Source organism: Billgrantia campisalis (genome assembly GCF_022341425.1).
GTDB lineage: Bacteria > Pseudomonadota > Gammaproteobacteria > Pseudomonadales > Halomonadaceae > Halomonas > Halomonas campisalis.
In genome coordinates this window covers 57,672-113,184 of record NZ_JABFUC010000007.1, presented here as the reverse complement: position 1 = coordinate 113,184, position 55,513 = coordinate 57,672, and the positions used below count along the sequence as shown (strand labels likewise).

Annotated in this window: 51 protein-coding genes (1 of these 51 running past the window's edge); 29 read left to right on the top strand and 22 right to left on the bottom strand. The window is 68.6% G+C overall.

Annotation, left to right across the window (positions count from 1 at the left end; translation table 11 throughout):
• Positions 1-46: 46 nt before the first annotated feature.
• From HOP52_RS10135 to HOP52_RS10115, 5 genes are all read left to right on the top strand, one after another.
• A complete protein-coding gene (locus tag HOP52_RS10135) occupies positions 47-961 on the top strand; it encodes a DMT family transporter (protein ID WP_238977265.1) in 915 nt (304 codons plus the stop codon).
• Positions 962-1,323: 362 nt separating this feature from the next.
• Positions 1,324-2,814: a SulP family inorganic anion transporter gene (locus HOP52_RS10130; protein ID WP_238977264.1), complete on the top strand. Its 1,491-nt coding sequence runs from the start codon at positions 1,324-1,326 to the stop codon at positions 2,812-2,814.
• Between the two features lies 1 nt (position 2,815).
• On the top strand, positions 2,816-3,670 hold the full coding sequence (locus HOP52_RS10125) for a universal stress protein (RefSeq protein ID WP_238977263.1): 855 nt from the start codon (positions 2,816-2,818) through the stop codon (positions 3,668-3,670).
• 100 nt (positions 3,671-3,770) lie between these two features.
• On the top strand, positions 3,771-4,118 hold the full coding sequence (locus tag HOP52_RS10120; RefSeq protein WP_238977262.1) for a putative quinol monooxygenase: 348 nt from the start codon (positions 3,771-3,773) through the stop codon (positions 4,116-4,118).
• 225 nt (positions 4,119-4,343) lie between these two features.
• Positions 4,344-5,198: a universal stress protein gene (locus HOP52_RS10115; RefSeq protein WP_238977261.1), complete on the top strand. Its 855-nt coding sequence runs from the start codon at positions 4,344-4,346 to the stop codon at positions 5,196-5,198.
• 53 nt (positions 5,199-5,251) lie between these two features.
• Here the strand turns inward: HOP52_RS10115 and HOP52_RS10110 are convergent, their stop codons facing one another.
• From HOP52_RS10110 to HOP52_RS10085, 6 genes are all read right to left on the bottom strand, one after another.
• Entirely contained in the window at positions 5,252-6,301 is a 1,050-nt protein-coding gene (locus HOP52_RS10110; protein WP_238977260.1) for a substrate-binding domain-containing protein, read from the bottom strand.
• A 116-nt stretch (positions 6,302-6,417) separates the two neighbouring features.
• Positions 6,418-7,524, bottom strand: coding sequence for an ABC transporter ATP-binding protein (locus HOP52_RS10105; RefSeq protein WP_238977259.1), 1,107 nt, complete (start codon positions 7,522-7,524; stop codon positions 6,418-6,420).
• A 105-nt stretch (positions 7,525-7,629) separates the two neighbouring features.
• A complete protein-coding gene (locus HOP52_RS10100) occupies positions 7,630-9,249 on the bottom strand; it encodes an alpha-glucosidase family protein (RefSeq protein ID WP_238977258.1) in 1,620 nt (539 codons plus the stop codon).
• A gap of 28 nt (positions 9,250-9,277) precedes the next feature.
• A complete protein-coding gene (locus tag HOP52_RS10095) occupies positions 9,278-10,120 on the bottom strand; it encodes a carbohydrate ABC transporter permease (protein ID WP_238977257.1) in 843 nt (280 codons plus the stop codon).
• Positions 10,117-11,097 (bottom strand): carbohydrate ABC transporter permease, encoded by a 981-nt coding sequence (locus HOP52_RS10090; RefSeq protein WP_238977256.1) that lies wholly within the window; start codon positions 11,095-11,097, stop codon positions 10,117-10,119. The genes HOP52_RS10095 and HOP52_RS10090 overlap by 4 nt, the downstream gene beginning before the upstream one ends.
• Before the next feature lie 15 nt (positions 11,098-11,112).
• Entirely contained in the window at positions 11,113-12,384 is a 1,272-nt protein-coding gene (locus HOP52_RS10085) for an ABC transporter substrate-binding protein (RefSeq protein ID WP_238977255.1), read from the bottom strand.
• Between the two features lie 327 nt (positions 12,385-12,711).
• Between HOP52_RS10085 and HOP52_RS10080 the strand changes: the two genes are divergently transcribed.
• Positions 12,712-14,190, top strand: a complete 1,479-nt coding sequence (locus tag HOP52_RS10080; RefSeq protein ID WP_238977254.1) for a carbohydrate porin — start codon at positions 12,712-12,714, stop codon at positions 14,188-14,190.
• Between the two features lie 125 nt (positions 14,191-14,315).
• Here HOP52_RS10080 and HOP52_RS10075 read toward each other — a convergent pair whose 3' ends face one another.
• Positions 14,316-15,506, bottom strand: coding sequence for an MFS transporter (locus HOP52_RS10075; protein ID WP_238977253.1), 1,191 nt, complete (start codon positions 15,504-15,506; stop codon positions 14,316-14,318).
• A 122-nt stretch (positions 15,507-15,628) separates the two neighbouring features.
• Here HOP52_RS10075 and HOP52_RS10070 point away from each other — a divergent pair, with 122 nt between their 5' ends.
• Both HOP52_RS10070 and HOP52_RS10065 read left to right on the top strand, forming a co-directional pair.
• The gene (locus HOP52_RS10070) at positions 15,629-15,970 is read left to right on the top strand and encodes a TraR/DksA family transcriptional regulator (RefSeq protein ID WP_238977252.1); all 342 of its coding nucleotides are present in this window, start codon (positions 15,629-15,631) and stop codon (positions 15,968-15,970) included.
• Positions 15,971-16,047: 77 nt separating this feature from the next.
• Positions 16,048-16,419: a RidA family protein gene (locus HOP52_RS10065; RefSeq protein ID WP_238977251.1), complete on the top strand. Its 372-nt coding sequence runs from the start codon at positions 16,048-16,050 to the stop codon at positions 16,417-16,419.
• A gap of 118 nt (positions 16,420-16,537) precedes the next feature.
• Here HOP52_RS10065 and HOP52_RS10060 read toward each other — a convergent pair whose 3' ends face one another.
• Positions 16,538-17,401, bottom strand: coding sequence for a MurR/RpiR family transcriptional regulator (locus HOP52_RS10060; RefSeq protein WP_238977250.1), 864 nt, complete (start codon positions 17,399-17,401; stop codon positions 16,538-16,540).
• Between the two features lie 212 nt (positions 17,402-17,613).
• Between HOP52_RS10060 and zwf the strand changes: the two genes are divergently transcribed.
• Genes zwf through HOP52_RS10045 form a run of 3 tightly spaced genes read left to right on the top strand, consistent with a single transcriptional unit; the run spans position 17,614 to position 20,480 of the window.
• Positions 17,614-19,107 (top strand): glucose-6-phosphate dehydrogenase, encoded by a 1,494-nt coding sequence (gene zwf / locus HOP52_RS10055; RefSeq protein WP_238977249.1) that lies wholly within the window; start codon positions 17,614-17,616, stop codon positions 19,105-19,107.
• 1 nt (position 19,108) lies between these two features.
• Complete coding sequence (gene pgl / locus HOP52_RS10050) at positions 19,109-19,783, top strand: 6-phosphogluconolactonase (protein WP_238977248.1); 675 nt, start codon at positions 19,109-19,111, stop codon at positions 19,781-19,783.
• 34 nt (positions 19,784-19,817) lie between these two features.
• Complete coding sequence (locus HOP52_RS10045) at positions 19,818-20,480, top strand: bifunctional 4-hydroxy-2-oxoglutarate aldolase/2-dehydro-3-deoxy-phosphogluconate aldolase (RefSeq protein ID WP_238977247.1); 663 nt, start codon at positions 19,818-19,820, stop codon at positions 20,478-20,480.
• A gap of 454 nt (positions 20,481-20,934) precedes the next feature.
• Here the strand turns inward: HOP52_RS10045 and pgi are convergent, their stop codons facing one another.
• The 4 genes from pgi to ptsP all read right to left on the bottom strand — a co-directional run bounded on the left by pgi (position 20,935) and on the right by ptsP (position 28,399).
• The gene (pgi, locus tag HOP52_RS10040; RefSeq protein ID WP_238977246.1) at positions 20,935-22,620 is read right to left on the bottom strand and encodes a glucose-6-phosphate isomerase; all 1,686 of its coding nucleotides are present in this window, start codon (positions 22,618-22,620) and stop codon (positions 20,935-20,937) included.
• Positions 22,621-22,791: 171 nt separating this feature from the next.
• Positions 22,792-24,546 (bottom strand): PTS fructose-like transporter subunit IIB, encoded by a 1,755-nt coding sequence (locus HOP52_RS10035; protein ID WP_238977245.1) that lies wholly within the window; start codon positions 24,544-24,546, stop codon positions 22,792-22,794.
• Positions 24,543-25,523, bottom strand: coding sequence for a 1-phosphofructokinase (gene pfkB / locus HOP52_RS10030; RefSeq protein WP_238977244.1), 981 nt, complete (start codon positions 25,521-25,523; stop codon positions 24,543-24,545). Before pfkB ends, HOP52_RS10035 begins: the two co-directional genes overlap by 4 nt.
• A complete protein-coding gene (gene ptsP, locus HOP52_RS10025) occupies positions 25,523-28,399 on the bottom strand; it encodes a phosphoenolpyruvate--protein phosphotransferase (RefSeq protein WP_238977243.1) in 2,877 nt (958 codons plus the stop codon). The genes pfkB and ptsP overlap by 1 nt, the downstream gene beginning before the upstream one ends.
• Before the next feature lie 203 nt (positions 28,400-28,602).
• Between ptsP and cra the strand changes: the two genes are divergently transcribed.
• The gene (gene cra, locus HOP52_RS10020; protein ID WP_238977242.1) at positions 28,603-29,604 is read left to right on the top strand and encodes a catabolite repressor/activator; all 1,002 of its coding nucleotides are present in this window, start codon (positions 28,603-28,605) and stop codon (positions 29,602-29,604) included.
• Positions 29,605-29,634: 30 nt separating this feature from the next.
• Here cra and HOP52_RS10015 read toward each other — a convergent pair whose 3' ends face one another.
• The 6 genes from HOP52_RS10015 to HOP52_RS09990 form a co-directional block, all read right to left on the bottom strand.
• Entirely contained in the window at positions 29,635-30,609 is a 975-nt protein-coding gene (locus HOP52_RS10015; RefSeq protein WP_238977241.1) for a carbohydrate kinase family protein, read from the bottom strand.
• A 55-nt stretch (positions 30,610-30,664) separates the two neighbouring features.
• A complete protein-coding gene (locus HOP52_RS10010) occupies positions 30,665-31,558 on the bottom strand; it encodes an aldo/keto reductase (protein WP_238977240.1) in 894 nt (297 codons plus the stop codon).
• Complete coding sequence (locus HOP52_RS10005; RefSeq protein WP_238977239.1) at positions 31,555-32,478, bottom strand: D-hexose-6-phosphate mutarotase; 924 nt, start codon at positions 32,476-32,478, stop codon at positions 31,555-31,557. The genes HOP52_RS10010 and HOP52_RS10005 overlap by 4 nt, the downstream gene beginning before the upstream one ends.
• A 204-nt stretch (positions 32,479-32,682) precedes the next feature.
• Positions 32,683-33,648, bottom strand: a complete 966-nt coding sequence (glk, locus tag HOP52_RS10000; RefSeq protein WP_238977238.1) for a glucokinase — start codon at positions 33,646-33,648, stop codon at positions 32,683-32,685.
• Positions 33,649-33,726: 78 nt separating this feature from the next.
• Positions 33,727-35,613 carry a phosphogluconate dehydratase gene (gene edd, locus HOP52_RS09995; RefSeq protein ID WP_238977237.1) on the bottom strand — a complete coding sequence of 629 codons (1,887 nt, stop codon included), beginning with the start codon at positions 35,611-35,613 and terminating at the stop codon, positions 33,727-33,729.
• 133 nt (positions 35,614-35,746) lie between these two features.
• Positions 35,747-37,144, bottom strand: a complete 1,398-nt coding sequence (locus tag HOP52_RS09990; RefSeq protein WP_238977236.1) for a coniferyl aldehyde dehydrogenase — start codon at positions 37,142-37,144, stop codon at positions 35,747-35,749.
• A 306-nt stretch (positions 37,145-37,450) separates the two neighbouring features.
• Between HOP52_RS09990 and HOP52_RS09985 the strand changes: the two genes are divergently transcribed.
• The 13 genes from HOP52_RS09985 (at position 37,451) to lpxL (ending at position 49,909) form a co-directional block, all read left to right on the top strand.
• Positions 37,451-38,587: a GNAT family N-acetyltransferase gene (locus HOP52_RS09985; RefSeq protein WP_238977235.1), complete on the top strand. Its 1,137-nt coding sequence runs from the start codon at positions 37,451-37,453 to the stop codon at positions 38,585-38,587.
• Between the two features lie 53 nt (positions 38,588-38,640).
• Positions 38,641-39,000 (top strand): cell division protein FtsB, encoded by a 360-nt coding sequence (ftsB, locus tag HOP52_RS09980; RefSeq protein WP_238977234.1) that lies wholly within the window; start codon positions 38,641-38,643, stop codon positions 38,998-39,000.
• A complete protein-coding gene (ispD, locus tag HOP52_RS09975) occupies positions 38,993-39,742 on the top strand; it encodes a 2-C-methyl-D-erythritol 4-phosphate cytidylyltransferase (RefSeq protein ID WP_238977233.1) in 750 nt (249 codons plus the stop codon). Before ftsB ends, ispD begins: the two co-directional genes overlap by 8 nt.
• 1 nt (position 39,743) lies before the next feature.
• Complete coding sequence (ispF, locus tag HOP52_RS09970) at positions 39,744-40,265, top strand: 2-C-methyl-D-erythritol 2,4-cyclodiphosphate synthase (RefSeq protein ID WP_238977232.1); 522 nt, start codon at positions 39,744-39,746, stop codon at positions 40,263-40,265.
• Positions 40,258-41,349 (top strand): tRNA pseudouridine(13) synthase TruD, encoded by a 1,092-nt coding sequence (truD, locus tag HOP52_RS09965; RefSeq protein WP_238977231.1) that lies wholly within the window; start codon positions 40,258-40,260, stop codon positions 41,347-41,349. Before ispF ends, truD begins: the two co-directional genes overlap by 8 nt.
• An 8-nt stretch (positions 41,350-41,357) precedes the next feature.
• Entirely contained in the window at positions 41,358-42,104 is a 747-nt protein-coding gene (gene surE / locus HOP52_RS09960; RefSeq protein ID WP_238977230.1) for a 5'/3'-nucleotidase SurE, read from the top strand.
• Positions 42,091-42,771, top strand: a complete 681-nt coding sequence (locus HOP52_RS09955) for a protein-L-isoaspartate(D-aspartate) O-methyltransferase (protein ID WP_238977229.1) — start codon at positions 42,091-42,093, stop codon at positions 42,769-42,771. Before surE ends, HOP52_RS09955 begins: the two co-directional genes overlap by 14 nt.
• Positions 42,768-43,769 (top strand): DUF368 domain-containing protein, encoded by a 1,002-nt coding sequence (locus HOP52_RS09950; RefSeq protein WP_238977228.1) that lies wholly within the window; start codon positions 42,768-42,770, stop codon positions 43,767-43,769. The genes HOP52_RS09955 and HOP52_RS09950 overlap by 4 nt, the downstream gene beginning before the upstream one ends.
• A complete protein-coding gene (locus HOP52_RS09945) occupies positions 43,762-44,820 on the top strand; it encodes a peptidoglycan DD-metalloendopeptidase family protein (RefSeq protein ID WP_238977227.1) in 1,059 nt (352 codons plus the stop codon). The genes HOP52_RS09950 and HOP52_RS09945 overlap by 8 nt, the downstream gene beginning before the upstream one ends.
• A gap of 150 nt (positions 44,821-44,970) precedes the next feature.
• Entirely contained in the window at positions 44,971-45,975 is a 1,005-nt protein-coding gene (gene rpoS / locus HOP52_RS09940; RefSeq protein ID WP_238977226.1) for an RNA polymerase sigma factor RpoS, read from the top strand.
• Positions 45,976-46,143: 168 nt separating this feature from the next.
• Entirely contained in the window at positions 46,144-47,589 is a 1,446-nt protein-coding gene (locus tag HOP52_RS09935; RefSeq protein ID WP_238977225.1) for a TolC family outer membrane protein, read from the top strand.
• Between the two features lie 168 nt (positions 47,590-47,757).
• Complete coding sequence (alr, locus tag HOP52_RS09930) at positions 47,758-48,870, top strand: alanine racemase (protein WP_238977224.1); 1,113 nt, start codon at positions 47,758-47,760, stop codon at positions 48,868-48,870.
• A gap of 124 nt (positions 48,871-48,994) precedes the next feature.
• On the top strand, positions 48,995-49,909 hold the full coding sequence (gene lpxL / locus HOP52_RS09925; protein WP_238977223.1) for an LpxL/LpxP family Kdo(2)-lipid IV(A) lauroyl/palmitoleoyl acyltransferase: 915 nt from the start codon (positions 48,995-48,997) through the stop codon (positions 49,907-49,909).
• A gap of 117 nt (positions 49,910-50,026) precedes the next feature.
• On the opposite strand, the gene ettA is transcribed toward lpxL, so the two are convergent.
• From ettA to HOP52_RS09910, 3 genes are all read right to left on the bottom strand, one after another.
• Complete coding sequence (ettA, locus tag HOP52_RS09920) at positions 50,027-51,688, bottom strand: energy-dependent translational throttle protein EttA (protein ID WP_238977222.1); 1,662 nt, start codon at positions 51,686-51,688, stop codon at positions 50,027-50,029.
• A 195-nt stretch (positions 51,689-51,883) separates the two neighbouring features.
• The gene (locus tag HOP52_RS09915) at positions 51,884-52,090 is read right to left on the bottom strand and encodes a PA3496 family putative envelope integrity protein (RefSeq protein WP_238977221.1); all 207 of its coding nucleotides are present in this window, start codon (positions 52,088-52,090) and stop codon (positions 51,884-51,886) included.
• A 220-nt stretch (positions 52,091-52,310) separates the two neighbouring features.
• A complete protein-coding gene (locus HOP52_RS09910) occupies positions 52,311-52,745 on the bottom strand; it encodes a PAS domain S-box protein (protein WP_238977220.1) in 435 nt (144 codons plus the stop codon).
• Between the two features lie 231 nt (positions 52,746-52,976).
• Between HOP52_RS09910 and HOP52_RS09905 the strand changes: the two genes are divergently transcribed.
• The 4 genes from HOP52_RS09905 (at position 52,977) to HOP52_RS09890 (ending at position 55,267) form a co-directional block, all read left to right on the top strand.
• The gene (locus tag HOP52_RS09905; protein ID WP_238977219.1) at positions 52,977-53,246 is read left to right on the top strand and encodes an Rdx family protein; all 270 of its coding nucleotides are present in this window, start codon (positions 52,977-52,979) and stop codon (positions 53,244-53,246) included.
• A gap of 187 nt (positions 53,247-53,433) precedes the next feature.
• Positions 53,434-53,736 carry a nucleotidyltransferase domain-containing protein gene (locus HOP52_RS09900; protein WP_238977218.1) on the top strand — a complete coding sequence of 101 codons (303 nt, stop codon included), beginning with the start codon at positions 53,434-53,436 and terminating at the stop codon, positions 53,734-53,736.
• Positions 53,733-54,212, top strand: coding sequence for a hypothetical protein (locus tag HOP52_RS09895; protein ID WP_238977217.1), 480 nt, complete (start codon positions 53,733-53,735; stop codon positions 54,210-54,212). Before HOP52_RS09900 ends, HOP52_RS09895 begins: the two co-directional genes overlap by 4 nt.
• A gap of 158 nt (positions 54,213-54,370) precedes the next feature.
• A complete protein-coding gene (locus HOP52_RS09890) occupies positions 54,371-55,267 on the top strand; it encodes a DMT family transporter (protein WP_238977216.1) in 897 nt (298 codons plus the stop codon).
• On the opposite strand, the gene HOP52_RS09885 is transcribed toward HOP52_RS09890, so the two are convergent.
• A protein-coding gene (locus HOP52_RS09885; RefSeq protein WP_238977215.1) for a type II toxin-antitoxin system RelE/ParE family toxin crosses the window boundary here: on the bottom strand, positions 55,252-55,513 show its 3' portion. 86 nt of this gene lie beyond the right edge of the window; the window shows 262 of its 348 coding nt (coding positions 87-348); its start codon lies beyond the right edge, outside the window; it ends in the stop codon at positions 55,252-55,254. The two genes, HOP52_RS09890 and HOP52_RS09885, sit on opposite strands and share 16 nt — an antisense overlap.

Genomic DNA, 55,513 nt, shown 5'->3' with positions numbered 1-55,513 from the left:
ATGGGGACATGTAACATAGGCGCCTCTCCCTGACAGCGAGGTCGCCTTGGTTCACTCTCTCTCGCACCGCCAGCAGGGGCTGCTGCTGACCGGCGGCGGTGCCCTGATCATTTCGCCCGACGCCCTGCTGATCAAGCTGATCGGCCTGCCCGACGCCGAGATCCTGGTCTGGCGGGGCCTGCTCACGGCGCTGGGCTTCATTGCCATCATGCTGCTGCGTCACGGCGCCGGGACGGTTCAGGCCTACCGGCGCTGCGGCTGGACCGGTATCGGCGTGGCGGTGCTGTTCAGCTGCTCCACCTTCGGCTTCGTGCTCGGCAATCAGTACACCAAGGGCGGCAACGTGCTGATGATCCTGGCCGGGGCGCCGCTGATCGCGGCGCTGCTGTCGCGCCTGTTTCTTGGCGAACGGCTGCCGCGGCGGACCTGGCTGGCGATCTGGCTCTGCCTGTTCGGCACCTCGCTGATCGTGCTCGACGATGCCGGTGAGGGCTCGTGGATCGGCAACGCCTTCGCGCTGCTGGCGGCGACCTCGCTGGCCGCCAATTTCACGCTCTGCCGCACCCGGCCGGGTATCGACATGAGCCCCATGCTGACCCTCTCCGGGCTGTTGGTGGCCGGTGCGGCGGCCCTGGTGGGCAGCGTCACCGGCGGGCTTGCCTTGCCACCGGCGGACAGCCTGCTGCTGCTGGTGCTGCTGTGCCTGGTGCTGCTGCCGCTGGGGTTCACCCTGATTCAGCGCGGGCCGCTCTACCTGCCCGCCGCCGAGGTGGGCCTGCTGATGCTGCTCGAGGTGGTGGTGGGCACCCTCTGGGTGTGGTGGATCCTCGCCGAGCAGCCGGCGCCCATCGCCCTGGTCGGCGGCAGCCTGGTGCTGGGCACCCTGGTCGCCAAGGGCCTCTATGAGCGCCGCCTGGAGCGCCAGCGGCGAGGCCAGGGTGCAGCGCAGCATCGAGTCTGATAGAATGCTGCGCTCCTGACCTGGCGGCCGCCTGGATCCTTTTCCAGCTAACGCGGCCGATCGAGAAGCGCGATCAGCCCGCACTGATCGTAAAGAACAAGGGAACGACACACCGTGATGACTCCCCTGACAGGGCCGGCCACGCCGCCCTAGCGTACCCCTTCCTGCTCTGGCAGCGGCGCCGTCATGGCGTCGTTACCGCTCGGCATCACGCTGATGCCGTGGGCCCCTGCGCCCCTTCTGCTCGACCCGATAGCGACCCTCCGGCAACCCACCCCCTCGCGGTGCGGCCGGAGCATGGTGTCGCATGCAAGACCCCCTGGCGCCATATGGCAAGACACTCACCCTGACTGGAACGCAGCATGTTCGAATCGATACGACAGACCTGGTTCTCCAACGTGAAAGGCGACACCCTCGCCGGTATCGTGGTCGCCCTGGCCCTGATTCCCGAGGCGATCGCCTTCTCCATCATCGCCGGCGTCGACCCCAAGGTGGGCCTCTACGCCTCTTTCTGCATCGCGGTCGTCATCGCCTTCACCGGTGGCCGCCCGGGGATGATCTCGGCGGCCACCGGTGCCATGGCGCTGCTGATGGTCACGCTGGTGCGCGATCACGGCCTCGAGTACCTGCTGGCCGCCACCCTGCTCACCGGGGTGCTGCAGATCATTGCTGGGTATCTCAAGCTCGCCGAGCTGATGCGCTTCGTGTCGCGCTCGGTGGTCACTGGCTTCGTCAACGCCCTGGCGATCCTGATTTTCATGGCCCAGCTGCCGGAGTTGACCGGCGTGACCTGGCATGTCTATGCCATGACGCTGGCGGGCCTTGGCATCATCTACGGCTTCCCCTACCTGCCCAGGATTGGCAAGTCGATCCCCTCGCCGCTGGTCTGCATCGTGGTGCTCACCGCCGTCTACCTGATCAGCGGTATGGAGATCAGAAGCGTCGGCGATATGGGCGAGCTGCCCGACACCCTGCCGATGTTCCTGTGGCCGGACGTGCCGCTCAATCTCGAGACGCTGTGGATCATCCTGCCCTATGCGCTGATGCTCACCGTGGTCGGCCTGCTCGAGTCGATGATGACCGCCACCATCGTCGACGACCTGACCGATACCCCCAGCGACAAGAACCGCGAGTGCAAGGGCCAGGGCATCGCCAACATCGGCTCCGGCCTGCTGGGCGGCATGGCGGGCTGCGCGATGATCGGCCAGTCGGTGATCAACGTGAAGTCTGGCGGCCGGACTCGCCTCTCCTCGCTGATCGCCGGCGTGGTGCTGCTGATGATGGTGGTGTTCCTCTCCGACTGGGTCTCGCAGATTCCCATGGCCGCACTCGTCGCGGTGATGATCATGGTTTCCATCGGCACCTTCAGCTGGAGCTCGATCCGTGATCTCAAGCAGCACCCCATGAGCACCAATGTGGTGATGATCGCCACCGTCATCGTCACCGTGGTGACCCACAACCTGGCCATCGGCGTCTTCGTCGGGGTGCTGCTCGCCGCCATGAACTTCGCCAACAAGGTGGGCAATATCCTCTATATCGGCAGCGAGGAGGCCGACGAGGGCAGCCGCCGCATCTACAAGGTGGTGGGGCAGGTGTTCTTCGCCTCCTCGGAGCGCTTCGGCAACGCCTTCGATTTCAAGGAGACCGTGGAGAAGGTCACCATCGACCTGTCTCGCGCCCACTTCTGGGACATCACCGCCGTTCAGACCCTGGACCGGGTGGTGATCAAGTTCCGCCGCGAGGGCACCGAGGTGGAGCTGGTGGGCCTCAACGAGGCGAGCGCCACCATCGTCGACCGCTATGCGGTGCATGACGACCCGGCCGCCGTCGAGAAACTGATGGGAGGACACTGAGATGACCGAACAGGTGATGGCCACCATCGACGGCTCGACGTTCTCGGAAGGCGTGTGCGACTACTCCGCCTGGGCCAGCCAGGCCCTGGGCGCGCCGCTGACCTTCCTGCACGTGGTGGATAACCACCCCCAGACCGCCGAGGCGGACCTCTCCGGCAATATCGGCCTGGGCTCCCGGGAGCACCTGCTGGATGAGCTCTCCCGTCTCGACGAGCAGCGCGCCAAGGTGGCCCAGGAGCAGGGCCGGCTGATGCTCAAGGCCGCCAAGGAGCGGGCCATCGAGGATGGCGTGAGCGACCCCGCCACCCGCCAGCGCAACGGCACCCTGGTCGAGACCCTGGAGGAGCTGCAGGAAGAGATGCGCCTGCTGGTGATCGGCAAGCGCGGCGAGACCGCCGACCAGGACAGCGGCCATCTGGGCTCCAACCTGGAGCGGGTGGTGCGCACCCTGCACCGGCCGATCCTGATGGTGCCGCACACCTTCAAGCGCCCCGAAGCGGTGATGATTGCCTTCGACGGCAGCAAGACCACCCGCAAGGGGGTGGAGATGCTGGCCAAGAGCCCGCTGTTCGAGGGTGTCCCGGTTCACGTGGTGATCGTCGGTGCCGAGACCGGCGACAACCGCTCCCAGCTCGACTGGGCGCTGAAGACCCTGCGCGACGGCGGCATTGATGCCGAGGGCGCCATCCGCGCCGGCGAGGTGGAGGCGACCCTGCGTGCCTACCAGGAGGAGCAGGGCATCGACCTGCTGGTGATGGGGGCCTATGGTCACTCCCGCATCCGCCAGCTGCTGGTGGGCAGCACCACCACCGAGATGCTGCGCCGCGCCAGCGTGCCCATCCTGCTGCTGCGCTGATCTTTCCCCGAGCCGGCCCCGTCCCGCACGGTGCGCCGGCTTTTTTCCATGCCAGGGCCCATCCTCGAGGTCAGCGTGGCCCACGATAAGGAGACGCTAGATGTCCCAGAAGATCTACTGCATTGCCAGCTTCAAGCCCAAGCCCGGCCGCGAAGAGGCCCTGTTCAAGGCCCTGCAGGCGCTTGAGCCCAATACGCATCGAGAGGACGGCTGCATTCGGTACACCGTGACCCGGCATATCGATCACCCCAACGCCCAGGGTGCCAGCTACCCGATCGTCTTCCACGAGACCTGGGCCAGCCGCGAGGCCTTCGAGGCGCACTGCAACCGTCGCGAGATCCAGGAATTCTTCGCCACCCATGTCGAATCGCCCGAGGGTGACGTGGACCGCGCCAACGTCTGCGTCTATACCGACGAGCCCCACGGCTACGACGCCCCGGCACTCTGAGAGCATTGGCAAGCGGCGGGGCGAAGTCCCCATGCTTTCTGTCCAAGCATGGCGAGTGGGCCCTGGCCCATGCGGCTCCGCTGACGCCCTTCCTGGAGGCTACCTGAGCGGGAGGCGGCACTCGTCGATCCGGTGCGATGTTGATCCACATCCTAGTCAAGGCATCCTGCATGGGGTAGAAACGGTGTGACAGACAACGACATACGCCAGCCAGGAAATGACACGATGACCGAACAGGTGATGGCCGCCATCGACGGCTCGAAGTTCTCGGAAGGAGTGTGCGACTACGCCGCCTGGGCCAGCCAGGCCCTGGGCGCGCCGCTGACCTTCCTGCACGTGGTGGATAACCACCCCCAGACCGCCGAGGCGGACCTCTCCGGCAATATCGGCCTGGGCTCCCGGGAACACCTGCTCGAGGAACTCTCCCAGCTCGACGAGCAGCGCGCCAAGGTGGCCCAGGAGCAGGGCCGACTGATGCTCAAGGCCGCCAAGGAGCGGGCCGTCGAGGGTGGCGTCAGCGATCCCGCCACCCGCCAGCGCAACGGCACCCTGGTGGAAACCCTCGAGGAGCTTCAGGATGAGATCCGCCTGCTGGTGGTGGGCAAGCGCGGCGAGACGGCCCACCAGGACAGCGGTCACCTGGGCTCCAACCTGGAGCGGGTGGTGCGCACCCTGCACCGGCCGATTCTGATGGTGCCGGACACCTTCAAGACCCCGGAGTCGGTGATGCTGGCCTTCGACGGCAGCAAGACCACCCGCAAGGGGGTGGAGATGCTGGCCAAGAGCCCGCTGTTCGAGGGCATCCCGGTCCACGTGGTGATCGTCGGTGCCGAGACCGGCGACAACCGCTCCCAGCTCGACTGGGCACTGAAGGCCCTGCGCGACGCCGGCCATGAGGCCGAAGGCGCCATCCGCGCCGGCGAGGTGGAGGCGACCCTGCGCGCCTACCAGGAAGAGAACGGCATCGACCTGCTGGTGATGGGCGCCTATGGCCACTCGCGCATCCGCCACCTGCTGGTGGGCAGCACCACCACCGGTATGCTACGCAAGGCGAAGGTCCCCGTGCTGCTGCTGCGTTGAGCCACCGCCGTCGCCTGACAGTCGCCGCCGACCCTTGGGTCGGCGGCGTGCGTTCAGGGGCAGCTGTCGCCGATCAGCAGCTCGGTGGACAGCAGGCTGGACGCGGGCGGCGTTAGACCGAGAATCATGCGCGCGGCCATGCGGCCCTTCTCGACGCTGTCCTGGCGCACCGTGGTCAGGCGTGGCGCTCGGTATTGCCCTTCGGCGATGCCATCGAAGCCGGTGAGGCGCAGATCCTCGGGGATCCGAAGACCGCGGTCCTCGGCCAGGGTCAGGGCGGTGAGGGCGATACGATCGGAGACACAGAGCAGCAGGTCGGGGCGCTTGTCGTCGGGCAGGTCGAGGATCGGCTCGATCACCGGGGCGCAAACCTCGAAGGTGTTCTCCTCGATGTTCCACATGGGCACGGCCGCCGGGTCATGACCCGCCTCGTCCAGGGCCCGATAGAAGCCGGTCAGGCGCGAGCGGGTGATGGTCTGCTCGGCGCTGAGCAGCCGCTGGTCGGGGGCGATGGGGCCGTTGCAGGCCTCAGCGGTAAGGCGCAGGTTGATGATGCCAGGACGGCGTGTGGCACGTCTCAGGGCGTGGCGGGCGATGGTGTAGCAGGCGTGCTCATCGTCCACATGGATCGAGGGGCGCCCCGTCACGTCGAAGTCCACCGCCACCAGCGGGGCCTGGGTCGGCAGGGTCTCCAGCAGGCTCTGGCTGGGCATCAGGCCGTAGACGATATAGCCGTCCGCCATGCTGGCGGCGCCGGGCAGCTCGCTCTGCATCTGGCGGGCGGAGAGCAGCAGCAGGGTATGGCCCTGGGCGTCCAGTACCTCGGCGACCCCGGAGAGCAGTTCGCTGGCCACGGCGTCGTTCAGGCTGTAGGTGAGGCTCTCGGCGAGGATCACCGCGATGATCCGCGAGCGCCCGGTGCGCAGGCTGCGCGCCTTGGCGTCGGGCCCGCGATAGCCCAGGCGCCTGGCCTCGCCGAGGATGCGCTCGCGCAGGGCGGGAGAGAGCTGATCCGGGCGATTGAAGGCGTTGGAAACGGTCGCCGTGGAGACACCGAGTTCCCGAGCCAAGTCCTTGAGAGTCATACGACGGGGGGTAGACACGAGCGCTTCCTTCGCTGTCTGGATCGATTCAGTTAGCTCGCTATCATAGGCCCGATGACGTGCCTTGGCCAGTGCGAACCTGGACGCCGCCCCGCTGTGGGGCGGCGTCCAGGGTCTCAGGCCGCCGCCCGGGTGCGCGTTGCCGGTAGGGCACGGTCCTGGGGGTCGAAGAGGTGGACGTGCTCGGGATCCGGCGTGAGAGCCACGCGCTGGCCGACCCGCCACGGGCTCGGTGCCTCGCTGCGATGGATCAGCAGGGTCTCGCCGGCCTTGGGCTCCAGGTAGACATAGACCTCGTTGCCCAGGTACTCGACGTTGACGATCTCGAAGGCATTGTCGCCGTTGGCCTCGACCAGGCGCAGGTGCTCGGGGCGCACGCCCAGGGTTAGCGGCTCGCCGTTGGCGTGGCGGTCGGCGTCCTGGGGCAGAGTCAGTTCGCCGATGCCCTCGACCTCGACCCGGCAGCCCAGGTCGGCGTGGCCGGCAAGGCGCGCCGGCATGAAGTTCATGGTCGGCGAGCCGATAAAGCCGGCCACGAACTTGGTCGCCGGACGCTGATAGAGCTCATGGGGCGTGCCCACCTGCTCGACCCGGCCGGCGTTGAGCACCACGATCTTGTCGGCCAGGGTCATGGCCTCTACCTGGTCGTGGGTGACGTAGATCATGGTGGATTCGAGGCGCTGGTGCAGGCGGGCGATCTCGTTGCGCATCTGCACGCGCAGCGAGGCATCCAGGTTGGAGAGCGGCTCGTCGAACAGCAGGATGCGCGGCTCCCGGGCCATGGCGCGGCCCATGGCCACGCGCTGGCGCTGGCCGCCGGAGAGCTCCTTGGGCTTGCGGTGCAGCAGGTCCTCGAGCTGCAGGATACGGGCGGTGGCCATGACCCGATCGTCGACGGTCTCCTTGACCATCTTGGCGAGCTTGAGGCCGAAGGCCATGTTCTCGTAGACCGTCATATGCGGGTAGAGGGCGTAGGACTGGAAGACCATGCCGACGCCGCGCTCCCGGGGCGGGAGCTCGTTGACCACGCTGTCGCCGATGGAGAGTTCGCCGTCGCTGATCGACTCCAGCCCGGCGATCAGCCGCAGCAGGGTCGACTTGCCGCAGCCGGAGGGGCCGACGAAGACCACGAATTCCCCGTTGCCGATGTTCAAGTCCACATCCTTGATGATGTGGGTGCTGCCGAAGACCTTGTTGACCTTGTCGAGGGTGACGCTTGCCATGGGGTGTCTCCTTGCCGGCCCGCTGCTGGCCCGGTGATGAAGGGGCTCGCCGCGGGCCGGCGGTGTTGTTATGAGAGGTGTTATGAGTGCTGTTATGAGTGTGGCTCAGAGCACGAACCAGGCGGCCTGGTAGGGCGGCAGGCGCAGGATTTCGCCATCGCGCTCGTGGGTGAAACCGTGACCGTCGAGGGCCTCGCTGACTGGTATCGGCAGCCGGGTCTCGCGAGCCTCGCCGGTGAGGTTGAAGACGCAGAGGATTCGCTCATCGCCTGTTTCGCGAACGAAGCCCAGCAGCTCCTCGCCCACGTCTACCAGCTGCAGGTCGCCTTCGACCAGCGCCGGATGGGCGCTGCGCAGGGCCAGCAGGCGGCGGGTGGCGCTGAGCACCGAGGCCGGGGCGTCCTGCTGCGCGGCGACGGCGAGCGGCAGCTGGCGGGTTTCCACCGGCAGCCAGGGTTCCACCCCCGCGGCGGTGAAGCCGCCATGCTCGGCGTTTTCCCAGGGCATGGGAGTACGACAGCCGTCGCGGCCCTTGAATTCCGGCCAGAGTACCTTGCCGTAGGGGTCCTGGATGCGCTCGAAGGGCACCTCGGCTTCCATCAGGCCCAGTTCCTCCCCCTGGTAGAGGCAAACGCTGCCGCGCAGCGAGAAGAGCATGGCCAGCGCCACCTTGGGGTAGGCGACCGGGTCCTCGTCCGCGCCCCAGCGGGTGGCGCTTCTCACCACGTCGTGGTTGGAGAGCGCCCAGCAGGGCCAGGCGTCGCCGGCCAGGCGCTGGAAGCGCTCGAGCACCTCGCGGAGATAGGCCGCCGAGCGGGGCGCGTTGAGCAGGTCGAAGGTGTAGGCCATGTGCAGCTTGTCGCCGCCGGCGGTGTATTCGGCCATGCGCGCAAGCGGGTTATCGTCGCCGATCTCGCCCACCGTGGTGGTGCCGGGGAACTCGTCCATCAGGGCACGCAGCTGCTTCAGGAAGTCGAGGTTTTCCGGGCGGCTCAGGTCGTAGACGTGGCGCTGCCAGGTGTAGGGGTTGGCGTCCGGGGCGCCCAGGGTCTTGGCCTCGCCCGCGGGCACCGGTGGATTATCGCGCAGCTCGGCGTCGTGGAAGTAGAAGTTGACGGTGTCCAGGCGGAAGCCGTCCACCCCCAGCTCCAGCCAGAAACGCATATTGTCCAGTTGGGCCTGACGCACCTCGGGGTGGTGGAAGTTGAGGTCCGGCTGGCTGGTCAGGAAGTTGTGCAGGTAGTACTGGCGGCGCCGGGAGTCGAAGGTCCAGGCGGCGCCACCGAAGATCGACAGCCAGTTGTTGGGCGGGGTGCCGTCCGGCTTGGGATCGGCCCAGACGTACCAGTCCGCCTTGGGATTGGTGCGGTCGGCACGGCTCTCCTGGAACCAGGGGTGCTGATCCGAAGTGTGGCTGATCACCTGGTCGATCATCACCTTAAGGCCCAATGAATGCGCCTTCTCCAGCAGCGCCTTGAAGTCGTCCAGGGTGCCGAACATCGGGTCCACGTCCCGGTAGTCGCTGACGTCGTAGCCGAAGTCGAGCATCGGCGAGGTGAAGAAGGGCGACAGCCAGATGCCGTCCACGCCCAGGCTCGCCACATAGTCGAGCTTGTCGGTGATGCCCGCCAGATCGCCGATGCCGTCGCCGTTGGCGTCCATAAAGCTGCGCGGATAGATCTGGTAGATGACGCCACCGCGCCACCAGAAGGTATTGTCTTGCATCTGGATTTCCTTGAAAGACATAAGGTGATTACCCCTTGACCGCGCCGGCGGTCAGCCCCGAGACGATGCGCCGCTGGAAGATGATCACCAGGATCACCAGGGGCACGGTGACGATCACCGAGGCGGCCATGATCGGGCCCCAGGGCAGCTCGTAGGCGCTGCCGCCGGAGAGCAGGGCGATGGCCACCGGCACGGTGCGCTGGCTGTCGGTGAGGGTGAAGGTCAGGGCGAACAGGAACTCGTTCCAGGCGGCGATGAAGGCCAGCAGCCCGGTGGTGGCCATGGCCGGCCACATCAGCGGCAGGAACACCTTGGTGATGGTCACCCAGGGCGTGGCGCCGTCCATGATCGCCGCCTCCTCCAGCTCCATGGGCAGCTGGCGCATGAAAGTGGTCAGCACCCAGACGGTGAAGGGCAGGGTGAAGATGGTATAGCTCAGTATCAGGCCGCCCGGGTTGTTGTAGAGATTCAGCGCGCGAATCACCTCGAACAGCCCGGAGAGCACCGCCACCTGGGGAAACATCGAGACGCCCAGTATCACCAGCAGCACCGTGGTGCGGCCGCGGAAGCGCACCCGGCCCAGGGCGTAGGAGGCGGTGATGCCCAGCAGCAGGGCGATGAACACCACGCTGGTGGCCACCAGAATGGAGTTGAAGATCGCCTGCAGGAAGCTCTTCTGGGAAAACACCTGGACATAGTTGGCCAGGCTCCAGGAGCTGGGCCACAGCTCGACCCGGAAGAGGTCGCTGGAGGGCTTGAAGGAGGTGATCACGGCGTAATAGAAGGGGAACACCGCGATGATCGCCACGAACGCCACCAGCAGCCAGAAGCCGATGCGGGTAGCGAGCTTGTTGAACTGGCGCGAAGTCATGCGTCACCTCCCAGGTTGAGTTGCTTACGGCCCAGGTAGAGATAGGCGATGGTGGCGAGTGCGATGATCAGGAACAGCAGGGTCGAGGCGGCGCTGCCGTAGCCCACGTCCTGGAATTCGACGAGCTGCTGGCGGGCGTAGATCGACATGGACATGGTGCTGGTGGAGTTGGAGGTCAGCACATAGATGACGTCGAACACCCGCAGGGCATCGAGCAGGCGGAAGATCACCGCCACCATCAGCGCCGGGGTGATCAGCGGCAGGGTCACCTTGAAGAACACCCGGACCGGATGGATGCCGTCCACCTCGGCGGCCTCGTAGCAGTCCTTGGGCAGCATCTGCATGGCGGCCAGCGCCAGCAGGGCCACGAAGGGGGTGGTCTTCCAGACGTCGACCATGATCACCGCCCACATGGAGTAGGAGGCGTCGGCGGTCCAGGCGATGGGGTCGCTAATGATGCGCAGCGCCATCAGGATCTCGTTGATGATCCCGAACTGGTCGTTGAGCATCCAGGCCCACATCTGCGCCGAAACGATGGTGGGAATCGCCCAGGGAATCAGCACCGCGGCGCGCACGAAGGTGCGGCCCTTGAACTCGGCGTTGAGGATCAGCGCCACGATCACCCCGAACACCACCTCCAGCGATACCGAGACGATGGCGAAGTAGAAGGTGTTGTACACCGAGCGCCACCAGATGGGGTCGGCGAGCACCCCGTACCAGCGGCCGTCGTCATAGACCAGGTAGTTCTCCAGGCCGATAAAGAGGATATCGCTGAGATCGGAGAGGGAAGCGTCGGTGAAACTGAAATAGAAAGTACGGATCAGCGGCCAGCCGGCCACCATGGCAAGGACTACCAGCATCGGCGCCAGGAACAGCCAGGCGGCCTTGACCCGCTGGCGCCGCACCTTGGTGCTGCGGTAGGCCTTGGCCGGGAGGCGCGCCTCGGCGGGCGCGCTCTGATTGACGGAAGTGGACATGGGAGGGCTCCCGGGTTACCAGTTGCGACGCTTGACGCGGGACAGGTCGCGTTCCAGGTCGGCCACCGCCTGCTCGCCGCTGCGGCTGCCGGAGAGCACGTCGTGGGCGGCGCTGAAGAAGGCGTTGCTGACTCGGCCATAGGCGTCGCCGGTGACCGCCGAGGGGCGGGCCACGGCGTTGACGAAGGTGTCATAGAGCTCGCCGAAGAAGGGCACCGCTTCCAGCACGGCTTCGTCTTCGTAGAGGGCTGCCAGGGTGGGGTTGTAGGCGCCCTGGATGGCGCGGCGCTTCTGCTCCTCCAGGCCGGTCAGGAAGGCCACCAGGTCGGCGGCCAGTTCGGGGTTCTCGCTGTAGCGGGAGACCGCCAGGTTCCAGCCGCCCAGGCCGGCGGCACTGGCGCCGTCGGCGCCCGCCGGCAGCTGGGTCACGCCCACCTTGCCGCGCACCTCGCTGCCGTCACTCTGGGCCAGGGACCAGGCATAGGGCCAGTTGCGCATAAAGACGGCATTGCCGCCCTGGAAGACCCCGCGGGCCTCCTCCTCGGTGTAGTTGAGCGCGCCGTTCGGGGTGATCTCGCCGATCCAGCTGGCGGCAAGGTCCAGCGCCGCGGCGGCGCGCTCGTTGTTGATGCTGATCTCGCCGTCACGCTCCACCAGGCTGCCGCCCCCATGGCTTGCCACCCACTCCAGGGCATTGACGGTCAACCCCTCGTAGGCACGGCCCTGGAAGACGAAGCCGTGCATGCGCTCGTTGCCCGCCACGCGCTCGGCGTCCTGGATGGTACGAGCGATCTCGGTGAGCTCGGCCCAGGTCTCGGGGGGCTCGAAACCGTACTGCTCCAGCAGGTCGGCCCGGTAGTAGAGCACCCCGGCATCGGTGAACCAGGGCATGGCCACCAGGCGGCCGTCCACGGTGTTGTTCTCGATGATGGTCGGGAAGTGGCCCTCGCCGGCGGTCTCCCCCAGCACCTCGCGCAGGTCGAGCAGGTGATTGGCCAGCAGGCCCGGCCAGATGACATCGATCTGGAAGACGTCGATGTCGCTGGAGTTGGCGGAGAGAATCTGCTGGTAGAGGGACAGGCGCTCGGTGGAGGAGTTGGGGGTGGAGACCACGTCGACGCTGTGGCCGGTCGCCTCTTCCCAGGCGTTTACGCCCTCCAGGCAGAGGGTCAGCTCGGCACCCACTGCGCCGCAGGAGATTGTCAGGTCGGCGGCCTGGGCCTGGCCGGTGCCGGCCAGGGCGGTAGAGCCCAGGGCGATGGCGGAGATCAGTGATTTCTTGAGCATGGGTATCCTCACGGTTGTTGTTATGGAACTGTTGTCTTAAACGATTAAGTGCGTGGCGACAGTTAAGACCATGGCAGCGGCCTCATCAACCTAGACTTTTGTCTACCTATGGTGGGGCGGCACTAGACATTGGTCGTAGTTGAAGGGAGGCGTGTTGAGCGCCAGAGCTTAAACGATTAAGTTTCTGGCCTGTGCTGGGTGCGAACGGGCCGTCGTACGCCGCCATTCTTAAACGTTTTAGGTCGTGCCTCGTCACTCCCGAACAAGGGCATCGCCTGGTCTGTGTCCGGGCCACGACATCGGATAACAACAAGGAGACACCACACCATGACCTCAGCCACCTTGAAGACACCGCTGGCCATTGCCATTGCCGCTGCTGCCGTCACGCTGAGCGGTGCAGCAAGCGCTGCCAGCCACACCCTGGAGCAGCGCCTGGCCGATCTCGAGGCGCGTATCGTTGTAGCCGAGCAGCGCGCCAACGACGCGGAACAGCGCGCCGAAGCCCAGGCCGACGGGAGGCTCTCTGCCGACGAGGTTGACGAGCGCCTGGCCCGGGTCGAGCGTCAGGCCAGCGGGGAGGAGGGCTTCTCCTTCAACGTCTACGCCCGCTCCGGCCTGCTGCTGGGCGAGGATCGCAAGAGCCTTCCCGGCGGCCCCTATGTGACGCCGGCGGGGTCGCTGGGCGGGGCCGTGGGGCGCCTGGGCAACGAGCCCGACACCTATGCCGAGGCGATCTTCAACTACCGCATGCGTTTCGACAACGGTGCTCGCGCCCACTACCGCACCATGCTTGCCGAGGGCACCACCACCAGCAACGACTGGAACGACGACTCCAATCTCAACGTGCGCCAGGTCTATGCCGAGTTCAGCGACCTGCCGAGTTTCACTGGCGCCTTCGAGAATGCCTCGATCTGGGCCGGTAAGCGCTTCGATCGCGATAATTTCGATATCCATTGGATGGATACGGACTTCGTCTTCCTGGCCGGTACCGGGGCGGGGCTCTATGATGTCCAACTGGCCGACAACTGGCGTTCCAACTTTTCGCTCTACGGGCGCAGCTTCAGCGACTTCCAGGTCAATCGCGAGGATCCCGGGCTCACCGGCGATACCGACAGCCTGATCCTGACCGCCAACAACTATGTCGGCAACTGGCAGTGGATGGTCAATGCCATCTCCGCCGCCGACAACGATGAGCGCATGCTCGACAGCGGTGACACCGCCGCCGACAGCGGCTGGCATACCATGGTGGCCTATCACGGCGACAGTTTCTTCGGCCTGGGTGACGGCAACTTCAAGGTGGCACTGCTGCATGGCCAGGGCCTGGGCGCCGAGGTCAAGGGTATCGGCAGCAACGGCACCCTGACCGAGGATGCCCACTCCACCCGAGTGGCGCTCTATGGCACCACCTACCTGGCCCCCAGCTGGCGAGTCGCCCCGGCGCTGATGGCCGAGGTCAGCCAGGATCGCCATATGAAGGGCGATGAGTTCAAGTGGGCCACCGCCAACGTGCGCCTGGCCAACGAGATCACCCAGAATTTCGAGATGCAGTACGAGGCCAGCTACCAGTATATGGACCTGGACCAGGGGGAGGGTGGCAGCGCGGTCAGTGGTGACTTCGGCAAGCTGACCATCGCCCCGACCTTCAAACCCCAGGTGGGCGGCTTCTGGCAGCGGCCCGAGATCCGCGCCTTCGCCTCCTACACCGACTGGAGCGAGGAGCTGAACGAGTTCAACGGCAGCTTCGGCAGTGAAGGCTTCACCGGCGGCCAGTGGAGCTTTGGCGTCCAGACCGAAGTCTGGTTCTGAGGTCGGTGGCCCGGTAAGGCCGGGCCACACGACGCTGTTTCGATCCTTGCCCGCGGCTCTGGCCGCGGGTTTTTCGATGGGTGGCCACTCAGGCGTTGCTCACGGAACCCAAGACCCCTGGCAGCTCAGCGGGGCGTCTGGACCTCTCGCAGCACCCCCTGGGCCAGCAGCCAGCCGCCGATGAGAAAGGCCAGCATGCCGGCGAGGATCAGGCGGAAGTCGGCGCCCAGGTCCAGGGCAATGCCCAGCGCCGCGGGCGCCAGGCCGGTGGAGAAGACCATGGCCGCGCTCAGGGTGGCGCGCACCTTGCCCAGGTGCTCGGCGCCCCAGAGCCGCACCAGCAGGCTGGTGGCGATGGACTCCTGGGCACCCATGGCCAGCCCACCGCCCACCATCAGCGCCCAGACGCCGGCGTGCCCGCCCCAGGCGATGGCCAGGGTCAGGGCCAGGGCATAGGGCAGCAGATAGAGCCGCGCCAGGCGCACCGGGCCCAGCCTGTCGACGAAGCGCCCGCCGACCAGGGCGCCGGGCAGCTTGGCCAGCCCCATGCCGGTCAGCGCCAGGGCGTAGATGCCCAGGGTGCTGCCCAGGTCCTCGGTCATCTGCGCCTGGTAGAGGAACAGCCCGGTCATGGTGATCGGCAGTACCATCAGCAGCGGCAGCAGCTGCCAGAAGCGGCGCTCGCGTAAGGGGCGCGGGCCGCTGCGTTGCTGGCCGCGTTCGGGGCGTATGCCCGGCGCCTTCGGCCAGGGGCCGCGCATCAGCAGCGGCAGCCACAGGGTGGCCAGGACCAGGGCAAACAGCCACCACAGCTCGCGCCAGCCCAGCCAGATCAGCAGCGCCGCCACCAGCGGTGGCAGCGCCGTTTCGCCGAGCACCAGCCCGATGCCGGTCAGGCCCAGGGCGCGCCCGCGCAGGGCCGTGAACTCGCGGCCGGCCAGGGTATTGCCCAGGTGGGTCATCATCCCCTGGCCGCACAGGCGCACCAGCCCCAGGCCGAGCAGCCCCAGCCACCAGCCTGGGGCCAGGGTCAGCAGCAGGATGCCGGTGAGCAGAGCGCCGAGCACGATCAGGGCGAAGCGCCGGGGGGCGATCCAGTCGATGCTCGGCCCCAGGCGTAGCACGGCGAAGCCGGCGACCAGGGTCACCAGTGCATAGGCGCTGCCGAACTGACCGGCGGAGAGGCCGAGTCGTTCGCTGATCGGCGCCTGGAACAGGCCGATGAAGAAGCTCTGACCGAGACTCGAGGTGAACATCGCCAGGAAGGTGATGGCGAGCAAGCCGCGATGATCCCGCAGCAGGGTGCGGTAGCCCATGACGCCCTCCGTGAGCGGTGGCATGATGACGGAAACGCAGCGGGCCGCGAAGGCGGCCCGGCCGCACATGATAGCAGCTAGCCGGGGGCCTGCCTCCGGCGGTCCACGAGCAGGAGGCTGGCATGAATCATCCCGAGTTGGACATGGCCGCGATGGTCGAGCGGCTCGAGGCCCTGCGCCGCGAGCTGCTCGCCGATAGCGAGTCGAGCCGTGATGCCCGCGATACGGTGGTGCTCGATCAGACCTCGGTGGGGCGCCTGTCGCGGATGGACGCCCTGCAGGGCCAGGCCATGGCCAAGGCCGAGGAGGAGCGGCGCCAGCTGGCCCTCAAGCGGATTGCGGCGGCCTTCCAGCGGATCGAGCGAGGCGAGTACGGCGAGTGCATCGAATGCGGAGAGTGGATCGGCAGGGCGCGTCTGGAGTGGGATCCGCTGGCATTGAAATGTATCGACTGTGCCGATTAGTCGGGTAGAATCAACTGCCTTTTTACTTTTTTCGAGTCGATTATTTTAGTCGGCTCCCGCATCCAAGGGAACGCGCCATGACCATCATTCGTCACGACACCAAGGCACGCATGAGCCGTGCCGTGATCCACAACGGTATCGCCTACCTGTGCGGCCAAGTGGCCGGCCCCGAGGCGCGCCACGGCGACATCACCGAGCAGACGCAGAGCATGCTGGCGCGTGTCGATGCGCTGCTCGTCGAGATCGGCTCCGACCGTGAGCACCTGCTCACGGCGACGATCTATCTGAAGGATGGTCACGACTTCGCCGCCATGAACGCGGTGTGGGACGCCTGGGTGCCCACCGGCCACGCCCCGGCGCGTACCTGCGTCTGCGCGCCGATGCCCGCCGATGAACTCCGGGTCGAAATCACCGTCACCGCCCTGGTGGTCGGCGAGTACAGCTATTAAGGACATCCTCTTAGCGACTGCAGGGATCGTCCAGGACACTCCCCTCTCGCGGCCGCAGCCGCCGTGAGAGGGCGCCCACGGCGATATTCAGCGTCGCCGAGATCCTCGCCCGGCGGCGTCAGTCGCGCCCGCCGGCCGGATAGCGGGTCTCCTGCAGGCTGTCCTTGATCTTCTTCAGGTGGGGCAGGAAGTCCTCACCGCGGCGCAGGGTCACTCCGGTGGCCAGGACATCGATCAGCGTCAGTTGGATCATGCGCGAGGTCATCGGCATGTAGAGGTCAGTGTCCTCGGGGGTGGCGACTTCGAGGGTTTCGGTACACTCGGCTGCCAGGGGCGAGCCGGGGGCGGTGATACCGAGCACCACCGCGCCACTCTCCCGGGCCAGCCGGGCGATGTCCACCAGTTCGCGGGTGCGGCCCGTCCAGGAGATCACCACCACCACGTCGCCGGTGTGGCAGGCGGAGGCGATCATGCGCTGCATCAGCACGTCGACGTAGGAGGTCACCGGCAGGTTGAAGCGGAAGAACTTGTGCTGGGCGTCCTGGGCCACGGCCCCGGAGGCGCCCAGGCCGAAGAAGTGGATCTGCTTGGCCTGAGTGAGATAGTCCACCACCCGCTCGATGCGGGCCGGGTCGATGTCGCGGCTGGCCTCGTCCAGGGCGGCGATGGTGGCGCCGAAGATCTTGCGGGTATAGTCGGTGGCGGCATCGCTGGGCTCCACCGCCTGGCTCACATAGGGGGTGCCGCCGGCCAGGCTTTGGGCCAGCTTGATCTTGAAGTCGGGATAGCCCTTGGCCTCGAAGTTGCGGCAAAAGCGGTTGACCGTGGGCTCGCTGACCGAGGCCGCCTGTGCCAGGCTGGCAATGCTCAGGCCCGTGGCGCGGGCCGGGTCGGCGAGGATCACGTCGGCGACCTTGCGCTCGGAGCGATTGAGTTCATCGAGCCGTTGGCGAATGCGCTGAAGCAGATCGTGATGGGCCATGGTGGGTAGGCGTCTCCGTGCGGCGATAAGGGGCGTTGGCGGGGCGTTGCCCCAATGTGGTGATTTAACTACGTCAATGCCGCTATCCTAGCGTGAAGCGCCGCTCGAGTGCGAACGGTGTCCGCTTTCATGTGTAATATTACAAAAATTACTTGATTTTTTTATCCCCTGTGGCGTATTTTTTAGTAAATTAACCAAAAAAAGGGGGCGGCATGAGCCACTTCACCCGATCCGGCCAGGCGGCCAACACCGAGATCGACCTGGCGCTGTTCGGGGCCCTCGGCGATCTGGCGCAGCGCAAGCTGTTTCCGGCCCTTTTTCACCTCGACCGCGAGGGGCTGCTGGACTCCGGTACCCGCCTGCTCGGCCTGGCGCGTCAGGAGCTCGACGCGGAGGCCTTCAAGGTGCGGGTGGAAGCGGCGCTGAAGACTCACGTCAAGGCCGAGGAGCTCGATCGCGCGGTGCTCAAGCGCTTTCTGGCCCGGCTTGAGTATCGCCAGCTCGACTTCAGCCAGGCTGAGGGCTACGCGGCGATACGCGAGTGGCGCGAGGGCGCGCCCCGCCCCATGGTGATCTACCTGTCGGTAGCGGCGAAGCTCTACGGCGATATCTGCCGCCACCTGGAGGCCAGTGGCAGCCTCGATGAGCAGAGCCGCGTAGTGGTGGAGAAGCCGATCGGCTACGACCTGGCCTCCTCGGCCGAGATCAACGATGCCATCGGCGCGGTCTTCCCCGAATCGCGGATCTATCGCATCGATCACTACCTGGGCAAGGAAACGGTGCAGAACCTGATTGCACTGCGCTTCGCCAACCCTCTCTTCGGCACCCAGTGGAACCAGAACCACATCTCCCACGTGGAGATCACCGTGGCCGAGAAGGTCGGGATCGAGGGACGCTGGGGCTACTTCGACGAGGCTGGGCAGCTGCGCGACATGGTGCAGAACCACCTGCTGCAGCTGGTCTGCCTGATCGCCATGGACCCGCCGGCCAACCTGGACGCCGACGCCATCCGCGACGAGAAGGTCAAGGTGCTCAAGGCGCTCAAGCCGTTCACCGATGACATGCTGGGACGCGACGTGGTGCGTGGCCAGTACATCGCCGGCACCAGCGAGGGCAAGAGCGTGCCGGGCTACCTGGACGAGGACGGCGCCAACACCGAGAGTCACACCGAGACCTTCGTGGCCATGAAGACCCAGGTGGCCAACTGGCGCTGGGCCGGCGTGCCCTTCTACCTGCGCACCGGCAAGCGCATGCCGGAGAAGCTCTCGCAGATCGTCATTCACTTTCGCCAGCAGCCCCACTATATCTTCGACCCCGACCAGCGCGGCCTGGCGGCCAACAAGCTGGTGATCCGCCTGCAGCCCGAAGAGGGCATCGCCCTGCAGGTGCTGACCAAGGACAGCGGGCTGGACAAGGGTATGCGCCTGCGTCCCGGGCCGCTGCACCTGGACTTCAGCAGCGCCTTCCCCAAGACGCGGATTCCCGACGCCTACGAGCGGCTGCTGCTCGAAGTAATGAAGGGCCAGCAGTACCTGTTCGTGCGCCGCGACGAGGTCGAATACGCCTGGCGCTGGTGCGACAGCCTGATCGCCGCCTGGGAGGATCGCAATGAACGGCCGCGCCGCTACCCGGCCGGCTCCTGGGGGCCGGTCGCGTCCATCGCGATGATTACCCAAGACGGTCGCAGCTGGTATGAGGACTATTGAGATGTCGTACGATGCCACCCCCCGTGAGACGCTGGCTTGTCAGCTGGCCGGCGCCGTTGCCGACGCCCTGCGTCAGGATCTTGTACAGCAGGAGAGGGCCCTGCTGGTGGTCTCCGGCGGCTCGACCCCGGTGCCCTTCTTTCGGGCGCTGGCCGCAAGCGACCTGCCCTGGTCGCGCATCGACGTGACCCTGGCCGATGAGCGCTGGGTGCCCGAGGAGGATCCCGACAGCAATGCCCGCCTGGTACGCGAGCATCTGCTGCAGGGCCCGGCCGCCGCGGCCAATTTCGTGGGGCTGACCACCGCCGACCCGACCCCCGAGCAGGGGGTGGCCGAGGTGGCCGAGCGTCTCGAAGGGCTGGCCTGGCCGGCCAGCCTGGTGATCCTCGGCATGGGCGGCGATGGCCACACCGCTTCGCTGTTTCCCGACAGCCGTGAGCTCGACCTGGCGCTCTCCACCGGCGATCCGCTGGTGGCGGTGCGTACCCCGAGCCAGCCCCAGGCGCGTATCACCCTGAGTGCCGACCGGCTGCACCAGGCGCGGCGTCACCTGCTGCATATCACCGGCGGCGACAAGCGTGCCGTGCTGGGGCGTGCCCTGGCCGGGGACGACATGCGTGAGCTGCCGATCCGCGCCTTTCTTTCCTGTCCCTTGGCCGTCTACTGGGCCCCCTGACCGTTTCTGGCCCGACTTTCTGGAGTGCTTACCCATGACCATCGAAAAACAGCTGCCGTCCACGCGTACCACCGAGCTCGATAGCATCTGCCTCAAGGCGGAGGTGATCCCGGTGCTCGCCATCGCGCGCATCGAGGATGCCGTGCCGCTGGCCACGGCCCTGGTCGAGGGTGGCCTGACCGTGCTCGAGGTGACGCTGCGCACCGACTGCGCCCTGGACGCCATCCGCCGTATCAACGAAGCGCTGCCCCAGGCCAGCGTCGGCGTGGGCACCGTGCTGACCCCGGCCCAGTATCGCCAGGCCGAGCAGGTGGGCGCCGACTTCGTGGTCACCCCGGGTACCACCGAAGCCCTCTACCGCTACGGGGTGACCAGTTCGGTGCCCATGCTGCCCGGCGTGGCCACCGTCTCAGAGCTGATGACCGGCTGGCAGTACGGCTACCGGCGCTTCAAGTTCTTTCCCGCCGAGGCCAGCGGTGGCGTCAAGGCGCTCAAGGCCTTTGCCGGGCCGATCCCCGATGCGCGCTTCTGCCCCACCGGTGGGATCGGCATCAACAATGCCGAAGACTACCTGGCGCTGAAGAACGTGATGTGCGTGGGCGGCTCCTGGCTGACTCCCAAGTCGCTGGTCGACGCCGAAGACTGGGATGCCATCCGCTCGCTGGCGCGCGAGGCGGCGGAGCGCTTCCACCACTGACAGACTAAATTCTCAGTGCACGTTCCCTGTGCTCTCGTGGCAGCCTGGCTGCCCTTGTCGCCCGGCCCCTGCGGTCGGGTTTTTTTATGAATGCCAGGTCGGTGCGGCATCGTCAGAAGGTCTCCCACTCGACCTCGGCGTCGCGTTGGCGGATGGCCGGCGCGGGTCGATGGCGGGGCATGGGGTCGAGGTGGGTGGCCGGGCGTGGTGTCGCCGGCGACGCCTGAGCGCCCTGATGTGCCGGCCGGATGGTGTCCGAGAGGAAGGCACCGGCGCTGTGGGCCAGGTATAGATTGTATTGATATCGTACAAATATCCTTTGTAATGCCAGCTTTTTAAAGCTGATATCCTGATATTGTAAAATATTTGCACAACTAATAGCCGTTTTCCGGCCACTAAACGACCGCGGCGGCGATCGGAGATCGCCGCCGCGAAGCGGGGTTCGGTTAGCGGTTCACTGTCGAGGCTTGCCCTTGCGGCGCGGCGTCCCGGCCGGCGCGGAAGCCGTCTCGGCCGCTGTCTCGGCGTCGGCGGCGCCGCGCTGGAAGTGGCCGCGCACCAGCGCCAGCAGTCCCTGGGTGGAGGCGTCGAAGTCCTGACTCTGGGCGTCGATGCGCTCGCTGATCTCGCCGGCGATGCGCTTGCCGAGCTGCACGCCCCACTGGTCGAAGGAGTTGATGTTCCAGATCACCCCCTGGACGAACACCTTGTGCTCGTACAGTGCGATCAGCGCGCCGAGGTTCTTCGGCGTCAGCTCGTCGAGCAGCAGCACGCTGGAGGGGCGGTTGCCGGGGCAGCTGTAGGGGTCGAGCTGGCTGTCGCCTCTCTCCTCCCCACCGTGGCTGCCCTCCATAAAGGCGTTGGCTTGGGCCAGCATGTTGGTGAGCAGCGCGAAGTGGTGCTCCTCCATGCCAGGCTCGGGCTTGAGCGAGGCGATGAAGTCGATGGGCACGTAGCGGGTGCCCTGGTGGAGCAGCTGGAAGAAGGCGTGCTGGCCGTTGGAGCCGGTCTGGCCCCAGACGATGGGGCCGGTCTTGTAGTCCACCGGGTGGCCGAAGATATCCACCGACTTGCCGTTGGACTCCATGTCGAGCTGCTGGAGGAAGGCCGGCAGCTGATGCAGGGCCTGGTCGTAGGGCACGATGGCCTGGGTCTCGGCGCCGACGAAGTTGATGTACCAGATGCCGATCAGTGCCATCAGCACCGGCATGTTCTCGGCGGACGGGGCGGTGAGGAAGTGCCGGTCCATCTCGTAGGCCCCCTCGAGCAGCTCCATGAAGCCCTCGAAGCCGATGGAGAGCGCGATGGGTAGGCCGATGGAGGACCACATGGAGTAGCGCCCGCCCACCCAGGCCCAGAACTCGAAGATGTTCTCCTCGCGGATGCCGAACTCCATGGCCGCCTTCTTGTTGGTGGAGGCGGCGATGAAGTGAGCGCCCACGTCGGCGTCCTCGCCGGCGGTCTCCAGGAACCAGCGCCGCGCGGTCTTGGCGTTGAGCAGCGTCTCCTGGGTGGAGAAGGTCTTGGTGGAGACGATGAACAGGGTGGTGGCCGGATCGAGGCGGCTGAGCACCTTCTGGATATGGGCGCCATCGACATTGGAGACGAAGTGGAAGCTGAGTTCCGGGTGGCGGTACTTGAGCAGCGCCCGGCAGGCCATGTTGGGGCCCAGGTCCGAGCCGCCGATGCCGATATTGACCACGTCCCTGATGCGCTTGCCGCTGTGGCCCTTCCATTCGCCGCTGCGCACCGCCTCCGAGAAGCGCTGGATCTGCTCGCGGGTGCGCTGGATCTCGGGCATCACGTCCTGGCCGTCGACCATCAGCGGCCCCTCGGCGAGGTTGCGCAGGGCGGTATGCAGCACCGGGCGGTTCTCGGTGACGTTGATGATGTCGCCGGAGAACATCTGGGCGCGACGCTGGACCAGCGCCGAGTGGTCGGCCAGCTCGAGCAGCTTGGCCAGCACCGACTCGGAGACCTGGTGCTTGGAGTAGTCGAGGAACAGCCCCCCGACCCGCAGGCTCATCTTCTCGAAGCGCTGCGGGTCGGCGGTGAAGTAGTCGCGGATGCGCTCGTTGGCGGTCTGCTGGCGAAGCTGGGTGAGCGCCTGCCAGGTGACGCTGCGGGTCAGTTGAAACATAAGGCGATCCAGTCGAGTGAGTCGGTAATAAGGGTATCGGGCATTTTATGTAAAAATACTACATAAAGGCCAGGGGTGCACGGACTTGCGCCGGAGTGAAGAAAGATTGTTGCTAATGATACGTTTATTCAGGGGCAGGCCGGTGGCCTGCCCCTGACCGGAGGCGCGGGCTCAGGCGTTGGCGCTGGCACTGGTGCCGACGGCGACCGGGGCGGCGCCGCGCTTGATAGCCGCGTAGCCCAGGCCGGTGACCAGCGAGCCGATCACGATGGCCGCCAGGTAGAGCAGCACCGGGGTGATGGCGCCGGGGATCATCAGCACGAAGATGCCGCCATGGGGGGCCATCAGCTGCGCGCCGACCAGCATGGAAAGCGCACCGGTCACCGCGCCGCCAACGATGCAGACGGGAATCACCCGTAGCGGGTCCTTGGCGGCGAAGGGAATCGCGCCCTCGCTGATGAAGCATAGGCCAAGGACGAATGACGCCTTGCCCGCCTCACGCTCCGGTTCGGAGAACTTGTGCTTGGCCACGAAGCTGGCGACCCCCATGCCGATGGCCGGCACCATGCCGGCGGCCATGATCGCCGCCATGGGCGCGTAGGTCTGGGAAGCCAGCAGGCCGACGCCGAAGGTGTAGGCGGCCTTGTTGACCGGCCCGCCCAGGTCGAAGCACATCATGGCGCCGAGCAGGACGCCCAGCAGCACGGCGTTGGTGGCGTCCATGCCGGCCAAAAAGCCGGTCAGCCCGGCCATGATCGCCGCCACCGGCTCGCCGATCACGTAGATCATGGTTAGGCCGGTCACCAGGCTGGCCACCAGCGGAATGATCAGGATCGGCTTGAGCGACTCGACGCTGGCCGGAAGCCGAACGTAGCGCGCCACCGCCAGCGCCACATAGCCGGCCAGGAAACCGGCCAGGATGCCGCCGAGAAAGCCCGCCTCGATGTTGGCGGCCAGCATGCCGCCGATCATGCCCGGGGCGATGCCGGGGCGGTCGGCGATGGAGTAGGCGATATAGCCGGCCAGCACCGGAATCATCAGCGCGAACGCCGTGCCGCCGCCGATCTGCATCAGCGCCGCGGCCAGGGTCCCCTCCTGCTCGAAGGCCTCGATGCCGAAGGCGAAGGAGAGCGCGATCAGCAGGCCCCCGGCCACCACCATGGGCAGCATGAAGGAGACCCCGGTGAGCAGGTGCTTGTAGACGCCGACTTCCTTCAGGCTCTTCTTGGCGCTGTTGGAGGCACCGCTGGGGGGGCCGCCGGTGCTCTCCACCGCGGCGTTCTCCAGGGCCGCCTCGATGGTGGGCTTGGCCTTCTTCAGGGCGTTGCCGGTGGAGGTCCGGTAGAGGCGCTTGCCGGCGAAGCGGGTCGGGTCGATCTCGATATCGCAGGCCAGGATCACCACGTCGGCGGCGGCGATCTCCGCCTCGGTGAGCTTGTCCTGGGCACCCACCGAGCCCTGGGTCTCCACCCGGATCTCATGCCCGAGCGCCTTACCCGCCTCGGACAGCGCCTCCGCGGCCATAAAGGTGTGCGCCACCCCGGTGGGGCAGGCGGTCACCGCCACGATCCGGGCGCCACCCGAGGCGGCTGGTGCCTCGTCCTCGGCGGCCGGGGTGAAGGGGGCGGCCTCGCGCTCGGCCCGGGCCAGGAAGGCGGCTGGGTCGGGCAGGGCCTGGTCGATGGGCGCCTGGTAGAGCCGCTTGCCGGCGAAGCGCTGGGCGGCCGGGACGCGCTCGGCGGCGACGATCACCAGCTCGGCGGCCTCGATGGCCTCGGCGGAGAGCGGCGTCGGGGCCGCCAGCTCGCCGTGCATCTCGACCTCGGGCGTCCAGCCCAGGCGCCGGGCGGCCTGCTCCAGGCGGCGGGCGGCGAGGAAGGTGGTGGCCATGCCGCTGGGGCAGGCGGTGACGATGATGACGTTCATGCGATGGCTCCCTCCGCGTGGGTATCGACGTCGTTGAGACGCCGCACGCGGGTCTGTTGTTGGAGGTAGGGGAAGTCGCTGGCGCGGGGGTTGCCGACGCCGACGTGGCGGACCGCTTCGGCGGAGAGGGCGGTGGCCAGGCGCAGGGTCTGCTCGGGGGTATGGCCCTCGACCACGCCGTGGAGCAGGGCGGCAAGCAGGGTGTCGCCGGCGCCCACGGTGCTGGCCACCTCGAGACGCGGTGGGACCGCCTGCCAGGCGCCGCGGCCGCTGACCCACAGCACCCCCTCGGGGCCGGCGGAGAGCAGCGCCTCTTCGACGCCCACGGCGTAGAGCCGCAGCGCTGCCTGCAGGCGTGCCGCCGGGGAGTCGAGCGGGCCGCCCGCCCACTCGGCCAGCTCGTGTTCGTTGGGCTTGACCGCGGTGGGGCGGGCCGCGATGGCATGGCCGAGCGCCGTGCCGCTGGTATCCACCCACACCGGCAGGCCTTCGCCGCGCAGGTGGGCGATCAGCTCGGCCAGCCCCGCCGGGGAGACGCCGGGGGGCAGGCTGCCGGCGATCACCACCGCCGCCGGGCGGCGTTCGGGATTGGCCAGGCGGGCGTCGAGCCAGTCGAGCAGCCGCTGCCAGGCAGCGGCGTCGATGGTGGCGCCGGGGCCGTTGATATCGGTGACCCGGCCGTCGGCTTCGGCGAGCTTGGCGTTGATGCGGGTCTCCCCCGGCACGCGCAGGAAGGCGTCGTCCACGCCCAGGGCCTCGAAGGCGCGCAGGAAGGGGCCGTCGTTATCGGCGCCGAGAAAGCCCGACACCGTGACCTGGTGGCCGAGGGCGACCAGCACCCGGGCCACGTTGACCCCCTTGCCGGCGGCCTCGAGATGGGTTTCGCGGGTGCGGTTGACCTCTCCCGGGGTGAGCCGGTCGAGGCGGATCGCCAGGTCCAGGGCGGGGTTCAGGGTAAGGGTGAGGATCCGGGCCATCAGCGCACCTCCAGGGCGTCGCGTACCGCCTCGGCGGTGGGCTGGGCGAGCGCGAGCGTGGCCTGGGCGCGGGCCTCGGCCAGGTCGAACTCGGCGAGTCGCGCCTTGACCAGCGGCACCTGGCGGGCGCTCACCGAGAGCTCGTCGACGCCAAGCCCCACCAGTACCGGCACCGCCGTGGCGTCAGAGGCCAGTTCGCCGCAGACGCCGACCCACTTGCCCTGGGCATGGGCGGCCGCCACGGTCATCTCGATCAGGCGCAGCACCGCCGGGTGCAGGCCGTCGGACTGGGCCGAGAGATCGGGATGGCCGCGGTCGATGGCCAGGGCGTACTGGGTGAGGTCGTTGGTGCCCACCGAGAAGAAGTCCACCTCGGCGGCCAGGCTCGGCGCCAGCAGCGCCGCGGAGGGCACCTCGATCATCACCCCGAGCTGCACGTCGGTGGCGCGCTCGGCCTCGGGAATCTCGTCCAACAGGCGATCGAAGAGGGTGCGCACGGCGCGGAACTCGCCGACGTCCTTGACCATGGGCAGCATGATCCGCAGCGGCCGGCTGCGACTGGCCATAAGCAGGGCGCGCAGCTGGGTCTCCAGCACCTCGGGCCGGGTCAGCGCCAGGCGGATGCCGCGCAGGCCGAGGAAGGGGTTGTCCTCCTTCGGCACCGGCCAGTAGGGCAGCGGCTTGTCGCCGCCCACGTCCAGGGTGCGGGCCACCAGGGGGCGGCCGTCCAGGGCGTCGATGGCCTCGCGATACTCAGCGATCTGGGTCTCGAGGTCCGGCGCCGAGGCGTGGGCCATGAAGATGAACTCGGTGCGCAGCAGGCCGATCCCTTCGGCGCCGCGCTCCACGGCGTCCAAGGCGTGGGCGGCGTTGCCCAGGTTGGCGGCCACCTCGACGCGGTGGCCATCGCGAGTGTGCGCTTCGGCGAAGCGGGCCTCCCAGGCCTCGGCCTCGCGGCGGCGCTGGTCGGCCAGGCGCTGCTCGGCGGCCGCCAGGCGCTCGTCCGAGGGCGCCACGGTGTAGCGGCCGCGGTCACCGTCGAGGATCAGCGGCGTATCGTTTTCGAGCCGCAGCACCCGCTCGCCGGCACCCACCGCGGCGGGGATGCCCAGCGCCCGGGCGAGGATGGCGCTATGGGCGGTCGCTCCCCCCCTCGCCGTGAGCAGGCCGCGGACCCGGGCGGTGTCCAGGCGGGCCACGTCGGAGGGGCCGAGATCGTCGGCCACCAGGATATAGGGGGCGTCCGGCGGTTCGGGCAGCTCGACCCGACAGAGGATGCCCAGCACCCGGCGGCCCACGTCGCGCAGGTCGGCGGCGCGCTCGGCCAGCAGCCGGTCGGCGAGCATCTCCTGGGCGTGGGCGGCGGTCTCGATGGCGTGCCACCAGGCGGCCTCGGCGGAGGCGCCCTCCGCGATGCCCTCCCGGGCGGCCTGATGCAGCTCGGGGTCGGTGAGCATCTCTTCGTGCATGGAGAGGATCTGGGCCACCTCGCCGCCACGCGCCTGGCCCACCAGGGCCTCCAGCTGATCGGCGCCTTCGCGCAGGGCGGCGTCCAGCCGGCGGTTCTCGGCGGCCGGGTCAGCGGCCCGCTCGGGATACGCGAAACGCGGGGTGCGCAAGACGAAGGCCGGGGCGATGGCCAGGCCCGGCGAGGCCGCCACCGCGGCCTGGGGGGCGTCCTCGGGCAGCGGTTCGATCACCACCTCGGGCTCGGGCAGGTGGTGCTCGCGGCTCTCGTCGAAGGGCGCCACCGCCTCGCCAAGGCCCTCGGTCACCGCCCGGCAGACGGCCTCCAGGGCGCGCTCGGCCTCGCCGGCCGGGATGTCGTTGCCGTCCAGCGAGAACTGCAGCAGCTGGCCGCGGCGGGCGCCGAGGTTGATGACCTTGGTCAGGCTGGTGGCCGAGACCGCCTGGCCGCTGCCCTCGGCCAGGCGCACCCGGATCGCCACGCCCTGGGCGCGGGCCGCCTGCACCAGCTGCTTGGCCGGGCGGGCGTGCAGGCCATGGGCGTTGAGTACCCGCACTCGGCGGGTGAGGGCGGTCGCGCTCTCCCCGGCCAGGCGGGCCATCACGGTGGCGGCGTCGGCGCCGGCCAGCGCGTGACCTTCACCGCTCTCCAGCAGCGTGACGAGTCGCTCCAGCAGGCCGCGGTGGGCATCGCCCTGGGCGGCCAGGCAGAAGACCCCGGTCAGGGGGGAGTCCCCCGCGGTGAGCGGGGACGCCGACGTGGCCAGGGCCAGGGCCGGGGTGATCACGCCCTGCTCGCCGGTCACCAGCCACAGCCCCTGGCCCAGGGCGCGGGGCGCCTGGTTGGCCACCGCGGCGACGAAGGCGCTCTCCACGCAGCCGGCCTGGCGCAGCCGGGCGGCGGCGGCCAGGGCCAGTTCGCTGGCGTCCCGGGCGGGGAAGCCCAGGCACAGGGTGTCGGCATCCAGGCGCGCCTCCACCGCTGCCTTCGACAGCAGCCCGGCGATCTCGGCGCGGGAATCGGCGGCGGCCAGCCGCTCGGCGACGTCGTCGCGGTCCAGCACATGGGTCAGCTGGCGCAGGATGTCCAGGTGTTCGTCGTTCTGGGCGGCGATGGTCACCAGCACATGCACCCGGTTGCCGTCGTGCCAGTCGACCCCCTCGGGGAACTGCAGCACCCGCACCCCGGTGGCCTTGACGTGCTCGCGGCTCTCCGCGGTGCCGTGGGGAATGGCGATGGCGTTGCCGAGGAAGGTGGAGGACTGGGCCTCGCGGGTGTGCAGGCCGTCTCGATAGCCGGCGGTGACCAGGCCGCCCCGCTGCAGGGTCTCGGCGGCGGCGTCGAGGGCGCCGCGCCAGTCGTCGGCGCGGCAGGCCAGCAGCACATCGTCCGGGTGGAGGGTCAGCATGGAGGGTCTCCTGTCGGGGTGTCACGGTGACGCGGTAAGCGGTTAAAGCTGCGGATATCCGCTATGGCTGAATCGTGTCACCTAGTGATTTTCATGCTGGATCGATTCATACTGTTTGGCAAGGCATCCTGTCTACGACTTTGGCAGGGGGTGGCGAGACGCCCCCGCCAGGGACGGCCCGCATCCTTGTTGCAGAGGTGTTCATGACGCTCGCTGAAATTGCCCGCCTGGCCGGGGTCTCACGCACCACGGCCAGCTACGTGATCAACGGCAAGGCCGTGGAGCGACGGATCAGCCCCGAGACCGTCGACAAGGTCATGGCCGTGGTGCGCGAGCACCGCTACCGGGTCGACGCCCAGGCCGCGGCCCTGCGCCGCGGCACCAGCCGCATCCTGGGGCTGATCGTCCCCGACCTGGAGAACGCCAGCTATGCGCGCCTGGCCAAGCGCCTGGAGCGGGGCGCCCGGGAGCAGGGCTATCAGCTGCTGATCGTCGGCTCCGACGACCGCCCCGAGAGCGAGCGCGACCTGGCGCTGGCGCTGCGTGCCCAGCGCTGCGAGGTGCTGATCACCGCCAGCTGCCTGCCGCCGGACGACCCCTTCTACGCTGAGCTGATGGCCGACGGCCTGCCGGTGATCGCCGTGGACCGCGGCTTCGACCCCGAGCACTTCGCCTGCGTGGTGAGCAACGACCGCGAGGCCGCCGAGCGGCTGACCCGCTCGGTGCTGGGCAGTGACGTGGCCAGCGTGGCCTGGCTGGACGCGGTGGCGGGGCTGACGATCACCCAGGAGCGTCGCGCCGGCTTCCGCCAGGCGCTTTCGGGCAGCGATGCTGAGGTGATCACCCGCTGCGCGGTGCGCTACGAGCGTGACGAGGGGGCGCGGCTGATGCGCGAGCTGCTCGCCGAGCGCGGCATGCCCGATGCCCTGGTCACCGCCTCCTACACGCTGCTCGACGGGGTTTTCGACGTGCTGCTGGAGCAGGGCGGTCTGCCCCAGACCCTGCGCCTGGCGACCTTCGGCGACAACCGGCTGCTCGACTTCCTGCCGCTGCCGGTCAACTCGGCGGTGCAGGACCATGACCGCATCGCCGCCGCGGCCCTGACCGCGGCCCTGACCGCGGCCCGCGGCGACTACCGCCCGGGGGAGACGGTCGTCGCCCGTCGGCTGCGCTGGCGGCGGCCGGAGCGTCAGGCGGTGAAGTAGGGCAAGCCGGTCAGGCGGCTGTGGCTGGCGTCAGTCCTTGAGTCGCGCCAGATCCTCGCGGGTGGGCAGGGCGGCGTAGGCGCCGGGGTGGGTCACCGCGTGGGCGCCGCAGCGGCAGGCCACGTCCACCGCGCGGACGAGAAAGTCGGTGTCGTGATGCCAGTCGCTGTCGATGCCCGTGGCGCCGAGACGGTCGGCGAGCTCGGCCAGCAGGCCGCCGATAAAGGCGTCGCCGCCCGCCGTGGTATCTACCGCCTGGACCTTCGGCGGTGCCACCGGCGTCTCCAGGCCCACCCCCTTGAGCACCACCTCCTTGGCGCCATCGGTGATGACGATCACCTTGACGCCGGCGGCCAGCCGCTCGGCGAGCCAGGCATCTTCGGCGTGGTCGGCGCGCAGAAAGTCGAGCTCCTCTCGGGAGAGCTTCACCAGGTCGGCGTCATCCAGCAGCCGGGTGACCAGCGAGATATCCGCGGCGCCTGAGTCCCAGAGGTTGTGGCGCAGGTTGGCGTCGACGCTGACCAGGCAGCCGGCCCGCCGCGCCATCTCGGCCATGGCCAGGGTGGTCTCGGCGATGGCCGGCTCGGTGAGGCTGTTGGTGCAGAAGTGGACGATGGCCGGCTCGGCGAAGACGCCAGCCGGCAGGTGCGCCAGGCGGTAGAGCAGGTCGGCGGCCGGCGGTCGGTAGAAATCGAAGGTGCGCTCGCCGTCGGCGTCCCGGGAGACGAAGGCCAGCGCCGTGCGCGCCTCCCGGGTGCGCACCACCCCAGCGGTGTCCACGCCGTGGGCGCCCAGCTCTCGGGCCAGGAAGTCGCCGAAGTGGTCCTCGCCGAGCATGCCGAGAAAGCGGCTGGGCACGCCCAGTCGTGCACAGGCCACCGCCACGTTGGCCGGCGCGCCGCCGGCGTAAGGGGTGAAGGTCTCGACCTCGTCGGCGGCCGTCTCACCCAGCCGGCTGGAGAGCATGTCGACCAGGGCCTCGCCGAAGGCGATCACGGGAATCATGGCGGTATCCTCATTGTTGGATTCGTTGTCGATGGTGTCGGGCAGGCGCCTCCGCTCAGGCCACCTCCTGGCCGCGGGCTGCCTCCAGCAGGGCGAACCAGTCGGGGCGCGGCAGGGCGAGGTCGGCGTCGGCGTGCAGGGCGCGGATGCGCTCGGCCTTGAGGCTGCCGATCACCGGCAGCGGGCGGCCGGGCAGGGCGCGCAGCCAGGCCAGGGCCAGGCCGGCGGGCGAGACGCCGTGGGCCTCGGCCAGGGTCAGCAGCGCCGGGCGCGCCGGGCCGGTCATCACCCGTCCGCCGCTCAGGGGTGACCAGGCCAGGGACGCCAGGCCGTCGCCCACCAGGGCATCGAAGCTGCCGTCGAACAGCGGCCTGGTATGGGCCAGCGACAGCTGCAGCTGGTGGCTCGCCAGGCGGTGCTGCATGGCGCCCTGGAGGCGCCGCCACTGCTCGGGCAGGAAATTTGAGACGCCGGCGGCGCCGACCTTGCCGGCGGCGATGGCATCGTCCAGGGCGCGGCCGGTGGCCTCGGCATCCATCAGCGGGTCGGGGCGGTGGATCAGGAAGTGGTCGAGTCGCTCCACCCCGAGGCGCTTCAGTGCCGCCTCGATGGCCGCCGTCACATGGGCCCGGGAGCTATCGTAGTGCTTGATGCCCGCGCTGCTTCGACCCAGCGTGCGGGACCTGTCCCGCGCGGCGGTGACGATGCCGGTCTTGGTGACCACCCTGACCCGCGACGCCAGGGCCGGCCGGGCGCGCAGGGCGGCGCCGAACAGCGTCTCGCCCTGGCCCTCGCCGTAGATGTCGGCGTGATCGAACCAGTCGAGCCCCTCGTCGAGGCGCGCCTCGAGCCAGTCGGCCAGGCGCGCGGGGGCATGCAGCTCCGGCTCCTCGTGCAGGCGCATCATGCCCAGCAGCAGGGGCGCGTCGATGGCGGCTGCCCCGTTCATGGGGTGGCGTCCGCCAGGGAGAGGGTGGTGCCCAGCAGGTGCTGGGCGCCGGGCACCAGCCACACCGGGTCGAGGCGGGTGTTGGCCGATTCCACGCACAGAAAGCGCCGCCCGGCCTCGGCGGGGGTGTCATCGGGCAGTGCCTCGCCGGGCTGCCAGACTACCGCCGAGTCGCTGCCCTGGCGGGCGATGCGCAGGCGGCGGGTGCCATCGTCGAGCACCACCTCGGCGTTGCTGTGATAGATGCGGTCGAGCCCGCCGCGCACGGCAAGCTCGCCTTGCTGGTCGCGCTCGGCGAAGCCCGCCAGCTTGTCCAGGTAGCGGGCGCCGGCCAGGCCTTCCACCCGGCAGGCGAAGCTGTCGGCCACCGCCAGGTAGCTGTGCAGGGCGCCGCTGATCTTCTCCGGGGTCTCGCCGAAGTGCTCGGTGATCAGCTCCACGTGCAGGCGGTTGGCGTTGGCCTGGATCACCGCCCGGGGGGCGAGCTGGGTGTGCAGGCGGGTCTCCGGCGAGAGGTGGAGCTCCACGCCCTCCTCGTGCTCGTCCACGGCGTCGAGTCGCCACTCGGCCTTGCGTGCCGGGCCGTGGAAGGGCCCGCTGCGGTCCGGTGTCTCATCGGCGTAGCGCTCGTCGGCGAACCACGGCCAGCACAGCGGGATGCCGCCGCGAATCGCCCCGGGCAGGTCCTGGGGCGTCGGTGTCACCCATAGCCAGCCCTCGCCGTTATCGCCGGCAGGGCGAGAGCCTTCAGCTCGCGCGGCCTTGGGCGCTGGTAAATAGTGCAGGACCTGGGCGCCCTGGAGCGATACCGCCAGCTCCCCCCAGGCTTCGTTGGCCAACCACACTTCGCGGCCGGCCCACTGGGCGCGGCGTCGGCCACGGGTCTCGTCGAGCAGCGCGCGCAGGGTATCGGGAATCATTCGACCTCCTCGGTCACTCAGCCTCTTCTAGCGAGTCAGCACTCATTTCACAACCTTGTTGGTCGTTGGGGCTATGCCGGGAGCAGGCCTTCGCGAAGGCGCTGTGAACCCTTCCTTGGGCGCTACATTCGCCATCCATGGCGAATGACCTTCGCTACGACCTGCTCCCGGTGCCCACGTCAGAGTGGGGTTGGAAAGACGTTCCTATTCGACCTCTTCATTATGCAGCGCCTCGGCGGCGCCCAGCAGGCCCGGCCAGGGGGCGGTGACCACGTGGATCGGGATCGCCGCGGTATAGGGGCTCATGCGCCCCTTGGCGGCGAAGGCCTCGCAAAAGCGGCTCTGGGGCAGCCAGTCGAGCAGCCGTGGCAGGATGCCGCCACACAGGCTGACCCCGCCCCGGGCGCCCAGGGTCAGGGCGGCGTCGCCGCAGACGTCGCCGAGGATCTTCAGGAAGCGCAGCAGGGTATCACGGGCCACCGGGTCGTCGCCCGCCGCGCCGCTCACCTCCGACGGCGTGGCGTAGCGGGGCGGGGCGCCCTTCAGCGAGCAGTGGGCCAGGTAGAGGTCGAGCAGCCCCTGGCCGCATAGGATGCGCTCCACGCTGACCCGGCCGTAGCGGTTGCGGAAGTGGCGCAGCAGGTTCTGCTCCCGCTCGTCGGTGGGGGCGAAGGTGACGTGGCCGCCCTCGGTGGGCAGGGGGATCCAGGCATGGCGACCGGGGAAGAGCCCGGCCACGCCGAGCCCGGTGCCGGGGCCGATCACCAGCCGGGCCGCATGGGGAATCGCCTCGCCGGGCTGCACCTCGACCAGGTCAGCCGCGGCCACATGGGGTACGCCGAGGGCCTGGGCGGTGAAGTCGTTGATCACCTTGAACAGCGTGAGCCCCAGCGCCTGCTGGGCCTCGGCCCGGGAGAAGGACCAGTGGTTGTTGGTCATGGTCACCCGGTCGCCGCGGATCGGGCAGGCGAAGGCCAGGCAGGCCTCTCGAGGGGCCCGCTCGCCCACGGCGCCGACCCGGGCCAGGTAGTCGGTTACCGCCTCCACCAGGCCGGGATAGTCGGCACAGGGCAGGCTGAGGATATCCTCGGGCTCGAAGGTCCCCGGCGTCACTAGCGCGAAACGGGCGTTGGTCCCACCGATATCACCGATCAATGCGGGTCGTGTCATCGTCAATCCATCCCTTCTGGCCGGCGCTTCTCGCTATGGCAACTTATAGCAACTGCATGGCTCTGTTGTGGCAGTGGCTCAGGCGTCGTCTTCGTGGATCTGGCTCTCCTGGCGGGCCAGGTCGTCGGCCTCGAAGCCGCCGAACACCCCGGCGCCCTCCTCGCCGCGCATGGCCAGGTGGCGAAAGCCCCCGAACAGCTCGCGGCCCAGGCCCACATGGTAGTGATCGAGGTCGCCGACGCGCAGCTCGCGCTCGGCCAGCGCATGGGCCGAGAGCTTGACCTCCAGGGTGCCGGCGTTGGCGTCCAGGCGCACGATGTCGCCATCCCTGAGCCGGGCCAGGGGGCCGCCGTCCAGCGCCTCGGGGCTGATATGGATGGCCGCCGGCACCTTGCCCGAGGCGCCCGACATGCGCCCGTCGGTGACCAGCGCCACCTTGAAGCCGCGGTCCTGCAGGACCCCCAGATAGGGCGTCAGCTTGTGCAGCTCGGGCATGCCGTTGGCCTTGGGACCCTGGAAGCGCACCACGGCGATCACGTCACGATCCAGGTCGCCGGCCTCGAAGGCGGCCTTGAGGTCGTTCTGGTCCTCGAAGATCTGGATCGGCGCTTCGACCACCCGGTGCGCCTCGGCCACCGCCGAGACCTTGATTACCCCGCGACCCAGGTTGCCGTCGAGCACGGTGAGCCCGCCGGTGGCGGCGAACGGCTTGGCCACGCCGCGCAGCACCTCGCTGTCGAGGCTCTCGGTGGGGCCCTCTCGCCAGGTCAGCTTGCCGTCCTCCAGGAAGGGCTCCTGGGTGTAGGCGGTCAGGTCGGTGCCGAACACCGTGGGGATGTCGCTGTGAATCAGCCCGGCATTGATCAGCTCGCGGAACAGCAGGCTCATACCGCCGGCGGCCTGGAAGTGGTTGATGTCGGCCTGGCCGTTGGGATAGACCTGCATCAGGCTCGGCGTCACCGCCGAGAGTTCGGTGAAATCGTCCCAGTCGATGGTGATGCCCGCGGCGGCGGCCATGGCCACCAGGTGCAGGGTGTGGTTGGTGGAGCCGCCGGAGGCGAGCAGGCCGACGATGGCGTTGACGATGGCGCGCTCGTCGATCTGCCGATAGAAGGGGCGATACTCGCCGCCGGGCTCGGTGTTGCGGATCGCCTGCTCGGCGGCGTAGCGGGTCAGCGCCTCGCGCAGCTCGGTGCCGGGGTTGACGAAGGAGGTGCCCGGCAGGTGCAGGCCCATCATCTCCATCATTAGCTGGTTGGAGTTGGCGGTACCGTAGAAGGTGCAGGTGCCGGGGCTGTGGTAGGAGGCGGACTCGGCCTCCAGCAGATCCTCGCGGCTCGCCTTGCCCTCGGCGTAGAGCTGGCGGATGCGCGCCTTCTCCTTGTTGGGCAGGCCGCTCTCCATGGGGCCGGCGGGCACGAACATTGCCGGCAGGTGGCCGAAGCGTGCCGCGGCGATGAACAGCCCCGGCACGATCTTGTCGCACACGCCGAGATAGAGGGCGGCGTCGAACATGTTGTGGGAGAGCCCCACGGCGGTGGCCATGGCGATCACATCGCGGGAGAACAGCGACAGCTCCATGCCCGGCTGGCCCTGGGTGACGCCGTCGCACATCGCCGGCACGCCGCCGGCGAACTGGGCGGTGGAGCCCATGGCGCGGGCGGCTTCTTTGATCGCCGCGGGGAAGACCTCCAGCGGCTGATGCGCCGAGAGCATGTCGTTGTAGGAGGAGATGATGCCCAGGTTGGCCGAGTTCATCATCTTCAGCGAGTTCTTGTCCTCGGCGCCGCAGGCAGCGAAGCCGTGGGCCAGGTTGCCGCAGGAGAGCTCGCCGCGGTGCACGCCACGCCGGTGCTGGTCGGCCATGCGGCTCTCGTAGAGGGCGCGGCGCTCGGCGGAACGCTCGCGGATGCGGCGGGTGACGTCGGCGACGGTAGGGTGGAGGGCAGGGGGTGTGCTGGGCATGGGGCACCTCGCGAATCGAAATATGGTAAGTTTACCAAATTACTGTGCTGCGTTTCCGGCAGTCTACGGCATTTTTGGGTTTTTATGTAGTTTTATTACGCGATGATTCGAGGCGGCTCAGCGGCTCAGCGGCTCAGCGGCTCATCAGGCGCACCAGCCAGCGACGGTAGGGCGGATTGAGCCAGCCCACGCGGCTGTGCCGTGACTGCAAGAAGACGCTGCGTTCGTGGCTGAACCGGCGAAAGCCGCTCTCTCCATGGTAGGCGCCCATGCCGCTCTCCCCCACGCCGCCGAAGGGCAGTGCCGGCACGGCGCTGTGCAACAGGGTGTCGTTGAAGACCACCCCGCCGGAGTGGGTCTGCTCCAGCAGTCGCCGCCGCTCGACGGCATCGTCGGTGAAGGCGTAGAGCGCCAGGGGCCGCGGGCCGGCGTTGACCCGGGCCAGGGCGGCATCGAAGTCGCCGAGCCCGATCACCGGCAGCCAGGGGCCGAAGATCTCCTCGCGCATCAGGCTCAGGGCATGGTGGGGGTTGATCACCAGGGTGGGCGGCAGCTTGGTGCCACCGTCGGCCAGGGTGACCCGCTCGCCGAGCTCGATCACTCGGCAGCCGTGATCCCGGGCCTCGGCCAGCATGGCCTCCAGCCGCTCCCGCTGACGATCGCCCAGCACGGCGCTGTAGTCCTCCCCGGCGGTGCCCCTGGGATAGAAGTCGTTCACCGTCTTGCGCATCGCCTCGATGAAGGCGGTCAGCCGCGAGGTGTCGATCAGCACATGGTCCGGGGCGATGCAGGTCTGGCCGGCGTTGAGCCACTTGCCGAAGGCGATGCGCTCGGCGGCCCTCGCCAGGTCGGCGTCGGCGCCGACGATGACCGGGGACTTGCCGCCCAGCTCCAGGGTGGTCGGGGTGAGGTTGGCCGCCGCGGCCCGGGCCACCTCGCGGCCGACCCGGGCGCTGCCGGTGAACAGCAGGTGGTCGAAGGGCAGGGCGGCGAAGGCCTGTGCCGTCTCCACCTCGCCGGTGATCACGGCGAGCTCGTCGGGGGCGAAGTAGTATTCGGCGAGCCGCGCCATCAGGGCGCTGGTGACCGGTGTATGCTCACTGGGCTTGATCAGCACCCGGTTGCCGGCGGCCAGGGCGTCCACCGCCGGCAGCCAGGCCAGGTTCCAGGGGTAGTTGGACGGGGCCATGATGCCCACCACCCCCAGCGGCTGGTAGTGGATGCGCGCCCGGGCGGGCAGCAGCCGCCAGGGCACCGCGGCGCGCCTGGGGCGCATCCAGCGGCGCAGGTGGCGTCGGGCGTGGCGCACCGCCTGGCCGACGGTGGCGATCTCGGCGAGCTGGGTTTCGGCCGCGGCGCGGTGGCCGTAGTCCGCGGCGATGGCGCGAACGATCTCGTCGCGGTGGCGGCGCGTCAGGGTCGCCAGCCGCGCCAGGCGGTCGCGGCGCTTCGCCAGGCTGGGGTAGGGCTCGGCCGCGAAGGCCTGGCGCTGGGCGTCGAACCGCGACTGCAGCTCCCGGGCATCGGTCATGCGGGTTTCCTGTCTCGGTGGGGATGGAAGCGAGGAGAGGGCATGGGCACAATGTAGGCCCTCTGCCAACGACTTGTCAGCCGATGGCGCCGCGATAGGAGAAAATCGTGTGGAAGGCCGGCTTTGCCGGCGGTTCGACGCTTCGACGAAGGCGCCGCAGGCGCCCTGAACTGGCAGCGCTGCGCGCTGCTTCGCGCGATAAATCGCCCTCCCACATATACAGACAGCCGTGCGGGAGGCTGCGCTTCGACGATAGGCGCCGCAGGCGCCCCGTGATGTCCTGCGCTACTGAGGTAAGGAATCTTGATGCCCCAGCTCGTGCTGCAAGAACTGCCCGCCATGGAGGCGGTGCCGGCGGCGGCCTGGAACGCCCTGGTCGGCGACGATCACCCCTTCCTGCGTCACGAGTTCCTCCATGCCCTGGAGGCCAGCGGCGCGGTGAGCCCGGCCACCGGCTGGGTGCCGCGCCATCTGACCCTGTGGCGCGGCGAGGCGCTGGTCGGGGTGATGCCCCACTACCACAAGCACCACTCCTACGGAGAATACGTCTTCGACTGGGCCTGGGCCGACGCCTGGGAGCGGGCCGGCGGGCGCTACTATCCCAAGGGGCTCTCGGCGATTCCCTTCACTCCGGCCCCGGGGCCGCGGCTGGCACTGGCGCCGGGCATCGACCCCCTGGCGGCTCGCGAGGCCTTGGCCACGGCCTGGGAGGGCAGCGCCGGGCTGTCCAGCTGGCATCTGCTGTTCGCCGCCGACCAGGAGGTGGCGGCGTGGCGGGCGGCACGCCCCGAGCTGCTGCTCCGCCACGGGGTGCAGTTCCAGTGGCAGGATCGCGGCTTCGGCGACTTCGACGGCTTTCTCGCCGCCCTGACCTCGAAGCGACGCAAGGCGATCCGCCGCGAGCGGCGCATCGTCGCCGACCAGGGGCTGACCCTGCACCGCCTGGAGGGCGCGGCGATCGACGAGGCGGCGCTGGCCCACTTCTTCCGCTGCTACGAGATCACCTACCTGGAGCGTGGGCGCCACGGCTACCTGAACCTCGATTTCTTCCTGCGCCTGCGGGCGACCCTGCCCGAGAGCCTGGTGCTCATCCAGGCACGCCTGGCGGGCCGACCGGTGGCCGCCGCCCTCTGTCTGCAGGGCACGCGCACCCTCTATGGGCGCTACTGGGGCAGCGAAGTGATCGCCGACTGCCTGCACTTCGAGGCCTGCTACTACCAGGGCATCGAGCACTGCCTGGCCCGGGGGCTGACCACCTTCGACCCCGGCACCCAGGGCGAGCACAAGCTCGCCCGCGGCTTCGCGCCGCGCCTGCTCGGCTCGCTGCACCATATCGCCGACCCGCAGCTGCACGCAGCAGTGGCGCGCTTCTGCGCCGAGGAGCGTCGCCAGGTGCGGGCCTACTGCCGGGCCGCCGAACGAGGCCTGCCGTTCAAGACGTGAGCCGGAGGAAGGTGGCATAATGGCGGCCGTTTTGAACTGCGAGGAAGGACCCGATGCTCAAGTGGCTCGCCATCGCCCTGCTGCTGCTGCTGGCCCTGCTGCAGTACCGGCTGTGGTTCGGCGACGGCGGCGTCCAGGAGCTGCGCCAGATTCGTGAGCGGGTAGCGGTGTTGGACGCCGAGAACAAGCCCCTGCGCGACCGCAACGCCCGGCTGGCCGCCGAGGTGGTGGACCTCAAGACCGGCCTCGACGCCATCGAGGAGCGGGCGCGCAGCGATATCGGCATGGTGCGCAGCGACGAGCATTTCTACTGGGTCCCCGGCGTGGTGGTCGAGGCCAGCGGCGCCCGGTGGGAGAGCCCGCAGGCGGCGACCGTGCCGGCGTCCACCGCGGGGGAGGCCGGCCATGAGTGAGCCGCTATGGCTGGTGGTGCCCGCCGCGGGTCAGGGGCGGCGCATGGGCGCGGCGCGGCCCAAGCAGTACCTGCCCCTGGCCGGCCGACCGGTGTTGGCCCACACCCTGGCGCGGCTGCATGGGGCGCTGCCCGAGGCGCGGCTGTGCCTCTGCCTGGACCCGGACGACGCCCACTTCGACCCCGCCTGGGTGCCCTTCGCCGACTGGCGCCGGGTGGCCGGCGGCGCCGAGCGGGCCGACTCGGTGGCCAACGCCCTGGCCGCCATCTCGGGCGAGGCAACCGAGCAGGCGCTGGTGCTGGTCCACGACGTGGCACGCCCCTGCGTCACCGCGGCGGACCTGCGCCGGCTGTGCGAGGCCCTGAGCGACGACCCCGTGGGCGGCCTGCTGGCGGCGCCGGTGGCCGACACCATGAAGCGTGACGACGGCGCCGGCCGGGTCGCCGCCACCGAGGCCCGGGCGGGGCTGTGGCACGCCCTGACCCCCCAGGGATTCCGCTATGGGCTGCTGCGTCGCGCCCTGGCGGCGGCGGTCGAGGCCGGCGTGACGGTGACCGACGAGGCTTCGGCGGTGGAGGCGCTGGGCCTGGCCCCGCGGCTGGTGCCCGGGCGGCGCGACAACCTCAAGATCACCCATCCCGAGGACCTGGCCCTGGCCGAGCAGATCCTGATCGCCCAGCGCGCTGAATCTTCCATTCATCCGGGCCGCGGCGACACGCGGCCCACCCGGCAGAGGTCCTGAGATGCTGCGAATCGGCCACGGCTTCGACGTGCACCGCTTCGGCGACGGCGACCACCTGATGATCGGTGGCGTCGCCATTCCCTTCGAACACGGCTTCGTTGCCCACTCCGACGGCGACGTGCTGCTGCATGCGGTCTGCGATGCGCTGCTCGGCGCTTGCGCCCTGGGCGACATCGGCCGCCACTTTCCCGATACCGACCCGGCCTGGGCCGGCGCCGACAGCCGTGCGCTGCTGCGCCACGTGCTCGAGCTGGTGCGCCAGGCCGGCTTTCGGGTCGGCAACCTGGATGCCACGGTGATCGCCCAGGCGCCGAAGCTGGCCCCGCATATCGCCGCCATGGCGGCGGTTCTCGCCGAGGACCTCGAGGTCGAGCCGAGCGCGGTCAACGTCAAGGCCACCACCAGCGAGCGGCTGGGCTTCACCGGCCGCGGCGAGGGCATCGCCGCCGAGGCGGTGGTGCTGCTGACCGCCCGGGGTTCCGACACCGCGGGCGCCGCCGCCGGGGGCGCCGGCGATGAGTGAGGCGCCGACGAACGCCGCCGCCTGGCCGCCGGCCTGGCCCCGGGCGCTGGACGCCGCCTTCGGCGCGCCCTGGCCGGGCGAGTATCGCGCCTGCGCCGAGGACTTCGTGGTCGAGGAGTGCCTCGACTTCGCCCCGGAGGGGCAGGGTGAACACCTCTGGCTGTGGATCGAGAAACGCGAGCTGACCACCCTGGAGGCGGTGCGCCGTTTGGCCGAGCTGTGCCAGGTCTCGCCGCGGGCGGTGGGCTATTCCGGCATGAAGGATCGCATCGCCGTGACCCGCCAGTGGCTCTCGGTGCAGCTGCCGGGGCGCGAGGCGCCGGCGGGCCTCGCCGAGGCGCTGGCCGAGCGCGGGATGACGCTGCTGGAAAGCGCCCGCCACCCGCGCAAGCTCAAGCGTGGCGTGCATCGCGCCAACCGCTTCTCGCTGGTGATCCGCGGCGCCGCCGTCGACGACCCCCGGCTGGAGGCGCGCTGGGCCTGGCTGTGCGCCCACGGCGTGCCCAACGCCTTCGGCCCCCAGCGCTTCGGCCATCAGGGGCGCAACCTGGCCCGCGCCCGGGCCGTGCTGGCCCGCGGCTGGCGCAAGCGCGACGACCGCCAGGGCATGCTGCTCTCCGCCGCCCGTAGCTACCTGTTCAACGAGCTGCTGGCCATGCGCCTGACCGACGGCACCTGGAATACCCTGGTGTCCGGCGAGGTGGCCATCCTCGACGGTACCGCCAGCCAGTTCGTGGTCGAGTGCGTCGATGAGTCTCTGGCCGAGCGCGCCGAGCGGCTCGACCTGCACCCCGGCGGCGTCCTGTGGGGCAGCGGCGACTCCCAGGCCGCCGGGGAGGCGGCGGCCTTTGAACAGGCCCTGCGCGAGCGCCACCCAGGGCTCTGCGGGGGGCTGGAGCGCGCCGAGGTGCGCCTGGCCCGCCGCGCCCTGCGCATGCGCCTCTCGGCCCCGCAGCTGACCCGCGAGGCCGACTGCCTGCGGCTCGACTTCCGGCTGCCCCGCGGCGGCTTCGCCACGGCGGTGCTGCGCGAGCTGATCGATCATCCGACCCTGAACTTCGAGACGGCCCTGTCGGGCCACTGAGGAGACCCATGCGGCGACTGCTGCTATCCAACGACGACGGCGTGCATGCCCCGGGCCTGCGTGCCCTGTACGACGCCCTGGTGCCCCACGCCAGGCTGCGGGTGGTGGCGCCGGACCGCGATCGCAGCGGCGCCAGCAACTCGCTGACCCTCTCCCGGCCGCTGTCGCTGACGGCGCTGGAGAGCGGCTTCTACTGCGTCGACGGCACCCCGGCCGACTGCGTCTACCTGGGCGTCAACGGCGTCTGGGACGAGAAGCCCGACCTGGTGATCTCGGGGATCAACCACGGCGGCAATCTCGGCGACGACGTGCTCTACTCCGGCACCGTGGCGGCGGCCATGGAGGGGCGCAACCTGGGCATGACCGCGATCGCCATGTCGCTGACCGGCACGCGCCACTTCGATACCGCCGGGCGCGTGGCGGCGAGCCTGGTAGGGGCCGCGGACCAGCTCTCCCTGCCGCCCCGCAGCCTGCTCAACGTCAACGTGCCGGACCTGCCCTGGGAGGAGATCCAGGGCTTTCGCGTCACCCGGCTGGGCTATCGCGGCCCCGCCGAGCGTCCCATGGAGGTGCGCGACCCGCGTGGCCGGCGACGCTACTGGATTGCGGCGGTGGGGCTCAACGCCGATGATGGACCGGACACCGACTTCGCCGCCGTGGAGGCGGGCTATGTATCGATCACGCCGCTGCAGACCGATCTGACCCGGCGTGGCGCCATCGATGATGTAAAGGGCTGGCTGGATGCACTCACCTGACACTTTGCCCGACCTGCTGCGCGGGGTCGGCATGACATCGCAGCGCACCCGCGACCGAATGGTGGCGCGGCTGGCTCACCAGGGCATCGAGGATGCCCGGGTGCTGAGCGTCATGGCCGCCGAGCCGCGCCACCTGTTCCTCGACGAGGCCCTGGCGCACCGCGCCTACGAGGACACTTCGCTGCCCATCGGCCTCGGCCAGACCCTCTCCCAGCCGTGGATGGTGGCGCGCATGACCGAGCTGGTGCTGCGCGAATCCCCCCGGCGGGTGCTGGAGATCGGCACCGGCTCGGGCTACCAGACGTTGATTCTGGCGCGACTGGTGCCGGAACTCTACTCCCTGGAGCGGATCAATGCCCTGCACCATCGGGCCGCGTCGCGGCTGCGCCTGCTGAAGGCGGCCAATGCGCGGCTGCGCCTGGCCGACGGCGGCCACGGCTGGCCCGAAGCCGCGCCCTTCGAGGTCATTCTGCTCACCGCCTGTGCCGGTGAGCTGCCCGAGGCGCTGCTGGCTCAGCTCGCCGACGGCGGGGTGATGATCCTGCCGCTGGCGGACGCCAACGGGAAGCAGTGGCTGACCCGGGTGCGCCGCCAGGGCGACCAACATGAAGTCCAGCGGCTGGAAAAGGTTCGCTTCGTGCCGCTGCTGCAAGGAGTCATTCGTTGAAGCCACAATTCAGTGTGTTCCTCAAGGGTGCGGGCATGGGCGCAGCCGATGCGGTGCCCGGCGTGTCCGGCGGCACCATCGCCTTCGTCACCGGCATCTATGAGGAGCTCATTCACACCATCAAGCAGTTTGGCCCCAGCGCCTTCACCGCCTGGCGCCGCGGCGGCCTGGCGCTGCTCGCCGCCCACCTCAACCTGACCTTTGTGATTCCGCTGCTGGCGGGCATCCTCGCCAGCCTGATCAGCGTGGCCCACCTGGTGGTGTGGCTGATGGACGACCACCCGCTGCTGCTCAACGGCTTCTTCTTCGGCCTGGTGGCGGCCTCGGCCCTGGTGGTCAGCCGTCACCTCGCCGACTGGAAGCTGTGGCATGTGCTGCCGCTGATGGTGGGGCTGCTGCTGGCCCACGGGCTGCCCTCGCTGATGCCGCTGATCACCCTGATGGGCAGCCCCTCGCTGATGCTGATCGTGGGCGGCGCCATCGCCATCAGCGCGATGCTGCTGCCCGGGGTCTCCGGCAGCTTCCTGCTGCTGACCATGGGGCTCTATGGCCCGGTCATGAATGCAATCCGCAGCTTCAACCTGGAGCTGCTGGCGATCTTCGCGGTGGGCTGCGTGATCGGCCTGGCCGGCTTCTCGCGGCTGCTCTCCTGGCTGCTGCGCCGCTACCGTACCGCCACCCTGCAGCTGCTGCTCGGCTTCATCCTCGGCTCGCTGCCGGTGCTGTGGCCGTGGCGGGAGCTGGTGCGCTATCAGCTGGGGCCGGAGGGCCAGATGATCCCCCTCGACTATCGCTACCTGACCCCGTCAGACTACGCGATCCTCACCGGCGAGTCCGGTCTGCTGCTGCCGGTGCTGGCCACCATGCTGGTTGGTGCCGCACTGGTCCTGGCCCTGAGTCGCTACCAGGGCAGCAAGCCGCCCGCGGCAGCCACGGTGACGCGCCCCGTGACCGGCTCTCGAACCACACCCGACAAGGAGGATGGCCCCAATGCGTAAGGTGTTTCTGGTTTCCGCCATCGCTCTCGCGATGGCCGGCTGTGCGGCCCAGGAAGAGCGCTCCGCGCCCCAGGTCCGGGACCTCTCCGCCAGTCGCGAACGCGCGCCCGACAGCCACTACACCGTGGAGGCGGGCGACACCCTCTACGGCATCGCCTGGCGCCACGACATGGACTACCGCGATCTGGCCCAGCTCAACCAGATCAGCCCGCCCTATCGCATCCAGCCGGGCCAGCAGCTACGCCTGAGTCGGCAGGCCGATGCGCCGTCGCCCCGCCCCGCCCAGGCGCCGGACCGCGACGTGGCCACCGCCATTCCGCTGACAGGGGCGCCGGCCGAGTCGGCCGATACCGACTGGCTGCAGCCTGACGACGCGGCCATCGAGCGCAGCCGGCGCCTCACCGCGGAACCCCTGACCCCTGATGACTCGGGCCCCAGCCAGGTCGCGCTGGAGGGCGTCGAGCAGGTGGCCGCGGCGCCCGACCAGCCGGCGCCTCCCCGTGAGCCCGAGCCTGAGCCGGAACGCGACCCCGAGCCCGAGCCGCAGCCCGAACCCGAGCCGCAGCCAGAGCCCGAACCCGAACCGACCGCCGCGCCTCAGCCGGACGCCGGCACCGAGGTGGCCGGCGCCCCCGAGCGCGAGCCAGACCGCAGCGGTCGCAGCTATACGCCGGTGGCCGAGGTGGAGTGGCAGTGGCCCGCAGACGGCGAGATCGTCGGTCGCTTCGGCGAGGGAGGAAGCATCACCGCCGGCATTGATATCGCCGGGCAAAAGGGGCAACCTGTCAGAGCGGCCGGGCCGGGTATCGTGGTCTATGCCGGCAGCGGGGTGAGGGGCTACGGCAACCTGATCCTGCTCAAGCACAACGACCAGTACCTGAGCGCCTACGCCCACAACGACAGCCTCAGGGTCACCGAGAACGACGTGGTCGAGGCCGGTGAGGTCATCGCCACCATGGGCGACAGCGATGCCGAGGATGTCAGGCTGCACTTCGAGGTACGCCGGGATGGCCAGCCACGTGACCCCTTGAACTATCTACCGGAGCGTTAGACTACCGGAGCGATACATTGCCGGAGCGATAGCCGCGGCTCCATTCCTTGCGAAACGACCCTGCGGCGGGCGAGATCGACACAATAACAAAAGCCGGTATCGTCAACGTGGCATGCCGGTACCCAGGACGTAACCATGGGGTAGCAATCGATGAGTATGCTTGAACGGAACCTTCAGGACGTAAATCTCGACGACGCCACGGCGACCGAAGACGGCCTCGACCGGCAGGCGGCGGTTGACGAAGAAGAGGACGAGGAGAGCACGGTTCGCGATGAGGAGGCCTTCGAAAAGGCGCTGAATCGCGAGGATCGCCACTATCACCATAGCCTGGACGCCACCCAGATCTATCTCAACGAGATCGGCTTCTCGCCGCTGCTGACGCCGGAGGAGGAGGTCCACTACGGCCGCCTGGCACAGCAGGGTGACCCCGCCGGCCGCGCGAGGATGATCGAGTCCAACCTGCGCCTGGTGGTCAAGATCGCCCGGCGCTACCTCAACCGCGGGTTGACCCTGCTCGACCTGATCGAGGAGGGCAACCTGGGGCTGATCCGCGCGGTGGAGAAGTTCGACCCGGAGCGCGGCTTCCGCTTCTCCACCTACGCCACCTGGTGGATACGCCAGACCATCGAGCGGGCGCTGATGAACCAGACGCGCACCATCCGCCTGCCCATCCACGTGGTCAAGGAGCTCAATATCTACCTGCGGGCGGCCCGCGAGCTGACCCAGAAGCTCGACCACGAGGCCTCCGCCGAGGAGATCGCCGACTATCTCGACAAGCCGGTGGAGACCGTCAAGAAGATGATGGGGCTCAACGAGCGGGTCTCCTCGGTGGACTACCCGGTGGGCGGAGAGAGCGACAAGCCGCTGATCGAGACCCTGGCCGACGACAACGAGTTGGGCCCCGAGTCGTCGCTGGTTGATGGCGACGTCAAGCAGCACGTCGACGACTGGCTCGCCGAGCTTACCGAGAAGCAGATGGAAGTGGTGGTGCGCCGCTTCGGCCTGCGCGGCCACGAGGCCGCCACCCTCGAGGAAGTCGGCGACGAAATCGGTCTCACCCGCGAACGGGTGCGCCAGATCCAGGTCGAGGCGCTCAAGAAACTGCGCCGGGTGCTGGAGAAGCAGGGCCTGTCGCTGGACGCCATTTTCGAGTAGTGACAGGGCGGCGGTGGTTTGGGCGGGGTGCATCGCGGTGGCGCCGAGTTGCACACTGGTTGCACGCCGCCTGGCCAAGGCCGGGCGTAAAATAGGGGGGCCATTAGGCCGCCGGCAGTCGCTGCCGCTACTCGGGCAGTCGCTTGTCGCTACAGGGAATCGTCGAACATGCCACGCTTAAGCTCATCCATCCCCTCCCGTCGGCGCTGGCTGGTCGGTCTCGCCGCCCTGGCGATGGCCGGCAGCGCCCAGGCCACCGACCTGTGGACCATCACCCGTGACGCTCTGGACAACGACGCCGACCTGGCCGCCGCCCGCGCCGGCTTCCAGGCCACCGAGGCGGCGCGCGATGTCCGGCGCGGCTCGCTGCTGCCTCAGGTTTCGGCCGGCGGCAATCTCAGCCATTCGCGCTTTTACAGCAACCAGGCGTCGGTCCCGGAGACCGGGCTGCCCGGCGGGGCGGTCGACGGCGACGACGACGTCACCAGCGTCGGCCTCAGCCTCGACGCCGAGCAGGCGCTCTATGACCCCGCCCGGCGCGCCCAGCTGGCCCGTGCCGAGCGTGAGATCGAACGCGAGACCCTGTCGCTGAACGTGGCCGAGCAGGCCCTGCTGTTCGAGGTGGCCCAGGCCTACTTCGAGATCCTGCGTGCCCACGACATCCTCGGCGCGCGCCGCTCCCAGGAAACCGCCATCAGCCGCCAGTTGGACCAGGCCCGGGAACGCTTCGAGGTGGGGCTGATCGCGATCACCGACGTGCACGAGGCCCAGGCCTCCTTCGACCTGGCCCGCGCCCAGCGGATCGCCGCCGAAAGCGCCATGCAGGTCAGCTTCGAGGCCCTGGAGCGGCTCACCGGCCAGCGCTACGAGAGCATCGATGCCCTGGCCGAGGAGATTCCCATCGAGCCGCCCACGCCGGACGGCCGCGACGACTGGGTGGCGCTGGCCCTGGACAACAGCCCCATGCTGCAGATGGCCGAGGTGGGCATCGAGGTGGCGCGCAGCGAGCTGGACATCTCCCGCGCCGGCCAGCGGCCGGTGCTCTCGGCCTTCGCCAGCTACAACTGGTCCGACAGCGACCGCAGCGGCGCCTCCGAGCGCTCCGAGAGCCAGCTTGGCCTGCGCGCCAGCCTGCCGCTGTATACCGGCGGCAGCACCCAGGCCCAGATCCGTCAGAGCGGCTTCACCCTGGAGGTGAGCCAGTATGACTTCGAGGCCCAGCGGCGTGACACCATTCAGCAGGTGCGCTCGTTGTTCACCCGGGTCAGCAACGACGTGGCCACGGTCGAGGCGCGCCGCCAGGCGATCGTCTCCAACCAGAGCGCCCTGGAGGCGACCCGCTCCGGCTACGAGGTGGGCACGCGCAACATCGTCGACGTGCTCAACGCCGAGCGCAACCTGTTCAACGCCGTTGCCGACCACGCCGAGGCGCGCTACGACTACGTGCTCGGCCTGCTGCAGCTGCAGCAGCAGGCGGGCCTGCTCGGGCCCGAGGCGATTCGGGCGGTCAACGACTGGCTGACCACCGAGGGCGCCGTCTCCCTGGAGCTGCCCGGCGAGGTCAACGACGACCCGGTGATGAACATCGGTGAGCGGCCCAGGTCGCCATCCTGACAATCATCTGCATGTTGGCGATTTTTTAATGTGTTTCGCTGAAAGCCACCGTTAATACGGTGGTTTTCTTCGTGATTCTGGCGGTTTGGTTGTCGATAATTTCGGCCTTGTCCGTGAGGCGGCTCGCCGCCTTGTCTCGACCCCGACCCATGCCCTCAGGAGGACGCCATGGCCCGGCCGCTGGTTGCCGACATCGACCTCGACGCCCTGCGTCACAACTACCACCTGGCGCGCAGCCTGGCGCCGCGCAGCCGCGCCGTGGCGGTGATCAAGGCCGATGCCTACGGCCACGGTGCGGTCGCCTGCGCCAGGGCGCTGGAGGCCCAGCCGGCCCAGGCGCGGCCGCCGGCCTTCGCCGTGGCCTGCCTGGAGGAGGCCGAGGTGCTGCGCGAGGGTGGGGTACACACGCCCATCGTGCTGCTGGAGGGCATCTTCGAGGCCAAGGAACTGGCCCAGGTCGAGGCGCTGGGGCTGTGGATGGCGGTGCACAGCGACTGGCAGGTGGAGGCGCTGCTGGCCCATCGGCCGGCGCGGCCGATCCCGGTATGGCTCAAGGTCGACTCCGGCATGCACCGCCTGGGCTTTTCCCCCGAGGAAGCCGTCGGCGTCTGGCAGCGGCTCGCCGCCGCCCCCGACTGCGCCAGCGACCTGCAGCTGATGAGCCACTTCGCCACCGCCGACGCCGTGGAGGCGGGCTACTTTCGGCGCCAGCTGGCGCGGATGCAGGCCCTGGGCGAGCGTCTGGGCGCGCCGCTCTGCCTGGCCAACTCCCCGGCCACCCTGGCCTGGCCCGACGCCCACGGCGCCTGGGTGCGGCCGGGCGTCATGCTCTACGGTAGCGACCCGCTGGAAGTGCCCAGCGAGGCCAGCCGCCGGCTGCAGCCGGTGATGACGCTGCGCTCACAGATCATCGCCGTACGCGAGCTGGAGGAGGGCGAGCCGGTCGGCTACGCCGGGCGCTGGCGCGCCCCGCGCCGCTCGCGCATCGGCGTGGTGGCCTGCGGCTACGGCGACGGCTACGACCGCCACGCCGTGGACGGCACCCCAGTGCTGGTGGCCGGGCGGCGCACCGCCATCGCCGGCAAGGTCTCCATGGACATGCTCACCGTCGATCTCACCGAGATTCCCGAGGCCACCATCGGCAGCGAGGTGGTGCTCTGGGGCCGGGCGGCGAACGGCGAGGTGCTCGGCGTGGACGAGGTGGCCCGCCACTGCGACACCATCAGCTATACGCTGCTGACCGGTATCCTGCCGCGGGTGCCCCGGCGCTATTCCCGCTAGTCTGGTTCAAGGCTATCGCGAGGAGCGCTGGGGGCAAGCCGAAGAGGAGGTCCTAAGCGCTCCCCTACCTTCAGCGCGGCCGGGCATCGCGGTATGATGCGCCTTTTGACCGAAGGGAACTCGCATGCCCAAGCGTAACTGGCCCGCCTCCTTCGCCCATCCCCGCTACTGGCCCGCTTGGCTGGGCATCGGCTGCATGCGGGCCGGGGCCTGGCTGCCGTGGCGGCTCAAGCTGGCCGTGGGCCGCGGCATCGGGCTGTTCGCCTGGCGCGTCGCCCGGCGGCGGCGGCATATCACCGACACCAACCTGCGGCTGTGCTTCCCCGAGCTCGACGAGACGCAGCGGGCGAAGCTGGTCAAGGAGGCCTTCGTCGCCAACGGCATCGGCATCCTGGAGACCGCCACCGGCTGGTGCCGCGACCCCGAGCACCTGCGCCACCGGGTCACCTACAAGGGGCAGCACCACCTCGCCGATGCCCATGCCCGGGGCAAGGGGGTGCTGGTGGTGGGCATCCACTTCTCGACGCTGGATCTGGGCGGGGCGCTGCATTCGCTCTACTTCCCCTCGGACGTGGTCTACCGCCCCCACAACAACCCCCTGTTCGACCGCTTCATGACCCGCGCGCGCTCCCATATCTTCGGCCAGGCCATCGACCGCCACGACCTGCGCGGCGTGGTGCGCCGGATCAAGGAGGGGCATATCGTCTGGTACGCGCCGGATCAGGACTACGGGCGCGAGGTCAGCGTCTTCGCGCCCTTCTTCGGTATCCAGACCGCCTCGATTCGCCTCACCGCCAAGATCGCCCGCATGACCGGGGCGCCGGTGGTGCCGCTGATGTTCCACCGCAACCCGGACAACCGCACCTACACCATCGAGTGCCACCCGCCCTTCGAAGACTTCCCCAGCGGTGACGAAGTGGCCGACGCCGCCCGGGTCAACGCCTATGTCGAGGCGGCCATCCGCAAGCACCCCGAGCAGTACATGTGGCTGCACCGCCGCTTCAAGACCCGGCCCGAGGGGGAGGCTGGCTTGTATTAGGGGCGAGGTTCGAGGTTCGAGGTTCGAGGTTCGAGGTTCGAGGGGCGAGGTTCGAGGGGCGAGGTGCGAGGGGGCGGGCGTCCTTGTGCCTCGCCCCCCTCGGCCCTCGATCCTCAGTCAGGCGTCGATGCGCTTATACTTCATGCGATGCGGGGTGTCGTTGCCCACCCGTTTCCGGTGGTCCGCCTCGTAGTCGGTGTAGTTGCCCTCGAAGAACACCACCTGGGAGTCCCCCTCGAAGGCCAGGATGTGGGTGGCGATACGGTCGAGGAACCAGCGGTCGTGGGAGATCACCATGGCGCAGCCGGGGAAGGCCAGCAGCGCCTCCTCCAGCGCCCGCAGGGTCTCGATGTCCAGGTCGTTGGAGGGCTCGTCGAGCAGCAGCACGTTGGCGCCCTGCTTGAGGGTCTGGGCTAGCTGCAGGCGGCCGCGCTCGCCCCCGGAGAGGTCCTTGAGGAACTTCTGCTGGTCGTTGCCCTTGAAGTTGAAGCGCCCCACATAGGCCCGCGAGGAGACCTCGTAGCCGTTGATGTTGAGGATGTCCTGGCCGTCGGAGACCGCCTCCCACACCGTCTGCTTGTCGTCCAGGGCGTCGCGCAGCTGCTCCACGTAGGCGATGTCGACGGTGTCGCCGACCACCACCTCACCGGCGTCGGGCTGCTCGGTGCCCTTGATCAGCTTGAACAGCGTCGACTTGCCGGCGCCGTTGCCGCCGACGATGCCGACGATGGCGCCCTTGGGCACGCTGAAGGAGAGATCCTCGTAGAGCAGCTTGTCGTCGAAGCGCTTGGAGACGCCGTTGAACTCGATCACCTTGTCGCCCAGGCGCGGGCCGGGCGGAATATAGATCTCGTTGGTCTCGTTGCGCTTCTGGAAGTCGCCGGACTGCATCTCCTCGAAGCGATTGAGGCGCGCCTTGCTCTTGGCCTGGCGGCCCTTGGCGTTGGAGCGCACCCACTCCAGCTCGTGCTTGATCGCCTTCTGGCGCGAGGCCTCCTGCTTGGCCTCCTGCTCCAGGCGCTTCTCCTTGGATTCCAGCCAGGCGGAGTAGTTGCCCTCGAAGGGGATGCCCTGGCCGCGGTCGAGCTCGAGGATCCAGCCAGCCACGTTGTCGAGGAAGTAGCGGTCGTGGGTGATCGCCACCACGGTGCCGCTGTAGTCGTGCAGGAAGCGCTCCAGCCAGGCCACGGACTCGGCGTCCAGGTGGTTGGTGGGCTCGTCGAGCAGCAGCATGTCGGGGCTGGAGAGCAGCAGGCGGCACAGCGCCACCCGGCGGCGCTCGCCGCCGGAGAGGTGGCCCACCCGGGCGTCCCAGGGCGGCAGACGCAGGGCGTCGGCGGCCACCTCGAGCTTGCGCTCCAGGTTATGGGCGTCGGCGGCCTCGATGATGTTCTCCAGTCGCGCCTGCTCAGCGGCCAGGGCGTCGAAGTCGGCGTCCGGCTCGGCGTAGGCGGCGTAGACGCCGTCGAGCTTCTCCTGGGCCGCCTTGATCTCGCCCAGGGCCTCCTCCACGGTCTCGCGGACGTTCTTGTCGTCGTCGAGCTCGGGCTCCTGGGGGAGGTAGCCGACGTTGAGACCCGGCATCGGACGGGCCTCGCCCTCGAACTCGGTGTCGACGCCGGCCATGATGCGCAGCAGGGTCGACTTGCCGGCGCCGTTGAGACCCAGCACGCCGATCTTGGCGCCGGGGAAGAAAGAGAGCGAGATATCCTTGAGAATCTGCTTCTTGGGGGGCACGACCTTGCCCACCCGGTTCATGGTGTAGACGTATTGCGCCATGGAAATCCACTGGGTTGAGGGGTTTCAGTGGCCACGATGATAGTGGCCACTGCGGGGAAAGGCCAGTGCGCTACTTGTTAGGACGCGAGGGGCGAGGGGCGAGGGGCGACAAGATCACCAAGGACCGACACCAGCCAGCAACTGCTCGTTTCCTCGAACCTCGAACCTCGAACCTCGAACCTCGAACCTGGCCCCTTATTCCTCTTCCTCGTCCAGGGCCCAGTCGTCCTCGATGGCGCGCCTCAGGCGACGCTCTTCCAACAGCGCCTCGACGCGGCGGCGGGCGCGTAGGGTCTCGGCGCGGCTTTGGGCGCGTGGGCGGGTGTAGTCGTCGTCGTTGACGGCCTCGAAGATATCCTGATCGTCGTCAGGTGAGTCATCGAGAAGGGGTTCACGGCTCATGCGACGTCCTCCCATGGCCACAGCCGACCGCTCGGGCGGTCGATGTATCACAGATTCGCTTCGCGTCCGAAGCGACGGACCGGAAGCGCCATGGCACCGCTCGGCGGCACCTGACGGCTATATAAAGCGGGAAGCGGGGAAGTGCAATACCCTGGCGGCGATTTTTTTTGCGGGGGAGCGGCAGTGCGTCGCAGGCTTCACCGTGGAAGGGTGCGGTTCCTCAGGAGAGGCCGTGTTCGGCCTTGAGCCGCTCCAACGCCTGCTGCGCCTCGACGCGCTCGGTCACGTCCTTCTGCACGCCGATAAAATAGGTCAGCTTGTCGTCTTCATCGTACATCGGGGTGATCGACAGCTCGTTCCAGAACAGGGTGCCGTCCTTGCGGTAGTTGCGCAGCACCTCGCGGCAGGGGCGGCCCTCGGCGAGCGCCTTGCGGATGACGTCCAGGGCCGGCTGGTCGTGGTCCTCGTTCTGCAGGAAGCGGCAGTCCCGATAGAGGATCTCGTCGGCACTGTAGCCGGTCAGACGCTCGAACCCCTGGTTGACGTAGATCAGGATGTTCTCGTCGCCTTCTTGTTCGGCGACCACGATGCCGTCTTCCGAGGCGTCGATGATGCGCTCGAGCAGTTCCGGGCTGATCAGTGGGGATCGTTTCATACTAGGCGTTCCTGTCGCGGTTCCTGGCACACGGGCTTGCCGCAGCGGCTCGGTTCAATGCTATATCATGGCCAGCCGGCGGCCCGTTGACAATCACAACGCATCGCAATGCCCCTGATGCCTCGCGCCGGCGCTACGTTCCGCGGTGGCTGGGTGCCGCCCGCGTTCGACCATCCAGGGCGCCTTGGCTGGTATCATTAAGATCCCAATTATTTTCGACGGGAAGACACCATGTCACGGATTCGCATCCACTACTGCACCCAGTGTCAGTGGCTGCTGCGCAGCGCCTGGCTGGCTCAGGAGCTGCTCTCCACCTTTGGCGAGGAACTGGAGGAAGTGGCGCTGGCGCCCTCCCACGGCGGCTATTTCGAGATCTTCTACGACGACGAATCGATCTGGGAGCGCAAGCGCGACGGCGGCTTCCCCGACAGCAAGATCCTCAAGCAGAGGGTCCGCGACCGCCTCGCCCCGGGACGCGACCTGGGGCATATTGATCGTTAGGCTTTGTCTGAAAAGTCGGCGAGCGAAGGCCAGACAAGGCAAAAATCGGTGAAAAGACGGAGTTTACGGGGTGTAAATGAGTACTTTGAGCCGATTTTTAACGCCGTATGGTCGAGCGCAGCCAGTTTTCGGACAGAGCCTAGGGGGGGTATGCCATGATCAGAACATGCACCTGAGGGAGAGCGCAATGAGACTCACCGATACGCAGGTTGACGCCATCAAGGATGCCGTGGCCGAGGTGCTGGGCCCCGACGCCCGGGTCTACCTGTTTGGCTCGCGGGTCGACGACAGCCGGCGCGGCGGGGATATCGACCTCTATATCGAGGTCCATGCCCCGCCCATGCCCGGCTGGCTGGAGGCCAAGGTAGCGCTGCAGCGGTGCCTCTGGGAGCGGCTGGGGCCCCAGCGTATCGACCTGCTGATTCGCAGCGACGAACAGCCCCTGCGGCCCATTCATCGCGACGCCTTGCAACAGGGAGTGCGCCTGTGACCTCCACGCCGGAAGAAATACTGCTCGATCAACTGGACGCGGCCACGCGGATGGCGCAATACCTGGAGCGCTCGTGGCAGGCGATCCAGCAGGATGTCCCGCTATCGGCCGAGCAGGTGGCGTCGCTGGATGACGACGCCATCGACCGGCTCGACCTCTTTCTGGGCCGCTTTGGAAAGCTACAGGATTTCATGGCCGGCAAGCTGTTTCGCGCTCTGGCCAGGGCCAGCCTGGAAGATACCTCCCAGGATGTCTCCCTGCTGGACACGCTCAATCGGATGGAGAAGTTCGGCGTGCTGGAGCATCTGGATGACTGGCTCCAGATCCGGCTGCTGCGCAACGCCTTCGCCCATGAATACCTCAGCGACAATGCCGCCATCGCCGACAACATCAATGCCGCCAGCCGACTCTATCCGCTGCTCGCCCGGACCCTCGAGCGCTGTCGGGATTTCCAGCGTCGCCATATTGCCCGTTAGGGAAGTGCTGTACAAATAGACGAGCGAGATGAAGCGCAAGGCGCACGGCGCACAGGAACCGGAGCATATGGGGTATATGTGAGGATTCCGCGCACCGCGCAACGCAGCGATTCGCTCGTGCAGTCATTTGTGCAGTGTTTCCTTAGACAGGAGCTCCAATGAAACAGGACCGTCAGGCCATGCTCTTCGGGCTGGGCGCGGTGGCGCTGTGGTCCACGGTGGCCACCGCCTTCAAGGTGGCGCTGGGCTACATGAGCCCGCTGGAGCTGATGTGGCTCGCCTCGCTGGTCTCCTGGGCGCTGATCGGCGTGCTGGTGGCGCGTCAGGGGCTCGCCGGCCAGGCGCTCCGGCATGGCTGGCGCACCGCCGCCTGGGCGGGGCTGATGAACCCGGTGGCCTACTACCTGCTGCTGTTCGGCGCCTACGACCGTCTGCCCGGGCAGGAGGCCATGGCGCTCAACTACACCTGGGCGCTGGCCATGGCGCTGCTGGCGGTGCCGATTCTCGGCCAGCGGCTGACCCGCATCGACGTGCTGGCGGGGCTGATCGCCTATTCGGGGGTGTGGGTGATCGCCACCCGCGGCGCCATTTTCGACGTGGCCTTCGCCGACCCCCTGGGCGTGGGCCTGGCGCTGGCCTCAACGCTGATCTGGGCGCTCTACTGGCTGCTCAACGCCCGCGATCACCGCCCGCCACTGGTGGCCCAGTGGCAGAACTTCAGCGTCGGGGTGCCGGTGCTTACCCTGCTGCTGCTGGCGGGGCCGGGTTTCCAGTGGCACGGCTGGGCGGGGCTCTCCGCGGGGATCTACGTGGGGCTGTTCGAGATGGGCATCGCCTTCGTGCTCTGGCAGCTCGCCGTGCACCGGGTGTCACGCACCGCCAAGGTCTCCAACCTGATCTTCCTCTCGCCGCCGGTGTCGCTGCTGCTGCTGTTCTTCATCGTCGGCGAGCCGATCCTGCCCTCGACCCTGGTGGGGCTGGTGCTGATCCTCGGCGGGCTGGGCCTGCAGCAGTGGCAGAAGAGCTCGGTGCCGGCGGCTCAGGAGAGCAGCTGATACTCGAAGAGGAGCGTTTTGAAGTCCTGGCGCTGATGGGCGAAGAGGTAGACGCTGACCTGCTGTGGCTCGGTCCAGACACGATAGATGACACGATAGCCATCGATCAGCAGCTCACGGTAGTGGCTGATGCCCAGCTCCAGGGCCAGTCGACACGCCGGATAGGCTCCCGGGTGTTCGGCAAGGCGTTGCAGAGCCGCAGCGACGAGTTTCTGGGTGTGGGCGTGAGCCTCTGCCGGGGGCCAC

What these genes read in the sequence shown, in the direction of transcription:
- zwf (WP_238977249.1), top strand. Translation starts at nt 17,614, where the DNA reads ATGAGCCACTTCACCCGATCCGGCCAGGCGGCCAACACCGAGATCGAC.
- HOP52_RS09945 (WP_238977227.1), top strand. Translation starts at nt 43,762, where the DNA reads ATGCGTAAGGTGTTTCTGGTTTCCGCCATCGCTCTCGCGATGGCCGGC.
- truD (WP_238977231.1), top strand. Translation starts at nt 40,258, where the DNA reads ATGAGTGAGGCGCCGACGAACGCCGCCGCCTGGCCGCCGGCCTGGCCC.
- HOP52_RS10015 (WP_238977241.1), bottom strand. Translation starts at nt 30,609, where the DNA reads ATGATTCCCGTGATCGCCTTCGGCGAGGCCCTGGTCGACATGCTCTCC.
- HOP52_RS09935 (WP_238977225.1), top strand. Translation starts at nt 46,144, where the DNA reads ATGCCACGCTTAAGCTCATCCATCCCCTCCCGTCGGCGCTGGCTGGTC.
- surE (WP_238977230.1), top strand. Translation starts at nt 41,358, where the DNA reads ATGCGGCGACTGCTGCTATCCAACGACGACGGCGTGCATGCCCCGGGC.
- HOP52_RS10115 (WP_238977261.1), top strand. Translation starts at nt 4,344, where the DNA reads ATGACCGAACAGGTGATGGCCGCCATCGACGGCTCGAAGTTCTCGGAA.
- HOP52_RS10085 (WP_238977255.1), bottom strand. Translation starts at nt 12,384, where the DNA reads ATGCTCAAGAAATCACTGATCTCCGCCATCGCCCTGGGCTCTACCGCC.
- HOP52_RS09890 (WP_238977216.1), top strand. Translation starts at nt 54,371, where the DNA reads ATGAAACAGGACCGTCAGGCCATGCTCTTCGGGCTGGGCGCGGTGGCG.
- HOP52_RS09905 (WP_238977219.1), top strand. Translation starts at nt 52,977, where the DNA reads ATGTCACGGATTCGCATCCACTACTGCACCCAGTGTCAGTGGCTGCTG.
- rpoS (WP_238977226.1), top strand. Translation starts at nt 44,971, where the DNA reads ATGAGTATGCTTGAACGGAACCTTCAGGACGTAAATCTCGACGACGCC.
- HOP52_RS10005 (WP_238977239.1), bottom strand. Translation starts at nt 32,478, where the DNA reads ATGATTCCCGATACCCTGCGCGCGCTGCTCGACGAGACCCGTGGCCGA.
- HOP52_RS10010 (WP_238977240.1), bottom strand. Translation starts at nt 31,558, where the DNA reads ATGAACGGGGCAGCCGCCATCGACGCGCCCCTGCTGCTGGGCATGATG.
- ispF (WP_238977232.1), top strand. Translation starts at nt 39,744, where the DNA reads ATGCTGCGAATCGGCCACGGCTTCGACGTGCACCGCTTCGGCGACGGC.
- HOP52_RS10035 (WP_238977245.1), bottom strand. Translation starts at nt 24,546, where the DNA reads ATGAACGTCATCATCGTCACCGCCTGCCCCAGCGGCATGGCCACCACC.
- cra (WP_238977242.1), top strand. Translation starts at nt 28,603, where the DNA reads ATGACGCTCGCTGAAATTGCCCGCCTGGCCGGGGTCTCACGCACCACG.
- pfkB (WP_238977244.1), bottom strand. Translation starts at nt 25,523, where the DNA reads ATGGCCCGGATCCTCACCCTTACCCTGAACCCCGCCCTGGACCTGGCG.
- glk (WP_238977238.1), bottom strand. Translation starts at nt 33,648, where the DNA reads ATGACACGACCCGCATTGATCGGTGATATCGGTGGGACCAACGCCCGT.
- HOP52_RS10080 (WP_238977254.1), top strand. Translation starts at nt 12,712, where the DNA reads ATGACCTCAGCCACCTTGAAGACACCGCTGGCCATTGCCATTGCCGCT.
- HOP52_RS09915 (WP_238977221.1), bottom strand. Translation starts at nt 52,090, where the DNA reads ATGAGCCGTGAACCCCTTCTCGATGACTCACCTGACGACGATCAGGAT.
- HOP52_RS09985 (WP_238977235.1), top strand. Translation starts at nt 37,451, where the DNA reads ATGCCCCAGCTCGTGCTGCAAGAACTGCCCGCCATGGAGGCGGTGCCG.
- HOP52_RS10070 (WP_238977252.1), top strand. Translation starts at nt 15,629, where the DNA reads ATGAATCATCCCGAGTTGGACATGGCCGCGATGGTCGAGCGGCTCGAG.
- HOP52_RS10065 (WP_238977251.1), top strand. Translation starts at nt 16,048, where the DNA reads ATGACCATCATTCGTCACGACACCAAGGCACGCATGAGCCGTGCCGTG.
- pgl (WP_238977248.1), top strand. Translation starts at nt 19,109, where the DNA reads ATGTCGTACGATGCCACCCCCCGTGAGACGCTGGCTTGTCAGCTGGCC.
- HOP52_RS10060 (WP_238977250.1), bottom strand. Translation starts at nt 17,401, where the DNA reads ATGGCCCATCACGATCTGCTTCAGCGCATTCGCCAACGGCTCGATGAA.
- HOP52_RS10045 (WP_238977247.1), top strand. Translation starts at nt 19,818, where the DNA reads ATGACCATCGAAAAACAGCTGCCGTCCACGCGTACCACCGAGCTCGAT.
- HOP52_RS09900 (WP_238977218.1), top strand. Translation starts at nt 53,434, where the DNA reads ATGAGACTCACCGATACGCAGGTTGACGCCATCAAGGATGCCGTGGCC.
- HOP52_RS10120 (WP_238977262.1), top strand. Translation starts at nt 3,771, where the DNA reads ATGTCCCAGAAGATCTACTGCATTGCCAGCTTCAAGCCCAAGCCCGGC.
- HOP52_RS10095 (WP_238977257.1), bottom strand. Translation starts at nt 10,120, where the DNA reads ATGACTTCGCGCCAGTTCAACAAGCTCGCTACCCGCATCGGCTTCTGG.
- ftsB (WP_238977234.1), top strand. Translation starts at nt 38,641, where the DNA reads ATGCTCAAGTGGCTCGCCATCGCCCTGCTGCTGCTGCTGGCCCTGCTG.
- alr (WP_238977224.1), top strand. Translation starts at nt 47,758, where the DNA reads ATGGCCCGGCCGCTGGTTGCCGACATCGACCTCGACGCCCTGCGTCAC.
- HOP52_RS10100 (WP_238977258.1), bottom strand. Translation starts at nt 9,249, where the DNA reads ATGCAAGACAATACCTTCTGGTGGCGCGGTGGCGTCATCTACCAGATC.
- lpxL (WP_238977223.1), top strand. Translation starts at nt 48,995, where the DNA reads ATGCCCAAGCGTAACTGGCCCGCCTCCTTCGCCCATCCCCGCTACTGG.
- HOP52_RS10125 (WP_238977263.1), top strand. Translation starts at nt 2,816, where the DNA reads ATGACCGAACAGGTGATGGCCACCATCGACGGCTCGACGTTCTCGGAA.
- HOP52_RS10090 (WP_238977256.1), bottom strand. Translation starts at nt 11,097, where the DNA reads ATGTCCACTTCCGTCAATCAGAGCGCGCCCGCCGAGGCGCGCCTCCCG.
- HOP52_RS09910 (WP_238977220.1), bottom strand. Translation starts at nt 52,745, where the DNA reads ATGAAACGATCCCCACTGATCAGCCCGGAACTGCTCGAGCGCATCATC.
- ispD (WP_238977233.1), top strand. Translation starts at nt 38,993, where the DNA reads ATGAGTGAGCCGCTATGGCTGGTGGTGCCCGCCGCGGGTCAGGGGCGG.
- HOP52_RS09955 (WP_238977229.1), top strand. Translation starts at nt 42,091, where the DNA reads ATGCACTCACCTGACACTTTGCCCGACCTGCTGCGCGGGGTCGGCATG.
- HOP52_RS10130 (WP_238977264.1), top strand. Translation starts at nt 1,324, where the DNA reads ATGTTCGAATCGATACGACAGACCTGGTTCTCCAACGTGAAAGGCGAC.
- ettA (WP_238977222.1), bottom strand. Translation starts at nt 51,688, where the DNA reads ATGGCGCAATACGTCTACACCATGAACCGGGTGGGCAAGGTCGTGCCC.
- ptsP (WP_238977243.1), bottom strand. Translation starts at nt 28,399, where the DNA reads ATGCTGACCCTCCACCCGGACGATGTGCTGCTGGCCTGCCGCGCCGAC.
- edd (WP_238977237.1), bottom strand. Translation starts at nt 35,613, where the DNA reads ATGCCCAGCACACCCCCTGCCCTCCACCCTACCGTCGCCGACGTCACC.
- HOP52_RS09990 (WP_238977236.1), bottom strand. Translation starts at nt 37,144, where the DNA reads ATGACCGATGCCCGGGAGCTGCAGTCGCGGTTCGACGCCCAGCGCCAG.
- pgi (WP_238977246.1), bottom strand. Translation starts at nt 22,620, where the DNA reads ATGTTTCAACTGACCCGCAGCGTCACCTGGCAGGCGCTCACCCAGCTT.
- HOP52_RS10075 (WP_238977253.1), bottom strand. Translation starts at nt 15,506, where the DNA reads ATGGGCTACCGCACCCTGCTGCGGGATCATCGCGGCTTGCTCGCCATC.
- HOP52_RS10105 (WP_238977259.1), bottom strand. Translation starts at nt 7,524, where the DNA reads ATGGCAAGCGTCACCCTCGACAAGGTCAACAAGGTCTTCGGCAGCACC.